The organism is Qipengyuania vesicularis (assembly GCF_019711415.1).
In the GTDB taxonomy this organism is placed as follows: Bacteria; Pseudomonadota; Alphaproteobacteria; order Sphingomonadales; family Sphingomonadaceae; genus Qipengyuania; species Qipengyuania vesicularis.
Genome location: NZ_JAIGNJ010000003.1, coordinates 1 through 56595 on the forward strand (window position 1 = coordinate 1; position 56595 = coordinate 56595).

Consider the following 56595-nt stretch of genomic DNA (forward strand, 5'->3'; position numbering starts at 1 on the left):
GATCGCCAATGGCGGTCTCGCCTAACAGGCACGTAACCCGCAGTCACCCCCGGCCCTCGGAAGGTCCGCTATTAGGTTTGTGGCGGCTAGTCCGCTTTACGGCACGGTCCCACTCGGCAGATACGTCAGTTCATGGGTGGAAAGCGGACATCACTTTGAGATGCATTACTCACGGAGGGGTGTGATGAGCGCTTAATCGAGGGTCGAAAGCCTGTAGGGTCCCGGTAAGGCGAGACCATCGCGAAGGCGAGTTAACCTATGAAATGCGCCCCGCAAGAGGCAAGTTGCTATCTTCGTAAGGCGCAGAATACGCGATCTGTGAGGGACTATTTGGCGTCCTTGGGCAGCGACTTCACGTGCACGTCCTGCTGGGGGAAAGGCATCGCCAGGCCGCGCGCATCGAAGGCCTCTTTGACCTTCTGCGTGAGCTCGCATTTCACATCCCAATAGTCTTCGGCCTTCACCCACGGGCGGCATACGAAGTTCACCGCGCTCGCGCCGAGTTCGGCGGGGCGTATATCCGCCGCAGGTTCGGACAGAACCTTCGGGTGCGCCGCGACCTGTTCCGTGAGAAGGTCCAGCACTTCCTGGATCGAGTCCTCGTAAGAAGCGCCGAACTCGAGGTCCACGCGCCGCGTCTCGCTGGCTGTCGCGTTCACTATCACATTGCCCCAGACGTTTTTGTTCGGGACGACGATGATCCGGTTGTCCGGTGTCGCCACCGTGGTGCCGACCATGTTCACATTCTTTACAGTCCCGCCGACGCCGCCGACCTCAATGTAGTCGCCCTCGTCGAACGGCTGGTTGATCATAATCATCAGTCCGCTCGCGAGATTGCCGAGCGTATCCTGGAACGCGAACGCAAGAATGAAGGAAGCGCCGCCGATGAGTGCGAACACAGGCGTTATATCGACGTCGATCGAGGCCAGCACGACGATGATGCCGGCGAGGATGAACAGCCAGAAGAAAGCTCCGACGATGAATGCCTGCAGCAGTTTCGAAATCTTCGTAAACCTGCCGATCCAGAGCTTCACGAACCCTCTCGCAATCCGGGCTACGAGAATGATTGCCGCGACCGCGAGGAAGGCGACGAATATCCGCCAGAGTACGGCGATGCCTCCGTCAGGTCTCCCGAGCCATTCGATGAAGGAGCCCAAGAGCGCCCTTGCGGGAGCAAGCGCGGTTTCCTCGTAGAGAATGCCCTGCCGATAAGAGCGAAGCTTCTGAACCAGCTCGGGATTGCCGCCTTTGCGCTCCAGGGAGTCGACAACAAGTGTGTACCGCTCGAGCAGGCGGGCACGCTGTTCGACGAGGCCCACGATCGCGGCGATCTTCGCCTCGTCCGACGGGTTTTCACTGCTTACGCGCTCTGCTTGCGCCCGTGCGATCTCAGCGGTTTTGCCGCGGACGAGTTGGAGCCAGGTTTCGCTGACTTCCTCCAGTTCCTCCACGGTCAACGGCACAAGCAGATGAGAAAGCTGCGCCACGGAGATATTCGGCTGGCTGGCAAGAGCGACCAGTTCGTCAGGAGCGGGTTCGGCAGGAGCCTCGGTGACATCTGGCTCCTGCCTGTCCGGTTCGGCCTCCTGTGCGAGCGTGCCTGTCGGAAACCCGAACGCCACGAAGGCCGCTATCAAAAGTGCCCATAATCTTAATGCCGACATCGCTTTTCCCCCGCCGCGCTTGCTTTCAGTCCTTCGACATCAGGTATTCGGCCACCGCCTGGTATGCCGGTAGCGAGGTTGGATCGATCCTTCCGTTCGCTGCTGTCGGGAACGAAGCAAATCGGACGAGCACCATCTCGGCAGTCGGGTCGATATAGATCGTCTGGCCATGGACACCGCGAGCGGCATACGCCCCGTGCTCATTGTGGAAGGACCACCACTGGCTGGCGTAGCTGCCACCCGGCATTGTCGGGAAACCAAGGAATTTGGACGGATCGCCGCCCTGACTTATCCGCTCCGTTACCGCGGCCGGGAAAAGCCGCTTTCCATTGATGACGCCGCCATTCAGGACGAGCTGGCCGAGCCTGCCGAGGTCCCTCAAGCTGGCAGTCAGCCCGCCACCAGCGAAGGGGACGCCCTTGCCGTCCACGGTCTGATAAGCGGCCTGCTCTGTGCCCATTTTCGACCAGAGCCGTTCCGAGGCCAGCTGCGTCACCTCTTTCCCGGTGACGCGCGTGATGATCCAGCCAAGCATGTCCGAATTGATCGTCTTGTAGTGGAATTCATCTCCGTGGCGGCCGTCTGGCTGGACTTGCTGCAGATACTCCCAATAGCCGTTGGGACCGGTGTAGCCCTCCGGCTTGGGGAGCGGGCTCGCCGCGCGTGAGTAGACCCAGATGTCTGCGTTCGGGTCAGCGTAATTCTCGGAATATTTGACGCCGGTGGTCATATCCATGACCTCGCGCACCGTTGCCGTGGCGAAGGCGCTGCCCTCGATCTCAGGGATGATGTCGATGACGCGTGCGGTTTCATCGAGCTGGCCCTCGGTCGCGAGGATCTGGGCGAGGAGGCCGGTGAGTGACTTGGTCATCGACATGGCGGCATGCTTCCCGTCCTCGGTCAGGCAGCCCGAGTATTTTTCATAGACCACCCGGCCCATGTGCATGATCAGGAGCCCGTCGGTGTAGTTCGCGCCGAGCGATTCCTGCCATGTCATCTCATCGTCGGAATTCATCGGCGTGAACGTCAGCGCATCGATTTCATCCGCATATTCGCCGAGCTGGTCGGGCGGTAGGTAGGAAAGGGGAACGGGGGCGCCCAGTCCGCGGCTGATCTCCTCGGTCGGAAGGAATTCGCGCAGGTGACACACGCTCCATCTAAGGCGTGGAAAGCTGAAATAGACCGAGTCCGGTTGCGTGATGATCTTGTCTTCCGGCGGTGGCGAGCCGACCATCCATCCCATGACCCGCGGATCGGATTCCTCCGCCGAGAGGGGGGCTTGTCCTTGCTGGGCGGCCGCCGTGGTGGCCATCCCGCCAGCAACCGACAGCGAGAGCAGGGCCCGAGAAATCTTAGAGATGCAGCGCATGGATTTACTCCCTGTTCAAGGCTGTCAGTCGTCGTCCGTCACTGCTGCGATCACCCCGACCACGGCAGCGCCGACGAGGACCCCGGTAAGGACATCCGCACCGTCATTGTCGCGGCGGTTGTAGTAGCGGCGAAGGTAGTCGTTGCGGTTCCAGTACCGCCCGTCGCGCCACCAGCGGCCGTTTCCGCGATAGAACCGGTCGTAATAATCCTCGCGGATTTCGCGGCTGACTTCCCGCCGCGCCTCGCGCCGTTCACGCGCAACCTCGCGGTTGGCGCGGCGATACTCGCGTTCGACGCATTCGCGATCCTTGCAACGCCGGATGCGCCGGTCCGCCTCGCGGCGCTCCCGGTTGACCTCGCGGTTGCCTTCACGGATTTCCCGGCGCACTTCCCAGCTCTGGGCTTGTACCTCGACCGGCATGCCGGTGAGCACGGTCGCTGCTCCGACCAACACCAATATCTTGCCGTACATCGCTCATCCTCCCTTTGCGGCGCTGCGGAATCTTTCCGAGCGGCTCTCGTATTGGCGGAGAACTTCGACACAATTCTCGTTATCGGTAATCACGCTCGTCCCGTATCCGAAAGCGGCGGAGAACAGGAACGCCCGGTCCACGCCGAGCAACCGCGTGATCGAAGCATGGATTTCGAGCACGTCACGCTCGAAGGCGGCCTGCTGGTTCTCGGCCACGCAGCCGCGCGAGAGACCGGCGATATAGCCGAAGTTCTTCAGGCCGTTGTCGACCTGCTCCTCCTCGCTGAGCGCTTCGCCAGCATCGTCTTGCGCACTGACGGGGGACATCCCTGCGGCAGTGAGCGTGAGCGCGCCTGCCACCAGTGAATGGGTCATGAGCCTTTTCATCATTCAAACTCCTCTCCTTGGGAAACCGCCTTCGCGGCGCGCTTAAAAATTCACGACGACGTTGACGAAACCTCCGGTCCAGCTGGGAGCGTCACCGCCGAATGCGTTCTCGATTCCCTCACCCGGGATCGAGATGCTGAAACCGCCGGTCAGGAAGATATTCGGCGTGAGCACGCGCGTGTATTCGACGAAGAAATCGTCAGCGAGGTGGTTCGCGGTGACGCCGGAAATGACGCTGCCCAGGTCATCGCTAATCTCGAGACGGGTCGCCTGGCCGAACTGGATCGGGCTTCGCTGCTCGTTCACCCGGATGTGGGCTGCCCTCAATGTCAGGAAGTCCTTGGGGCTCGGCATGGTCCTCAGCGTCAGCTGGTGGGATTGGACGTTCGAGTTGATGAAGACCAGCGCGGCCTTCGATCCCGTCGCCCAGCTCGCCGGCGAGCCCTCGTAGTTGAGCGGGTCGAACCGCTCGAGTTCGGGCGTGTCCGGATCGTCGCCCGAGAAGGTCTGGTAGGACCAGAATAGGTCGGGGCGCCACGGCTTGTCGTTCCAGGCATGGCCGATCTTGATGCGCCCGCCCCAGGCATCGAGGCTGATCCGGTCGTTCCACTGGTAGGCCCCGTCGAGGCCGACATAGAGGCCCGGAACGGCATCAGGAGCGGGGTGGACGAGGCTGTAGAACGAAACGGCATTCAGGCCTTCGCGGCCGCCGTCGAGGAAGTCGGGCGGCCCGATGCCGCCGGGCGCGGCTTGCGGATAGGGTGCTCCCGACTGCAGGACGTTGACGTAGCTGACGCCTGCGAAGTCACCCTTGCCCCAATCGAGCCTGATGTCGCCGCCGACACTGTGCGTCTTCGTGTTGTTGGATGCGAGTTCGTTGGGGTCGATGAGGAATGCCGTGGCAGTCAGTTCCTGCCTGCGGAAGCGGGCGATGATCGTCCGCTCCCACGCTTTGCGCGGACCCAGCTTCACGGCGCCACGCTCGAAACCGTTGGAGGCGCCGTTCGAAATGAGCATGCCGGTGCCGAGCTTGAGCTCTTGCGCGCCGATCGAAAGATCGAACTGGCCCGTTTCGACAGACCCGGTCCTGAAACCGAGAAACGCCTCTTCGATCGTCACGCGCCCCGTGTTTTTCTGGTCGAAGGCATCGGTGCCGAGCGTCGCTGATGCGACTACCGAAAACCCGCCATAGATCTCACTCGAGCTGTCGAGGTCATGCGTAAGTTCGACGCCGGGCTTCGCGTAGACTTCGAGCCACTGCGTGTCGGAATCGAAATTGGCCGAGGGCGCGAAACGGTCTGCGAGGTTCCAGTAGAGGTTCTCTTCGGCAACCGCGTTGATGCCGCCTTCGAGAGTGAACTTGATCTGGGTATCGCTGTCTTCGACGGGTTCGCTATCCGGAGGTGGTTCGTCTTGACCATGCGCTACGGGGGCAAAGGCAAGACAGGCCGTCAACAGACCGACCGTAAACGGCAAATCGCGCAGGGAGCGACGAGGGCCGGTAGTCTGGCAAGCGACAGCTCGAAAATTCATTCGCCAACTCCAAGCAAAGTGGATTCGGCGACCCGCTGACCCCTGTCTTCATCAGGCCAGCATTATTGACCAGACCCTTATTGCCCAAAATGGGCACTCCTGTCATCATCCGCTTCTATGTAATTGAACGCAGGATAATCCCTTGAGCATCGCCGACGACCATTTCTCGATCCTTTGGCCTCGACACGTCGAAGGGATGATCGCCCTGCTGAGCGAGCTAAGGGAAGCCTTCGACGGTGACCTCGATGCCACCCTCATCCTCGCTGTGATTGGTGCAGCCCTCCTGCCGAAGGACGAATTGCCGATTTCGTTCAGCTATTCGGAGCTGCTCAAACAGCGCGACATCGATTTCAGAAAGCCGTTGAACACGCTGTCGATTTCCCAGGTAACGGGCATCCCGCGCGAGACAGTTCGCCGCAAACTCGCCAAAATGGAAGCAAAGTTATGGGTAGAGCGGGACGAGTGCGGCCATTGGAAAATGGGAAGGCGAGGCGCCGAGGATCTACGCCCCATGACCGAGCTCTCAATGAAATACATCTCCAGCATCGCCGAGGGGATTGATCTGGCCAGGGCGGGCACATCGAGCAACTGAGTTCTTGGCGCCAATGTCTGCAATCGGGTCGTTAGCGGCCGGTCCGCTCGTGGCACATGGCTAGCTTGGTGAGAGCGTCGCCAGATGGGTGGGAAGCGGACAGTCATAGCTCTTCTGTTCAATCAAAAAAGCGGACGATCTCGTTCCGGAACTTTGAAACAACTGAAATGAAATACCGGTCGTTGCGGCATCCAACAGAAACATGGGCGGCGCATTCATTCACTCGTTCTCCCGTCACGGTGACGGGCAGTGCAATGATTGAATGGAGACCCCCAAATGACCGATACCATGACCAAGCCCGCCCGCGTCGCCATGAACGGCGTCGATGTTCCGACTTTCGTCGCCACGCTCGGTGCAGTCGACAGCCAGCGCGAAATTGCCCGCTTCACGTTCCGTGCAAACAGCGAATGGCTGGCCGGCACGCACAGCCGCGTCGCGTTCAAGGATTTCTATGGTGCCTGTGCCGAATGCGAGCACAAGCAGACTTACACCATCGAGGGTGACCACCCCGAGGTTCTCTGCGGCACCGGCAATGCCCCGACCCCGGCTGAACTGCTGCTCGGCGCACTTTCGGCCTGCCTGACGGCGGGCATCGGCAACATCGCCTCGATGCGTCAGGTCGAACTCGAATCCGTCGAATGCACGGTCGAGGGCGATATCGATCTCAACGGCATCCTCGGCCTCGACCCGCAGGTTCGCAACGGCTTCCAGGCTGTTCGCGTTACTGTCGCCATCAAGGGCAATGCGGATGACGAAACGCTAGAAAAGATCGTGCGCCAGTCGGTTGCCCGTTCGGCCGTGTTCGACGTGATGACCAACGGCGTCCCCGTCGCGGTTGCCGCCAAGGTCGGCTGACCCAAGCCCCCGAAAGTGTGGCGGCGCTCTTCGCGACCCGAGTTGCCGCAACACTGGCCCGTCGGTCTTCAGGACCGGCGGGCCTTCCTTTTGCCACCAGAGCTCGCTGTCGCTGCTGAAACCTCTGAAACACAAAACCGGATTTGGCGGCACAAGAGCGATACGTTGGCAGGCGAGAAGGGACGGACCAATTCAACGGAGTTCGTCCCATGACACAGTTCATCGATTGCCTGATTATCGGCGGAGGCCAGGCCGGTCTCGCGATGAGCCGCAGCCTGCTCGACGCAGGTATTGAGAACGTCGTGCTCGAACGTGGCAGCATTGCCAATCGCTGGAGCAAAGCGCGTTGGCCTTCGCTGCGGCTGCTGACGCCGGGCTGGATGACCCGCCTGCCCGGCCAGCAGCTGGCACGCCGCGAGGAAGGCTTTCTAGGCGCTGGCGACCTTGCCGCCCGGCTGCAGGATTATGCAGCAGGCCAGGGCCTTCCCGTCATCGAGAATATCGACGTGCTCGCGCTCGAGAAGCTGGGCGACCACTTTCGTGCCGTTACTTCGCGCGGCAGCTGGATCGCACGCAGCGTTGTCGTTGCGACCGGTGCCTGCGACCGACCGCGAATTCCGTCTTGGGGCCGCGACCTTTCGCCAAGCCTCTACCAGATTGCCTCGACCAAATATCGCGGCGCAGAACAGCTTCCCAAAGGCGGCGTTCTTGTCGTTGGGGCTTCGGCAACGGGGGTCCAACTGGCGAGCGAGATTGCGGCGTCGGGCCGCAAGACCATCCTCGCGGCAGGCAGCCACGTGCGTTCGCCGCGCCGTTATCGCGGCCGTGACCTGTTCGACTGGCTCGATGCCAGTGGCTTTCTTGCTGAGCCGACCGCGACAGGCCGCTCGCCCGCCCAGCTCATGGCCCAGCCCTCGATGCAGCTGATCGGCAGCGATGATGATCGCGAAATCGATCTCTACAGCCTCGCGCGCCGTGGTGTGATCATTGCCGGCCATGCCTCTGGCGCGGCAGGCAGCGTCGTCGGATTTGCCGATGATCTTGCGTGCAGCCTCGCCCTTGGCGAGCGCCGCCGCCAGCGGATGCTCAGCCAGATCGACGCCTTCATCGGCTCAGCAGGCATCGATGCTCCCGAGGACCCCGCCGCCCGCCAGAACACCGGCTTCCTCATGCCAATGAACGGCGCCATCGACCTTGCCGAGCACGGGATTTCCACCGTGCTGTGGGCGACCGGTTACCGGCGTGATTACTCCTGGATTCATTTCGATGCCTGCGATGCAGACGGCGAACTGAAGCAGGAGGGCGGCCTGTGCGACACGTCCGGCCTCTACGCGCTGGGCCTGCCTTTCATGCGCCATCGCGCATCCAGTTTCATCGACGGCGTCGGCCGCGACGCCGAAGCCCTCGCCCCCGTCATTGCCGCCCGGCTCGGAGCTTCCGACGCCCTGCAAGCAGCCTGAGGAGAATAAACGTGATCGACAATATCCTTCCTACTCATCTTTACGATGCCGTCGTTGTCGGAGCACGCTGCGCAGGCGCGGCCACTGCGATGTTGATGGCGCGCCATGGAGCGCGCGTGCTGATGATCGATCGTGCCGCCGAAGGAAGCGACACGCTTTCGACCCATGCGCTGATGCGCGGGGCGGTCATGCAGCTTCACAATTGGGGAGTCCTGCACTCGATCATTGCGGAAAACACGCCGCCGATCCTTCGCACCTCCTTCATCTACGGCGATGCCGACCCGATCGATATCGACTTGTCCGACAGCTTCGGCACGCGCGCGCTTTATGCGCCGCGCCGTACGGTGCTCGACCGCCAGCTGGTCCGTGCGGCGCGCGAAGCCGGGGTCGATACGCTTTTCGGCGTTTCCATGACCGGCGTGGTCAAGGGTGGCGGAGGGCGCATCGAAGGCGTCACTATCAAGGGCCGCCAATGCACGCACAAAATTGCCTGCGACCTTGTAGTTGGAGCCGAAGGCCGCAATTCCTCGCTCGCCCGGCACGTCGGTGCGGGACTGATCAAGCGCGGCACCAACATGTCTCAGGTTGCATTCGGCTATTTCACGGGCCTCGGTCAGCGCGACTATCGCTGGTACTGGGGCGAGGATTGCGGCGGCGGCGTGATCCCTACCAATGACGGCGAGGCCTGCGTATTCCTGTCGGCTGCACACGACGGGCCCTATGACCTGCGCGGCATGCGCGGCGCCGATGCTTTTGCCTACGCTGCCGGTAAGATGATGCCGCAGATGGCGGATGAACTGCGCGGAGCGAGCCTTTCCGGCAAGATCCGCAGCTTTGGTGGCCAGCCGGGGCACATGCGTGAGGCCTGCGGAAACGGTTGGGCGCTGGTCGGCGATGCGGGCTACTTCAAGGACCCGATTACTGCGCATGGTATCACCGATGCGCTGCGCGATGCGCAACTTCTGGCCGACAGCTGGGCGCGCGGCAGGCTTGATGATTATCCTGCCGTCCGCGATGCCTTGTCGCACGACATCTTTCGCTTGTCCGACGAGATCGCCGGTTACGACATGGGCCTTGAGGGACTGGCTGCCCTGCACAAGTCGCTCAACACGGCAATGCAGGCGAACCAGCTCTGGATGGCCGAGAACCTATACACCACTCGGGCGGCGGCTTGATTTTGCTCTGTCATCAGAGCAGCATGCCGCTTTGCGGTGGGGAGGCTATCATGGCTCAACAGCAATCGATGTTCGACAAATACGGTGGTTTTTCGGTGGTCAGCAAGATCGTGCTGGACCTCTACGAAAGGCTGCTGGACGACGATGATCTCGGCCCGTTCTTCGACGATGTCGAATTTGCGAGGATCGTCGACCACCAGACCAAGTTCGTGTCTTCGGTCATGGGCGGTCCGGCTTCCTACACCGACGTGCAGATCCAGAAGCTCCACAGCCACCTCCCGATTTCCGATGCGCATTTCGACAAGCTCGCCGTCATGCTGACCCAGGTTCTCCAGGACCATGGAGTCGAGGATGAGGACGCGCAGGAAGTCGTCGGCGCCTTTGCGCAGCGTCGCGGCCTCGTGGTGAACGACTGAGCATGTCGATCGAAGCCATCAACGAGCAGTTGCTCCGCGCCATCGGTGTGGGCGTTGCCCTTCTCGACACATCGGAGCTCAAGTTCCGCTTCTTCAACGACACCTTCAAAGAATGGTTCGCCGAGATCGAGACCGGGCAGCAACTGCGCGACGTCTTTCCCGATATCGATACTGCGGAGGTGACCAGGGCGCTTCAGGAAACCGGCCAGTTCACGAGCGAGGCAAGCTTTCGCATTCGCCGTCGCACGATGACGATCGCGATGACGATCAATCCCGCGCTCGAGGGCAACCAGAAGGTCGCAGTCCTGGTTTGCCAGAACATCAGCCGGATCAAGGAACTGGAATCGATGATCGATTCCTATTCGATGATGGTCGAACGCAACACGCGAGAGATCAAGCGAGAGAAGGAGCAGGTCGAGAAGCTGCTCCTCAACATGATGCCGCGCTCGGTCTACGAGGAATACAAGACTTTCGGCGTGGTCACGCCGCGCACCTACGAGAACGTCGCGGTTCTGTGCCTCGACTTCTCCGGCTTCTCGGCCACGGTGGAACAACAGGACGCAGGCGTGATCGTCAGCGAACTGAACGATATCTACACCGCCTTCGACCGCATCGGCGACCAATTCGGCTGCGAGCGGATCAAGACCGTGGGCGATCTCTACATTACCGTTGCGGGCATGCCCGACCCTTCGGACAGGTCCATCCAGTCGGTATCGGACGCCGCGGTTCGCTTCGTGCGCTACCTCGAAAATCGCAACAAGAGCCACCCGGTCGACTGGAATTGTCGGATCGGTCTGGCTGCAGGTTCGGTGATCGGATCGGTCGTGGGCGTGCAAAAGTACATCTACGACGTGTTCGGACCGGCCGTTGCCGACGCCATGCGCCTGCGCGAAGAGGCTGGAGCGATGGAGATCGTTGCGGCAGCCAACTTTGCGGAGCGGTTCGGCGAAGCGCACGAGACCGAAGCTGCCGGGTCCGGCGCGCTGGCTGACGGAACTGCGGTGGACATTGTCCGGGTGCTGTCCGGGAACGGCAGCCTGAGCCATTGAGGTGAGCACTCCAGCCAACTCCACGCCCGCAATCGGGGAGCAGGGACAGTCGCCGGTTTTCCGCGAATTGCTCGATCATTTTTGGTTGGGGGTGGCGCTATTCGATGAAGATGCACGGCTGTTCTACAGCAATCATGCGATGGCGCAGCTCAACCCTGCGCTCGACGATCTATTCACGCCCGGCCTCGAATGGGACCAGCTGCTGATCGAGTGGGTTGCGCGCGGCGTAATCGATAGGGGGGCGCAGGAACGGCTGCGCCAGTTCGAACGAGGTCTCACGGAAAACAATCTCCAAAGCGAAAAAGCGGTCGTGGAAATGCGGGACATGGGTCTCCACGAGGTGCTGCTGGTCTCGACGTCGAACGGCGGGTTCGCCCTGTCGCAGCGCGATGTTACGCGCCGCGAGATGGCGAGCGAGCACGACCAGGAAGCCGATGCAATCCTCCGGCAGGTGATGGAGGCGTGTCCAGCCAACCTCGTCATGTCGCGCATGGATGACGGTCAGATCATTTATCGCTCGCCTGCGGCGCGCGAAGTCCTCGGACCGGGCAAAAAGGTTGCCGAACATTTCGTAAAGCGCTCGGACCTCGCTGATTTCGTCACCGAGATTTTGCCCCAGGGCCGACTCGACGACGTTTCGATCCTGCTCAGGAATACCGGCGGAGAGAGTTTCCCCGCGCTCGTTTCCTCGCGGCTGATCGAATATCGCGGCGAGGATGTGGCGGTGTCGTCGCTGGTCGACATCACCAAGGAAATCGAGATGCGCAAGATGCTCGCTGCCCAGCGCGAGCGGATCTTCGAAACCGAGAAACTTTCAGCGCTCGGCGAATTGCTGGCCGGTGTCGCCCATGAGTTGAACAATCCGCTTTCGGTCGTTGTCGGCCATGCGCTGATGCTGCGCGAGGAGACCGACGATCCGGAAATCTTGCGCCGGGTCGAGCAGATCGAGAATGCCGCCGAACGCTGCGCGAAGATCGTGAAGAGCTTCCTCGCCATGGCGCGCGAACAGCAGGTTGCGAAGGAAACGCTAGGCCTTGCCGAATTGGTCGAGGATGCGGTTCGTAGCCTGCGTGAAGGCGACATGGATTTCACAGTCGAGGTAGAGTGCGACCTGTCCGGCGACCTTCCGCCGCTTTCCGGCGATCCTGCGCAGCTCGAACAGGTCGTCACGAACCTGCTTGTCAATGCGCAGCAGGCCATCGCAAAGTCGGGAGAGGGCAGCAGGATCGAGATCACCGCTCGCCCCGACCGCAGCCGCAATCTCATGGTGATCGACATTTGCGACGATGGACCGGGCATTCCCGCACATGTCGGCAAACGCGTGTTCGAGCCGCTCTTCACCACTAAGGAAGTGGGGCAGGGAACGGGCATCGGCCTCGCCTTCTGCCACCGCGTGCTGACCGCGCATGGTGGATCGATCGAGCTGATCACCTCCGATACCGGAGCGCATTTTCGCATCCACCTGCCGCTCGGCGAGGATTCGCGCGAAGATGAGGCGGCTCCCGATCTGCAGGAAGCGGGCGAACGTAGAGGCAAGGTCCTTGTGATCGACGACGAACACGATGTCGCAGCCTTGATCGCGGAGATCCTGCGTCGCGACGAATATGACGTCGACATGGTTCATTCGGGCGAGGACGGGCTCGAAGCCTGCGCTGCGGGCGAATACGATGCCATACTCGTTGACATCAAGATGCCCGGTATCGGGGGGCAGGGCTTCCTTGAACGGATCAGGGCAGAACGCCCCGAACTGGTCGAGCGGATCGCTTTTGTCACCGGCAGCACCATGAGTCCCGAGACGCGCGGTTTCCTCGACAACTGCGGGTGCCGGTTCCTGGAAAAGCCGGTCGCACCCAAGGACATACGCGCGCTTGCCGCACAGATCGTGAAACGGAGCCGCTGACATGGACGAACCTAAGCTGGTCTGCATCTGTGACGACGAGCAGCCGCTGCGCGAGATGCTGGCCGAATACCTGGAAAAGAATGGCTTTGCGACGGTTCAGGCCAATGACGCGGCGAACCTGCGCGAAACGCTGGAAAGGTGCGAGCCTGCGCTGCTTCTGCTCGACATCAATATGCCCGGCGAAGACGGGTTGTCGGTCCTGCGCAGTCTGCAGGGCAAGGAGCGCGCGCCGCGAGTCATCATGCTCACTGCAGCGGGCGAAACGGTAGACCGGATCGTCGGGCTGGAAATGGGTGCGGACGATTACCTCGCAAAGCCCGTGGACCTGCGCGAACTGGTCGCCCGAGTGCGCGCGGTGCTGCGCCGCTCTGCAACCAAGGAGATCGAAGACCCGCAGGCAGCCGAGGGACGCCTCCCCTTCGGCAAGACCTGGCTCGATCTCGAAGCGGCGAAGCTGTTCGACGAGGAGGGCAAGCAGATCCCGCTGACGGCGATGGAATTCAACCTGCTAAAATTGTTCGCGCAGAATCGCGGCCGGGTGCTCAACCGCGATCAGATATTGGAAGGCGCCCACGACCGCGAATGGGACCCGTTCGATCGCAGCATCGACATCCGCATTTCGCGCATTCGCAAGAAGATCGAGCACAATCCGTCGAAGCCGGCGGTCATCCGCACGGTGCGTGGGCTGGGGTATATCTACGACCCCGACTAGGCGCGTACGACCTCACCAGCGATACAATTGAAACATTATGGGCGTCGGAGCGATATCGGGCTGAAACGCAGGCCGCGCATAGTCATGGGCATTGAAAACAGCTCAGGACCCGCGCCATGAACGCTCCTTTCCCCCGTCCCATCTCCCGTCCCCAAGGAAGCGAAAGGCGCGGGTCCGTCCTCGAACTCGTCGGCGACACCCCGGTTGTGCTGGCCGAGAAACTCTCCCCTCCCGGTCGCGAAGTGTGGCTCAAGCTCGAAAGCGCCAACCCCATGGGTTCCGTCAAAGATCGCCTCGCGCTGGGCCTGATCGAAGCCGCCGAAAAGGATGGATCGCTCAAGCCCGGCCAGACCGTGGTCGAGGCGACTAGCGGCAATACCGGCATCGGACTTGCACTGGTTTGCGCACGCAAGGGCTATCCGCTGGTCATCGTCATGGCCGAAAGCTTCAGTGTCGAGCGTCGCAAGATCCTGCGTTACCTAGGCGCGAAGGTCGTGCTCACCCCGGCCTCGCTCAAGGGTACCGGCATGGTCGACAAGGCCCGCGAACTGGCCGAGGAACACGGCTGGTTCCTTCCGCGCCAGTTCGAGAACGAGAATAACGAGAAGATCCACGAAACGACCACCGGCATGGAAATCGTCCGTGCATTCGCTGACGCACCGCTCGATGCCTTCGTCAGCGGTCTCGGCACCGGCGGTACGATTGCGGGCGTAGGCCGCGCGCTCAAGGCGCACATGCCGTCGGCGCGCATCGTTGCCTGCGAACCCGACAATTCCCCGGTCCTCGCCTCGGGTGTGCCTCAGCAATATGCCAAGGACGGCTCGCCCGCTGCCAGCCACCCCCGCTTCCGCCCGCACCCGATGCAAGGGTGGGCACCCGACTTCATCCCCGCTGTTACGGGCCGTGCCATTACCGACGGAGTGATCGACGAGATCGTCCCTGTCGCGGGCGCCGATGCGCTCGACTGGTCGCGCCGTCTGGCCCGCGAGGAAGGCGTGTTCTGCGGCATCACCTCGGGCGCGACATTCGCCGCCGCGCGTCAGCTGGCGAGCGAACTGCCCGAGGGCTCGCGCGTGCTCGCTATGATCCCGGACACGGGCGAGCGCTACATGACCACGCCGCTGTTCGGCGACATCGAGGAAGACATGAACGAGGCGGAGATGGAAATCTCGCGCTCGACCCCCGGCGCACGCGTCGATGCCGCACCCGCTGCCGCCCCCGCAGCCAAGGCACCTGAGGGTAACGAACGCGCGCTTGCCCATGTCGATGCGATCATCGGCGACGAAACGCAGCCTCTCGTCTTCTTCGCGCTCGAATGGTGCGAATTCTGCTGGTCGGCTCAGAAGCTGCTCGACCTGATGGAAGTAGACTATCGCACCGTCCATCTCGACGGACCCGATTATGCCGATCCGGCATGGGGCGGGGACGTGCGTACCGCGCTTGCCCAGCGCAGCGGCGGCGCACCGACGATCCCGCAGATATTCATCGGCACGGAGCACCTTGGTGGGGCGACCGACCTGCTCGACGCCTTCAACGACGATCGGCTCTCCGCCATTTTCGACGACGCAAGCATTGCACACAAACAGCCCGGCATCGAGAACGCCTATTCCCTCCTTCCGAAGTGGTTGCAGAAAAGATGAGTTCTTTCCCCGATAAGAAGATCGCCCAGGGCCTGTTGGAAAAGGCAGCGCGACTGGCGACACGGGGTCGCTACAGCGACCAGGCGCTTGATCCCCATCAGGCGCCGATCGCAACACAGGACAGTTTCGATATCGCACTCCCACGCAAGGGGCGCGACCCCCTCGAAGTGATCGAATCGCTCGATAGTGCTGCACGTCCCGGCCTCTCCGGCATGACCAATGCCGGTTTCATGAGCTGGGTGATCGGCGGCTCGCATCCCGCAGGGGTGGCCGCCGACTGGATGGCCGCGGCATGGGGGCAGAATGCCTGCGTCTACGAAGCTTCGCCAGCGTCTGCCCAGGCCGAGGCGGCAAGCGCGAAATACCTCCTCGACCTGCTCGACCTGCCGCGCGAAAGTTCGGTCGGCTTCGCCACCGGTGCGACCATGGCAGCCTTCACTTCGCTCGCCGCCGCGCGCCTGTGCGTGCTCGAACGCGCGGGCCATGATTTCGAACGCAAGGGCCTTCACGGCTGTGCCGAAGTGGCGATCTACATTGCCGACGATGCCCATGTGACCAACTACTCGGCGCTCCGGTACCTCGGTTTCGGCAGCGACCAGCTGCGCCGGATCCCCTCGCTGAACGACGGAACCTATGATTGCGACGCGCTCGAGGCAGCCATGGCCGAAGACGATACGCCCGCGCGGATCGTGCTGGCACAGGCGGGCCACATCATGTCAGGCGCTTTCGACGATTTCACGCGCCTCGCCGCGCTGTGCAAGCGCCACGGCGCATGGCTGCATGTCGACGGGGCGTTCGGCCTATGGGTACGTGCCAGCAGAAGGATGCGGCGCATTGCCGAAGGTGTCGAGTTGGCCGATTCCTGGTCGGTCGACGGCCACAAGTGGCTGCAAATTCCCTACGACTGCGGCTTCGCCATCGTGAAGCACGAAGAATACCACCGCCGCGCCATGTCGATGCAGGCGGGATACCTCCCGGAAGGTGAACCGCTGCGCAACAATTCGGACTATGTCCCGGAACTCTCGCGCCGAGCGCGCGGCTTCTCGGTCTGGGCGGTGATGCAGAGCCTCGGGCGCAAGGGCATCGAGGACATGATCGAAAGCCATTGTCACGCAACCCACCTTCTAGCCCAGTCGCTAAAGCGGCTCGACGGGGTGGAAATCATCAACCGCCAGTGTCTCAACCAGCTCGCGGTCGCGTTCGACAGCCCGCATTGCGACGGGGCCGAAACCGTGGCGCAGGCGCTCAACGCCAGCGGGCGTTATTTCGTGCGCACAGCGCATTGGCAGGGGCGCAAACTGCTGCGCTTCTCGATTACCAATGGCGATACCGGTCCCGACCACATCGCACCGATGGTCAACGAGATCGCCGCCGCATGGCGTGCAATTTCGCAGGCTGCCGCCTGACCCACCGAAACAATCGAAACGAAAATTCGGGCCTCGCGATATCGGGGTGATACACGGCCCGGCCATATTCTCCTTGTTGCCGGCGAAACGGCGACACCAGACAAAGGAGAATGAAAATGTACGTTAAGACCGAAAATCCGATCCAGCTGAAGATGAAGCTGGCGCTTGCCTCTACAATCTGTGCGATGGCTACTATCAGCAGCGCTGTCGCAATGGTAGTGACGCAGGTCAATGTGGCGTGATCGATCCCTTCAAACGAATAATCGCCGAACTTACTGCGAGGGGCAATCAACACGCAGAGCCAGACTACTGCGGGCAAAACGGTTGCTCTTCGCCTTTCCGCCAATACTTTTTCATCTTGGCTCTTGGCTAGCTCCAGCAAAATCTCAAAGTCCCGACAAAGATTTCATGCGATATGGGGCTTGAAGGTCTGCCAATCGTGCAAAATTGAGAGCAATGTCGGCTCGTGAGCAGGGTATGGGCCCTGGTCTCTTCGGACTCCAGATGCGGACCGTCCACAATCGGGTCGCTAGCGGAATGACGGGAATTGGCTAATTGAGAGCACTAGCTGACGCTACCGGAGCATGCCAATCACCCGCATCATCTCAATTCCGCACTTCGCGTCAAGATATTGGAACTCGTCAAGATGCCGCTCAAAGGTTCTGTGATGCATGCCCTTGGGCCGACTGACCCAGTTGCCCCAACCTTGCTCGCATCCAAGCTTTCTCTGCAACCGGAAAAGCGCTTCAAAAGGCCTGTCGCGTTCTGCGATGCGCTGCGAGTTGTAAGCCAGCCGCCACGCCTTCCGTGATGCGAAGCGATCACCCCCAGGAGGCATATAGAGTTTACCCACACGATGGCCCCTGTAGGGGCAGATCATCCACCATCGCTTTCCGCCGAAATTCTGGTCCGTTGCGGTAAGGTAGATCGTCTGTATGACGCTTTCTCGATCGTCACCGGAATCGCGAGTATAGCTCAACGCGAGGCGTTCATTCCCCTGCTCGCTAAACAGCGCACGGTAGCTAACGCTACCTGCAGGTTCGCCCCCGCAATTCCATCGCAGCGTCCCAGCCGATTCCATTCCCATCGCGGCCAGCCCGCTACGCATCATCCAAGCTAGATCGATCTTGCGCGACGCATCGGCAGTCGGCGACCCAGCGCACCTACCTGACCCTAGACCGCCCATGTTGCTGTCTTACTACAGCACATCTGTGAAGTCCAGTAAACTGGTCGAGTTATCACCTACATATTCCTCTCAAGTCTTTTTTCTTGAACGCATTTCTTATGCGCGCCATGCATCTTGGATGGGGGAGACGAACCAAACCGCGCTGGAAAAGCTGATTGACGAGTTCGAGGGTTCGGGCGGCTCCGAAATGGCCAATGCCCAGCTCTTTATGGAACGCCTGACCGGCGCGCTGGGCGTGGACCAGCCATCGCCCGCACAGGAAGACACGCGCCACAACGACTATGTGTTCGAGCGGGGCGTCCTGTTCCGCCATCCCAACGGTTCGACCACCACGGGTCGCATCGATTGCTACAAGCGCGATTGCTTCATCTGGGAAGCCAAGCAGTCGGCCAAGCGCGCCAAGTCGCGCGAGACCGAACAGCTGGAACTGGTCGGTGTCGAGGCCCCGCAAAAGCTCGGCCACGCCAAGCGCGGCACGAAGACTTGGGACAAAGTGATGATCGCGGCCAAGCAACAGGCCGAGGGCTATGCCCGCGCACTGCCCGACGACCATTCCTACCCGCCCTTCATCATGGTTGCCGATGTCGGGAATGTGATCGAGGTCTATGCCGATTTCAGCGGGCAGGGACGCAACTACGCCCACTTCCCCGACCGCCAGAGCTATCAGCTGTCGATGGCCGATTTGCTCGACCCGCGGGTTCAGGACCGCCTCCGCGCCATCTGGACCGACCCGCATTCTCTCGACCCCGCACGCATCAGCGCCGAAGTCACCGAGGACATCGCGCGGCGTCTTGCCAAGATCGCCAAGAGCCTAGAGCGGCGATACGATCCCAAGGACATCGCCGAGTTCCTGATGCGATGTCTCTTCACCATGTTCGCCGAGGACGTGGGTCTGATAGAGGAAACGGAAGAGGAAAAGCGCACCGGCATCGGCCCCTTCGAGGCCATGCTGGAACGTATGATCGATACGCCGGAGTATTTTCCGCCTGCTTTAGAAAGCCTCTGGACTGCAATGGACAAGGGCGATTGGTCGGGCGACATCAGCAGGCCGCTCAAACGCTTCAACGGCTCGCTGTTCAAGACCCGCACCGCGCTGAAGCTTGAAGCCGACGATATCCGCGAGCTGTGGCTGGCGGCGAGGAAGGACTGGCACGAAGTCGAACCCGCCATTTTCGGCACACTGCTCGAACGCGCCCTAGCGGCGAAGGAGCGCGGCAAGCTGGGTGCTCATTTCACCCCGCGCGTCTATGTCGAGCGGCTGGTCGTGCCCACGATCATCGAGCCGCTGCGCGAGGATTGGGCAGAGGTCCAGCAGCTGGCCGAAGACTTGACACGCGCAGGCAAGCAGGAGGCCGCGCTGGAAGCTGTGCGCGCCTTCCATCACCAGTTATGTACTACGCGCGTGCTGGACCCGGCCTGCGGCACGGGCAACTTCCTCTATGTCAGCCTCGAACTGATGAAGCGGCTGGAAGGCGAAGTGCTCGACGCGTTGGAGGCGTTGGGCGACGACGAGGCGCGGCTGCTGCTCGACGGTGAGACGGTCAACCCGCGCCAGTTCTACGGCCTGGAAATCAACCCGCGCGCCGTGCCGATTGCCGACCTCGTGCTGTGGATCGGCTTCCTCAAATGGCAGCTGCGCACGACCGAGGCGAAGCACCTGCCCGAACCGATCCTGCACGCCTATGGCAATATCCGCCATCAGGACGCGCTGCTGGCCTATGACAGCATGGAAATGTTGCGCGACGAAGAAGGCAAGCCGCTCAGCCGCTGGGATGGCGAGACAATGAAGCTGCATCCCATCACGGGCGAGGAAATCCCCGATACCGATGCGAAGATGGAGCTTTACGAATATGTGAACCCGTGCCGGGTCGATTGGCCGAAAGTGGAATTCATCGTCGGCAACCCTCCCTTCATCGGGGGCAAGGACATGCGCGCCGAGCTGGGCGATGGCTACGCTGAGGCCGCTTGGAAGGTACGCAAGGATGTGCCCGGCGGCGCGGATTTCGTGATGCATTTTTGGGACGAGGCGGCGACGCGCCTGCTCGCCAAGCCGCCCAAGGGAGCCAAGGGCGAGAACCCGCTGCGCCGGTTTGGCTTCATCACCACCAATTCGATCACCCAGACCTTCAGTCGCCGCGTGGTGGAGCGGCACATGAACGCCAAGCTGCCGCTAAGCCTGGTCTACGCCATTCCCGACCACCCTTGGCTCAAGGCAAGCGACAAGGCGGCAGTGCGCATTGCGATGACCGTCGCGGTGCGCGGCGAGCGGCAGGGCAAGCTGGCGGAAGTGGTGCACGAGAGCGGGCTGAATACGGACACGCCCGAAGTGCGGCTGGAAGTGGATGAGGGGAAGATTACGAGCGGGCTTCGATTGGGCGCGGACATGTCGAATGTGCAGGCCCTAATCGCGAACGAACAGCTTTCCAGTCCAGGGGTGAAGCTTCATGGTTCTGGATTTATAGTTTCTCCGAGGACTGCTTCTTCGCTTGGGGTGCATTCGAATGAAGGCTTGAATCAACATATACGGCCTTACAGGAATGGTCGTGATTTGGCGTCGAAACCTCGTGGGGTCATGGTGATTGACCTTTTCGGTTTGAAGGCGGACGAGGTTCAGAGGCGTTTTCCCGCTACTTACCAGTATGTCGTTGAGCACGTGAAGCCGGAGCGCGACCAGAACAATCGCGCAACGTACCGTGATAACTGGTGGATTTTTGGCGAACCTCGATCGGACCTACGTCCCGCGCTTGATCGGCTTGAGCGATACATCGCCACGATCGAAACCGCGAAGCATCGCTTTTTCCAATTTCTCGATCAGTCGATACTACCAGACAACATGCTCGTTGCTGTCGCGTTGTCAGGTGCGAATGCAGTCGCAGTATTATCGTCGCGTCTCCACATTTCATGGATGTTGGGCACAGGCGGCACGCTCGAAGACCGGCCTCGCTATAATAAGACGAAGTGTCTCGATCCCTTCCCATTCCCAGCTCTCACCGATGCGCATTCCGCCACACTCGAACAGCTCGGCGAACGGCTCGATGCCTTCCGCAAGGAGCGGCTGGCCGAGCACGACTTCCTCACCATGACCGACATGTACAATGTGCTCGAACGCCTGCGCGAGCTCGAGCAGGGCGTTGGCGAGCCGTTCAGCCAGAAGGAGCGCGATATTCACGAGGCGGGGCTGATCTCGGTGCTCAAGGAAATCCATGACGATATCGACCGCGAAGTCTTCGCCGCCTATGGCTGGGAAGACCTTGGCGCGCGGCTGGTCGGCCGCCCCGGCGCGACCACGCCCAGCCAGCACAAGTCCGAGGACCAGGAGGCCGCCGAGGAAGAATTGCTGACGCGGCTGGTGGCGCTCAACAAGGAACGCGCGGCGGAAGAAAAGCGCGGCCTCGTGCGTTGGCTGCGCCCCGAATACCAGAAACCGCGCCTCGCCCATAAGGTGAAGGGGCAGGACGATCTCGACATGGAACTGGTCGAAGCCGGCGTGGTCGAAGAACGCGCATGGCCTGCCGAAGAGCGCGAACAATTCGCCACCATGCGCGATGTGCTGGCCGAGGCCGAGGCGCCACTACCCGCCGAAGCGCTTTCCGCCCTGTTCAAAGGCCGCAACACGCCCAAGCGCAAGGCCCGCGTCGCCCGCGTGCTCGAAATCATGGTCGACATGGGCGGCGCGCGGCACGGCGATGATGGGTACTTTCTACCCCGCTAGCCGCCCAACTCAGATTTTCCGAAATCATCTGCAAGGTTTGTTCTCTTCGGCCACAGAGGAACAAAGAGAAACAGGGGCTGCCGCGCATATTTCGGCCTATTTTATTCGGTTCGACAGGGTCGAATCTTGGACCTGAGCGTCGTGAACCTTGTTGCACTGGACGTGATGGATTCTTGATGGGATTTGGTGCGCCTATAGCTCCGGTCTGCGTTGCCAAGCACCCGCCCTCTTCCCGACTACGCGGCTAGATTGCCCCCATGGCTTATGCCCCAAGCCAATCATTCCAAGCTGTTCCTCTAGGCGCTTTGGCGAGCACTTCATCATGTAGTGTAGCTTGCCGAGAAGAGCAGCCCTGTAGAGTTCGGGATTAGTCTCACTGGAATAGGCTGAGGCCAACCGCTGAGTATCTAACGTCTTTGAAACGTACGCGCCCTTCAGCACCGACTTGCACCATCGGAGCGGCATGGTGCGGAATAGTAGATCCAGCTCTGGCGGAACATGAAGCAAGGCATGTGCGTGCTGGCCGAACGTGTCACCGGTCTCCTGCACCCAAACCCAGGGCATCGGATGGCCATGCCAACGCATCCAATCACGGGCCATGCGGATAAACCCTCCGGTGGCTTTGGTTGCGTCTGGGCCTTCGAGCGCCGCCTTACCCCAGGCGAGGGTAATAAAGCGGTTCAGGGGCAATCCAGCGAGCCATGCATCTTCGCTACGCTTCAGCAGCAACCGGCATTGGTGTTCACTTAACTGCCAGCTTATGCGGTCCGCTCGATTGCGCGCGCCGCCACGCTTCAAGTTCGCTGCAGGCAAGGAAAACCCTCCTATAAAGGGCGGGATACAAGTCAGCCGAACAAGTCTTTGATTTCTAATTGAAATCGATATCCGACTTGCGACAATCAGGCACAATCCGCTGCAGGTTTCAAAGATACGACCAGAAACGCCGAGGTATGAAGCGTGCGCGGCTGGACGGGGCGACCAGCCACTTAGCCAGCCGCCCCAATCGCGTAGACCGATACACATTTGGTGTGGACGGTCCGGGTTTCCTTTGGCATTGAAGCGGTATCCAACTGGGAGCTACCACTGGATACGAGCGCTGATAAGGTCGGAAGCCTTATTGGCGCTCTTGCTTTTCTGCCGCCGGGTCAGTCGTTCGCTGCGTCAACGTTTAGCGACTGATACCATCGCTCTGCGTCTTCGCGACGGATGCGCGTTGCACGCCCGATATGAACGTGGGGAAGGTCTCCGCTGTCGCGCAAGCGATAGGCGGTTGATCGACTGACATTGTATTCATCGCAAAAATTCTTGATTGTCAGCAACGCTGCCATTCTTCTCTATCCTATGTGACGACCGTAGCGGTCAGACGGTGCATCGCATCCTGAAGGCGACTGTTCCCAGCTTGTTCACGTTGCGTGCGCATTTATCTCTGCGCTCCAGCCCCTCTGGGAGCAAGCAATCACTTAAGAGATTCGGGCAAAAGCCTTGTGGATAGCGTGGATCGTTTTGCGCAATCCCGCCTCATACCGCCCTAGAGGGCTGTACCAACCGAAAGTTCACAATTTCTCCTCCCGCCTTCACCCGGTCCAGATAGTCGCTCCACCATTGCGCCATTGCGATCCTTTCCTCCCAGTGCTGGCCTCGTGCGTATGTGCCTCTAGTTTGATCGCTGTGGCCGTGAGCCAAGGCCCGTTCGATTGCATCCGGGTGCCACAGTCCACTTTCGTTCAGGAGAGTTGAAGCCGTTGAGCGTAGCCCGTGCGCAGTCACCACATCGCTTCCAAAGCCCATACGACGAAAAGCCGCGTTAAGGGCGTTCTCGCTCATTGGGCGAAGGTGCGAGCGTTGACCGATGAACATTAGCCCGAATCCGCCAGAATGCTGCTCAAGCTCACGCAGGTACTCTAGCGATTGATGGGACAGGGGGACCGCATGAGGGCGGCGCAACTTTGTGCGATCAGCCGGTATGGTCCAGTACTTTTCATCCCAGTCGATTTCTTCCCACCGTCCTTGCCGCAGTTCACCAGGTCGGAGGAACACGTGCGGGCTCAGCTGCATAGCCAGCTTGACGATCGGCCCACCAGTGAAGCCATCGATTGCTCTCAAGAACTCACCGAGCAGCCTGGGTTCGATTATCGCTGCATGGTGTTTTACAATCGGTGTTGCCAAGGCACCGGACAAGAGATGTGCCGGGTCCGATTTGCAGCGCGCAGTGGCAACCCCATGCCGGAATACGCGGCTTGCAAAATTTCTCGTACGCACAGCAGTTTCACGATGGCCACGCTTCTCGATTTTCTTCAACGCCGCCAGCAGCTCGGCAGGCTCGATCTCAGCAATGGGCCGTTTTCCTATTGAAAGACTTAAGTGAGATAGAAACCAGCGCGCCTTTGCAATCGTCGACTCCGCCTTGTGATTTGCCTCAAGGCGGGTTGTGATGAAATCTTCGGCAACAGAATCGAAGGTGTTGCCCGCTCCTATACGCGCTTCGATCTTCGCCATCTTGCGCTCTTGAAGCGGATCGCGTCCTGTCCGAATTTTGATCCGGGCCTCGTCCCTTGCCTTTCGCGCATCCGCTAGGCTGACATCAGGGTAGCTGCCCAGCCCAATCCGCTTTTCTTGACCATCGATGCGGTACTTCAGAAACCAAAGTCTTGATCCGCTTGGACGAATTTCGAGATAGAGACCCTTCTCATCGCTCTTGCGGTAGGTCTTATCTCTTGGCGAAAAGTTCTTTATTGACAACGCCTTGAGCGTCATCTGGGGGCACCTCGGTTCAAGATTGCGGCTGGTGCCCCCACAAGTGCCCCCAAGATACTTGAATTCTGGGGGCACTAGCAGACACGCACAGCGTCACGAAGAACCGGACTATCCAGCAAATATCCTTGCTTATCAATGCTTCTGGAGACGTAGAGAAATGGGTTGGTGGTGCCGCTTACGTGACTCGAACACGTGACCCCATCATTACGAATGATGTGCTCTACCAACTGAGCTAAAGCGGCACATTCCCAAGCAAGGGAAGTGGAGGCCCGAGCCGGAATCGAACCGGCGTGCAAGGATTTGCAGTCCTCTGCGTAACCACTCCGCCATCGGGCCTCACCCGACCTTCGCAGGCGGGAAGCGGCCCACTAGCGATTCTCCCCAGGCTTTGCAATCGCCTTACGTAACGTCAGTCTGGACGAAGCGAAAATGCAAGGCGATGGTGGGGGCATGAGCATTGCCAGCCTGATCGATCCGATCACCGCAGAAGGCGGGACTACCCGTTTCGATAATCTCGATCACTGGTTGCAGGGCCGGACCCTGTATGGCGGTGCCTCGGCCCTTATCGCCTATACAGCGGCGATCCGCGCTTTCCCCGACCTTCCCCCGCTGCGTGCAGGCCAGGTGGCCTTCGTCGCGCCGACGGGCCCGGAGGTCGAGCTCAAGCGCGAAATCGTGCGCCAGGGGCGAAACGTTGCGCAAGTGCGCAGCGAGATCTGGTGTGAGGGCAAGTGCACCCTCACCGCATTCTGGCTGTTTGGAACCGCACGCGAGCCCAATGCCGAACATCCCGCTGCGAAGGTGGAAGACTGGCCCGGCCCGCCGGAAGAGGCTGAGCTCGCGATGAAGGACAAGGGCCCGGCCTTTATCCGGCATAATTTCGACATTTTGCGCGCACAGGATTTCAGCGGGCCGGGCGAGCCGGTCGTGCGCCGCTGGGCCCGGCTGACCGACCGTGAGGGGCTCGATCCGGTGAGCGAACTGATCCTTCTCGGCGATGTCCTGCCACCCGGGGCCATGCGCGCCATGCAGCGGCAGGGCCCCATCAGTTCGATCAACTGGTCGTTCAACTTGCTCGATACGGCGCCAACCACACGCGATGGCTGGTGGCTGTCCGAGAATGCGAGCCAGCATGCCGCAGCCGGTTATTCATCGGAGCGACTGCGCTTGTGGAATGCCGACGGGATGCAGGTTCTGGACGGGATGCAATGCGTGGCAATTTTCGGATAGTACCTTCGCCCTTGGCCCGGGATGCATCTCCTTGCTAGGCAGCGGCACGCGGGTCGCATTCCAAGGGAGGGTCTCATGGAACCCGCTATCGATGCGTTGCTTTGGTTCACGGCCATATCGGTCGGCTTGATGGCCGGGATTTACTTCACTTTTTCGGTTTTCGTGATGAAATCGCTGGACGCGATCGAGGCGCCCGCCGGCATGCTTGCCATGCAGTCGATCAACCGGATCATCGTCAGGACGCTTTTCCTGCCGATCTTCTTTGCCAGTTCACTCGCTTCGGCCGCCCTGGCCGTCCTTGCGCTTATGGCTCCGTCAGCACCCGGTTCGCAGCTCACGCTCTGGGGTAGCGCAATCTACTTCGCTGGCATCTTCCTTGTGACCGTGGCGGGGAATGTCCCGCTCAACAATCGCCTCGAAGCCACCGACGCCAAGGGCCCCAACGGACCGGCGATGTGGAGCGAGTACCTTGCCAAGTGGACCCGCTGGAACCACGTGCGGACGCTCGCCTGCACGGTCTCGCTCGTATTGCTGATCGCCGCGATCGGGCAGCGGATGTAGCAACCTTGTCGGAATTCTGAGCGAGGTCCACTATTGGCTCCTCATCCAATGACGACCCATAGATTCAAAGCAACGTTCGGTCGGACCCAGCAAATGCATCATCGGCAAGTCGGATGCCTGAATGCGAACTGGAAGCGGACAGTTTCCAAATATCGTCGCAAGTACCATCCCCGACAACCTTCCATCGGTATCGATAGTGAGCGCCCACATATAGCCCGCGTAACTCAGAGCCATCCGAGCACTTGACCACTAATTGCCCCTGTTGATCTTGAATGCCTACAAAGTAGCCCGACGAGAGCTCCTTAAGCTTCTGTTGCGTAATCCCATTCGAGATCTTAACTTCGGTTACCAACCCGGTCTTGTCTTTGACTATTATGTACGAACCAAGATAGTAATAAAGGCTTGATGCGCCAAGCAATGCAGTAATGGTCATGAATAAGCGCTTCACCGCATCGCACTCCTAAGCCAACTAGTGCGTCTCGAAGTGGCCACTAGTTGGCGACCAGGACCTCAAACATCCGTGAAATTCGCTGCGCGCTTCTGCATGCCGGCCATAACCGCCTCGATCTGGTTCGGCTTGCGCATGACCGCTGCCTGCTCGACGCTTTCGGCCATGAGGATATCGTCGCCCTTCTGCTCGACCATGGCTTCCGACAGGCGTTTGGCACCGCGGATGGCTTCGGGATTGCGGTTGGCGATCTCGTTAGCGATGTCGTTCGCCTTGCCGAGCGGGTCCTCGGTGACGTGGGTGGCGAGGCCATATCCATGCGCCTCTTCGCCGGTGAACTCGCGATTGGTGTAGACGAGTTCGCGCAGCACATCGTCACGCACATTGCCGCGCCAGAGGTGGTAGCCGCCCATATCGGGGACGAGGCCCCATTTCATTTCCATGACCGCCATGCGCGTCGCCGGATGGACCACGCGGATGTCCGCGCCGCTGGCGATCTGCAGCCCGCCGCCAAAGCAGACGCCATGGACGGCGGCGATCACGGGGACCGGGCACTTGCGCCAGGTCATGGCGACTTCCTGGAAGGTATTGGCATTGCCATGCGTGCGCTCGGTCAGCGGCTTGCGCTCGCCATCGGGGGCGGCGGTGAAGCTCGACACGTCCAGCCCCGCGCAGAACGCCCTGCCCTCTCCCGCCAGCACCACCGCGCGCAGGCCCTTCATCGTACGCAGCGTCTCACCAGCTTCGATGATCGCTTCGAATTGCGCCGGGTCGAGCGCATTCATCTTGTCGGGACGGTTGAAACGCACCTGGGCGACGCCATTGTCGGCAAGGTCAATCGTGACGCGGTCTTGGGAACTCATGGGTTTGCGAAATCCTCGGCTGCTCTGGCCGATACTCCTGCGTCATCGGCTCCACCCTGTCCACCCGTAGATATTCCCCGTGGGGCCTACTCCCAATACAGTAGCCTCCGTTCTCATGCGTTTCGACGATCCAGCCGACATGGCTCACGGCGAGCTTGGCGCGCAGGCGTGAGACGTGCACCTCGAGCGAGTTGGTCTCCGGTTCGTGATTGAGGCGCCAGACATCGCGCAGCAGTTCGGCGCGCGAGACCGGCCGATTGGGTGTTTCCGCAAGGCGCCACAGCAGTGCGAACTCGCGCGGGTGCAGCCCGATCCACTTCCCATCGACCTGCGCATCGCGAAAAAACAGGTCCAGGTTCACCGGCCCGATCCGCTGCTGCCGCGGGATTTTCCTGTCCAGTCCTTCCAGCTTCAGGAGCCGCGCGGCCAGTTCGACCAGCGCGATCTGCGAGGACAGCGCATCGCCGAACCCCTCACCGATCAGCTGCGCGCGCACTTCGGGTTCGTCCACGCCGACGGCAATGACCGCTTGCTTGTGGGGCAGCTCGGTCCAGTCGGAGCAGCGAAAGCCGATACGCCAGTCGAGCAGGGTTGGCAGGCCTGGCCTGACCGCCTGTGGCCGGAATTCGGGTCGCAAGCGCCACCCGAGCAGGCGCAGGTCCCAGCGCCCCGGGGGCGAGGGAGCGACCGACAGCCATGTGTATTCTGCAATCTCCACGGGGGCTCTCCATAGCCCTCCCGCCAAGCCATTACACAAGCAGGGAATCCCGCAAGGGGATATCCGGGGTTTTACCTATCGGTGTTTTCCCGTGGAGTTTACTTTCCGTGCTCGGCGAGGAATTTCTTGATGTTGCGCGCCGCCTGCCGGATGCGTTGCTCGTTCTCCACCATGGCGATGCGCACATAGCCTTCGCCTTCTTCGCCGAAGCCCACGCCGGCCGCGACGGCGACCTCGGCGTGCTGGAGCAGCTGCTTGGAGAATTCGAGGCTTCCCATGTGCTCGAAGCCGGGCGGTAGCTTGGCCCAGGTGAACATGCTGGCAGGCGGCGAAGGTATCTCCCAGCCTGCGCGCGTGAAGCTTTCGACCATGACATCGCGCCGGTGCTGGTAGCGGGCGCGGTTCTCCTCTACGACGTCCTCCGGCCCGTTGAGCGCGGCACACGCGGCCGCCTGGATCGGGGTGAATGCACCATAGTCCAGATAGCTCTTAACCCGGGTCAAGGCAGCGATCAGCTTCTTGTTGCCGACGCAGAACCCGATCCGCCAGCCGGCCATGGAGAAGGTCTTGGACATCGACGTGAATTCAACCGCCACGTCCTTTGCCCCCGAAACCTCGAGGATCGAACGGGTCGGCTTGCCGTCGTAATAGAGTTCCGAATAGGCGAGATCGGAAAGCACCCAGACCTCGTTCTTCTTGGCCCAGGCAACCAGCCTTTCGTAGAAATCGAGATCGACGGTCTCTGCGGTCGGGTTACTGGGATAGTTGCAAACCAATACGGTTGGCCGGGGAACGGTATAGGCCATCGCATTGTCGAGCGCTCGCCAATAGCTCTCGTCCGGCGTGGTCGGCACGCTACGGATCGTAGCGCCTGCGATGATGAAGCCGTAAGTGTGAATCGGATAGGCCGGGCTCGGGGCGAGAATCACATCGCCGGGAGCGCTAATCGCGGTGGCCATGGATGACAGCCCCTCTTTCGATCCCATGGTGACCACGACTTCGCTCTCGGGATCGAGTTCGACCCCGAAACGGCGCTGGTAATAGTTAGCTTGTGCGCGGCGTAGGCCGGGAATGCCCTTGGACTGCGAATAGCCATGCGCATCGGGCTTGGCCGCGACTTCGCACAGCTTGTCGATTACGTGCTGCGGCGGGGGCTGGTCGGGATTGCCCATGCCGAGATCGATGATGTCGCGCCCCGCCTGCCGTGCCGCGTGACGCATCGCGTTGACCTCTGCGATGACATAGGGCGGCATGCGTTTGATGCGGTAAAATTCGTCGGACATTTAGGCTCCGTGGCGCGTTGGTCTGTCACACTGATTACCTATTCGTGCCCCAAGCGCAAAGCACTCGCTATATTGAATGCGCGAATTATCTTAGAGACCGGACAAGAGCCGCTTTTCCCGGCCAGAGGACCGCCATGAACGAGACGCCCGATCCCTTCACCAACCTCTATGAGCATCCCGCCAAGCTGATGCGCGCAATGTTCGCGCCCATGGCTGGCGCGGTGGATCCCGCGATGATGATGGGCGAAGGAGCGATGAAGCCGGAAGACGCTCAGGCATGGGCCGAAACGGGAGCAAAACTGCAGACGCTCTGGACCCAGTACCAGGCCGAGCAGATGAGCAATCCGCAGGCGCTGGTCCCCTATTTCGATCCGGCGCGATGGATTGCCTTGGCGACCGACTGGTACAAGCAGATGCCGATCGCACAGGCCGAACAACAGAAGGCACTGTGGGACGAGGGCATGCAGCTCTGGAACGAAGTGCTCGGCCAGTATGGTCTTGGTCCCAAGGCCGCCGAAAATGCGGGCGGCGAGATCGAGCTGCCGCGCAAAGATCGACGCTTTGCCGACGAGAAGTGGCGCGCGCACCCCGCCTCTGCCCTGATCCACCAGACCTATCTTTTCCTCGCCGAGCGGGTGGAGGAAATGGCCGACAATATCGAGGGCCTGAACCCGCAGCAGCGCGAGCAGTTGCGTTTCACGACCAAGGCGATCACCGAGGCAGCAAGCCCGGCAAATTTCCCGCTCCTGAACCCGGTCGTGATGGAGCGGACGCTGGAGACCAAGGGCCAGAACCTGGTCAAGGGGATGGAACACCTGCTCGCCGACATGCGTCGCGGGCAGCTCAGCCACACCGATGCGAGCGCCTTCACGCTGGGCGAGAACATCGCGACGACGCCCGGCAAGGTCGTACACGAAACGCCGCTTTACCAGCTGATCCAGTACAGCCCGACGACCGAGAAGGTGATGGCGACCCCGCTGGTGATCTTCCCGCCATGGATCAACCGTTTCTACATCCTCGACCTCAACGAGAAGAAGAGCTTCGTGAAGTGGGCAGTCGACCAGGGCGTGACCGTTTTCATGGTCAGCTGGAAGTCGGCCGATGCAAGCATGAAGGACGTAATCTGGGATGATTACGTGCGCGCCCAGATCGATGCTATCGACACTATCCGCGAAAGGCTCGACGTGCCGAGCGTGCACACGATCGGCTACTGCGTGGCCGGAACCACGCTCGCCGCCACGCTCGCCCTGCTTCATCGCCGAGGTCAGGAGGACAAGGTCAAGAGCGCGACTTTCTTCACTGCGCAGGTCGATTTCGAGAAGGCCGGTGAGCTGCTCAACTTCATCGACGACACCCAGCTTGGCACGATCAAGGCGTTGTCGCCCGACGGCTATCTCGACGGGCGCTACATGGCCGCGACCTTCAACCTGCTGCGCGGCACCGATCTTATCTGGAACTACGTCGTCAACAATTACCTTCTGGGCGAGGACTATCCGGCCTTCGACCTGCTGCACTGGAACGGCGATGTCACCAACCTGCCCGCCAAGTGGCATCAGCAGTATCTGCGCGATCTTTATCGTGACAACCGGCTGGTCGAAGCCGATGCGCTGAGCGTCGACAACACGCCTATCGATCTCGGCCAGGTCAAGACCCCGACTTATGTCCAGGCTGGCAAGGAAGATCATATCGCCCCGGCCGAGAGCGTCTGGCGGCTGAAGGAACACTTCACCGGACCGCTCAAATTCGTACTGGCCGGATCGGGCCACATCGCAGGGGTCGTGAACCCGCCCTCATCGGGCAAATACCAATACTGGCTCAATGATGGCGAACCCCGCAACCTCGCCGAATTCCGCGAAGGCGCGGTCGAACATCCCGGCAGCTGGTGGCCGGACTGGATCGACTGGCTGCGCGAGCAGGATGGCGAATCCGTGCCTGCCACGGGTAAACGGAAACCGGGCGGAAAAGGCGATAAAGTGATCGAAGACGCGCCTGGACGCTACGTCGCCACACGCTAATTTGCCGCTTAACTCGCTGAAATAACGCCTCATCGCAGTTTATTGTGCACTGCACAAAAATCCCTTGACTTCGCACCTGCAATGCCTATTTTGTGCAGTGCAACAAAAGCGAGGTTAATCCCATGGCCGAGAGCCAGACCAAAATCGATGCTGCTGCCGAGAAGGCATACGCCGAGGCTGCCGAAAAGAAGACCGCCGAAGTGAATACCAAGGCTGTCGAGAAGGCTGTCAAAGCTGACAAGACCGCTCCGGTGAAGACCGAGACGGTTGCCAAGGCCGTGGCTTCCAAGGCCAAGAAGGCGCCTGCCAAGAAGAAGGCGGCCCCTGCCAAGGCTAAGAAGGTTGCTGCCAAGAAGGCTCCGGCGAAGAAGCCGGCCGCCAAGAAGGCTGCTCCGAAGAAGGTTGTCGCAAAGAAGGCTGCACCGGCTCCGAAGAAGGCCGCTGCCAAGACCTCTGTTACCCCGATCACGAAATTGAAGGATACCATCATGGCTACTGCCAAGAACGCAAAGACCACCGATTACACCGCCAAGGCGAAGGAAATGGCTGCCGATGTGCAGACCCGCGCCAAGGCTGCTTACGACAAGGGCGCCGAGATGACCCAGGACGTCGTTGAATTCCAGAAGGGCAACTTCGAAGCCCTCGTGGAAAGCGGCAAGATCCTTGCTTCGGGCATGCAGGACATGGGCCGTACCTATGTCGCAGAAGCCAAGTCGGCTGCTGAAACCGTCCAGGCCGACGTGAAGAAGGTTGCTGCCGTCAAGTCGCCGACCGAACTCTTCCAGCTTCAGGGCGAAATCGCACGTCGCAACTTCGACGCCATGGTTTCGACCACCTCGAAGAACACCGAAGCCATGATCAAGCTCGCAAACGAAGCTTTCGCTCCGCTTTCGAGCCGCATGAGCCTCGCCGCCGAGAAGGTCCGCAAGGCTGCCTAATTAGCACGAGCTTCAACCCGCCGGGCATCTCTCTCCTCTCTCCCTTGCCCGGTGGTTGAAAACGGCGGGTCGGATGGCACTCCAGTGTCGTCCGGCCCGTTTGCTTTTGGGGCACCGAAGCGCTCTTTCCACGTTGATGATGCGCCCGCAGAAGTACATTCATGGTTTCCGCGCTTGCGATTATTAAGACCGATACGATATTGGCGCCCTCGATGATCTATTCCGACCATCTCGAACCGATCCGCGCCGGCGAAGGCGATGACGACACGCGCGAAGGCGACGGCCAGGTTGCCATTGCCACCAAGACCCGCGCGAAGCCCAAGAAGCCCAGTCAATACAAGGTGCTGCTGCTGAACGACGATTACACTCCGATGGAGTTCGTCGTGATTGTCCTGAAGCGCTTCTTCCGCATGGACATGGAGGAAGCGACGCGAGTCATGCTGCACGTTCACCAAAAGGGCGTGGGCGTGTGCGGGATCTTCCCATATGAAGTCGCCGAAACCAAGGTGAACCAGGTTATGGACTTCGCCCGGCAGAACCAGCACCCGCTCCAGTGCACGCTGGAGAAGGCTTGACGCGGCAGAGTTTTGGCGCGGGGGCATGACGTGCGGAATATTTCGCGCTAGGGCCGCCTTAGACGCGCCCCAACAGCCGGAAACCGAGTGCTCAATTTCCTCCCTGCAATCGACCGCTACATTTTCCGGCTGGTGATCGTGCCCATGCTGGGCGTATTCGCGCTCGCGGCGTCTTTGCTGGTGCTCGACAAGATGCTGCGGCTGCTCGACTTCGTAGCGGTGGAAGGCGGCCCCATCGGCGTGGTTTTCCAGATGCTGGCGACGTTGCTGCCCGAATATGCCAGCCTCGCCATCCCGCTCGGCCTGCTGCTCGGCATCCTGCTCGCTTTCCGCAAGCTTGCCACGACCAGCGAACTCGACGTCTTCCGCGCAGTCGGCCTGTCCTATGGACGGCTGCTGCGCGTGCCATTCGCGATCACTGCCGTGCTTATGGCCGTAAATGTCGCGCTCGTTTTCTTCATCCAGCCGGTAAGCCGCTTTACCTACGAGCGGCTCGAGTACGAGCTGCGATCGGGCGCCCTGGGTGCATCGATCAAGGTCGGCGAGTTCACCACCCTGGCGGACCGAATGGCTCTTCGGATCGAGGAGAGCGAGGACGATGGCCGCCAGCTGAAGGGCATCTTCGCCCGCGTGGCGAACGACAAGGGACAGGTGCTATCCATCAGCGCCAAGGAAGGCGCATTCCTCGCCACAACCGACGATCCCGACACTATCATCCTGCGCCTGACCGAGGGAACGATCGTGCAGGACACCGGCAGCCAGACCCCGCGCGTGCTGACCTTCACGCGGCATGACCTTCCCATCGACCTGCCCGCTATCGAGGAATTCCGTGCGCGCGGCGAGGACGAGCGCGAGTATATCTTACCCGAGCTGTTGCGGATCGGCTGGGCGGACAACCAGAGCGAAACCAAGCGCGATGCCTCTCAGGCCAGCTTCAACTTCCGGCTGGTAGAGGTGGTGATGATGGCGCTGATGCCACTGCTAGCAGTGGCGCTGGGCATACCGCCAAAGCGAAGTACCAGCGCCCTTGGCGTCTTCCTCTCGATCATCATGGTCGTCGCCTATCACAAGGTGAACCAATATGGAGAGGATCTGGCGGCGATCGGGATGTTCGATCCGATTCTCGCATTGTGGGTGCCGTTCGTGCTCTTCGCCGCGCTGATCATCTGGATGTATTACCGCGTGGCCTTCGTGCCCGGCGGTCAGGCGATCGGCGCGCTGGAGAGCTGGTTTGCGAAGGTCAGCAAGCGCTTCGGCAAGCTGTTCCGAAGGAAGCGGCGCGTCGTGCTCGACGAGGAGGCGGAGGCCTAGGCCATGCAGCTCGACTTTTTCCCTTCGCGCACGCTGACGGGCTATCTCGCCAAGATGTTCGTGGTCCGCATCCTCGCGGTCCTCGTTATGCTGGTGCTGGTCCTGATGATGCTGGACCTCCTGTCGAGCAGCGGCGAGATCCTGGCTGTCGAGGGCAATGGGCAAAGCGAGTTGCTCAAATATGCCAGCTTGCGAATTCCGCAGCTGATCCAGCGATTCCTTCCCTATTCGGTGCTTTTGGCCACGCTGATCTCGTTGGTGACGCTGAACCAGAACAGCGAGGTGATCGCGATGAAAGCGGCCGGGCTTTCGGCACACCAGGTGCTGGCGCCGTTGCTGCTCACCGCACTTGTGGTCGGTGGCGCGAGCTTCCTTTTCAACGAGCGCGTCGTGACCCGTGCGACGGCCACGCTCAAGGCATGGGAAGCTGCCAATTGGGGGCCGATACCCGAGGAATCTTCGGTCCGGGCGAACGTCTACCTCGCCGATGGTGCAGATGTCCTCACCGCCGCTCAATTGACTGGGACGGGCGAAGCTATCCGCATGCGCGATGTGACCTGGTACAGGCGCAGCCCCGATGGCGCGATCGTCGAGCAGGTCGATGCTGCAACTGCCACCTACGCTGGGCCAGGCTGGAGGCTCGAAGAGATCGAGCGTTTCGATGTGGCCAGCGCCGCGACACTTACGGCAGATGAAATCGTGGTCGGTGAGGGCCTCACGCCCGACCAGATCGACCTTGCGAAAATCGATCCGGATGCAGTGCCCTTCTGGAGCCTTGGCGAACAGATCGACGCATTCGAAGAAGCGGGCCGCCGCACGGGCGAGTTACGCGCAAAGTGGTGGCACAAGCTATCCGGTCCGCTCTCGTCCTTTCTCATGCCGTTGCTCGGGTCCATTGCAGCCTTCGGGCTTGCCCGCTCGGGTGCGCTGTTCGTGCGCGCCCTGATAGGCATGGCGTTGGGGTTTGCCTATTTCGTGGTCGACAACGCCGCTCTCGCGATGGGCAATTTCGGCGGCTACCCGCCGCTGCTGGCGGCATGGGCGCCCTTCTTCCTGTTCGCGCTGATCGGCGAGACTGTCCTCATCAGAACCGAGGAATGAGCGGTTTCTCGATCCGACTGGCGCGGGAAGAGGATGCCGAGGCGTTCAATCTCGTCGAGGACGACGCAGCCACTCTTCTGCGTGAAGAACCCTCGCTCGAAGGGATACCCATCCCCCCAAGCGAGAGTGCGGACCACTATCGCCGCCTAATTGCGAAGGGAAATTGCCTCGCTGCATTCGAAGAAGAAGAACTGGCCGGATTTGCTGCTGCTGGCCGCGTCGGACGCGAGTTGCATCTCCACGAGTTGAGCGTCCGCCGCGCCAGCCAAGGTAAAGGCATCGGCGCCACATTGCTTCGGGCGTTGGCCATCGATGCGCGCAATAGCGGCCTGCAGGCAATAACTCTCAACACTTATCGCGATATCCCCTGGAATGGGCCGTTCTATGCGCGGCACGGCTTTGTCGAGGTCGAGAATTTCGAAGGGCGATCCCACTTGGCAGAATCGCTTGAAGCTGCGGCCGAACTGGGGCTCCCCCGCGAGAGACGCTGCGCGATGATCAAGTTTCTGGACTGACGATTTCCGGGAACCGCCTCATTTCCGGCGCATTGATGACACAATGCTGCCACAAAGGAGAAACGGCATGAAGAAGTTTGCAATCCCCGCCCTCGCCGCCGCGATCGCACTGGGCGCCTGCGCCGAAGCCGAAGCGCCGGCTGACGAAGGCACCGACACCGTGGTCGTCGAGGAACCGGCCGATACGGTCGTGACCCAGCCGGTCGAGACCGATGAAGGCTCGAGCGTCACGATCGACGGCGCCGATGTCGACGCCACGATCAGCGAAGACGGCGTGCAGGCGGAAATCGACGCCAACTAAGCCAGAGCTTCACGGGGTCGCACGACCCGTGTTTGGAAGGGCCGTTCCCGATCACCGAGGGGAGCGGCCCTTTTCCGTGCGCTCAGGAGCGGCGGCCCATCGTGCTGCGCGCAATCCGGGCAACCAGAACGCCCATGCCCTTGTGGTTTGCGCCGTGATAGGTCGATCCGTCCCCCAGTTCCTTGACGAGGCGGCGATGCGCCTCGGGAAGCGAGTGGTAGGGCATCGAAGGCATGAGGTGGTGCAGAGCGTGATAGCGCAGGCCCACCGGCGCCCAGATCTCGGCGACAACACCCGGCGGCGGGACATTCACGCTGTCGAGGAACTGGGCGGTGACGGTCATCGCGTCGCCCTCGTTCTCCCAGAGATGGGCGACCAGGGTGCGCAGCTGGTTGAGCAGGGCAACGACCGAAGCCACGCCGAGCGCCGTGAGCAGCGGCTTCCAGCCGAATGCGAACACGCTGCCGATCAACAGCCAGGCCCAGATGAAGCCGCCTGCTTCCTGCATCAGCACGCGCGGACGCAGGTCGCCTTCGGGCGGGCGGCGTCGGAATTCGGGATTGATCGCGAGAGCGCTCGCCCTTTGCCAGGTCAGCTGGCGGATCGGCGGGAAGATCGCCCCGAGGGGTACCAGCACCGCGAACCGGAACAGCAGCGCCACCGGCGCAAGGATCGCAATAATGACGAAGAGCGGCAGGCTCCACGGCTTCATTAGCGCCAGCGGCAGATACTCGGGGTCTGCCACCGTCCCGTATTGCGTGCGCTTGTGGTGCAGCGTGTGCACCTGTTCGTACATGAAGGAAGGTGTCAGCATCGGAATGCCGACCAGCGCATTCCAGGCAGTGCGGAAGCCCGGCAGGACATCACCGCGGAAATGCGAAATCTCGTGGATGAACAGCAACGCACGGTAGAGGGCCAGCACCGACACCACGGCGAATGCCACCGCGAGCGTGATGCTCTCGACCAGTATCGCACCAGCGAGCGCGCCATATCCCAGCAGCGCCGAACCGATCATGTCGGCCCAGTAAATCGCGGCGCGGTGATCCCCGATGTCCTTGGTCAGATCGCGCGCGGCACGCAGCATCGCCTTGTCGTCGGCGATCTGGGAATGCCAGCCGCGTTCACGCAATGCGGATGCGTCCTTGGCGACAGAAATGGTCTGTTCGGCGTTCATGGGTCTTTCCTGAGGGGCGGCATTAGGCGAGTTGCGCGAAAAATGACAGCCTTCGCTCTCGATCATAGTGATCGGGCACGCGCACTTCCTTGACATTGATCAACTGCCACACTCAGGGCTAACCGCGGCTGAACGAACCGGCCGTTTCAAAGGACCTGCTGCGTGGCTGAAACCAATATCGTGATCGAACCCGTCGATGGCAAGAAGGGGCGCGCCGCCTTCGTGGATCTGGGACGGGAGTTCTCCGCCCGCGAACCGCATTCGGTACCGCAGCTCCGTTCCGAGCAGATCGAGCTGGTGGATCCGGACAAGAACCCCTTCTTCGGCCATGCCACGGTCCAGCTTTTCATCGCCTATCGCGCAGGCAGACCGGTGGGCCGGATTGCCGCGCATATCGACCATCTGGCGCTCGAGCTGCCCAGAGAGCAGGGAATGGGCCCGGGGACCGGCATGTTCGGCTATTTCGATGCCGAGGACGAAGAGGTCGCTGCCGCCTTGCTCGCCCGAGCGGAAGGCTGGCTGCGCGAGAAGGGCATGGACCGCATCATTGGCCCGATCTCGCTCTCCATCTGGGAGGAGCCGGGGCTGCTGGTGAAAGGACAGGACCATTCGCCAACGATCATGATGGGACACCATCCGGCGCATTACGCCGGGCTGATCGAAGGCAATGGCTACACCGAGACCAAGCGCCTGATGACCTACGAGCTCGACATCTCGAAGGAATTCCCGAAGCTCGTCCAGCGGATCGTGAGTTCGGGCGAGCGCAACGAGCGCATCACCATCCGCCCGATCGACATGAAACGCTGGGACGAGGAAATCCGCACCGTCCTGCATATCCTCAACGATGCCTGGTCGCAGAACTGGGGCTTTGTGCCTTTCACCGAGGAAGAGATCGCGCACGCATCGAAAAAGATGAAGCCGATCATCAAGCCGCGCCTCAACATGATCGCCGAACTCGACGGGCGACCAGTCGCCTTCATGATGGTGCTGCCCGACGTGAACAAGGTGCTCAAGAAGGTTGATGGCAAGCTGTTCCCGTTCGGCTGGTTTCACCTGCTGCGCTGGCTGCGCAAGCCGACCGGCTCGGACATGCGCGTGCCGCTGATGGGCGTGCTCAAGGAATTCCAGAACTCCCGCCTCGCAAGCCAGCTGGCTTTCATGATGATCGAGTACATCCGTCGCAATGCGACAACCGATTACGGTAGCACGCGCGGAGAAATCGGCTGGATCTTGGATGACAACAAGGGGATGGTGGCCATCGCCGACACGATCGAAAGCACGATCAATCGCGAGTATGTGATCTACGAGAAACCTCTTTGAGAGGCACGGCGTTGCCCGGCAGCAACAGATGTGCGGCAAACGCGCAACCTGCGGGAACTCGCCACCCATCGGCACCGTTCGGGAGATTGCATCGGTGCACAAGCCCCGACCCATCCGGAACAACAGGACCCACGTGAGAAAGCCGAAGAAAGCCTCCCCCCTTCCCGATCACGTGCTGGTGGTGGAGGATGACGCGGTCATCGGCCTGACGATCGAGCAGGCCTTGCTCGACAACGGCGTATCGCAGGTCGAAATCTGTCCCACTACCGACGAAGCGCTGGCCGCTCTGAGGCGCAAGCAGCCCGCCGCGATTGTTCTCGACGTGCACCTGGCGGACCGCGACGACGGCTGGGCGATCGCCGAGCTGGTTAGGACACTCGGTCCGGATAGCCCACGCATCATCTTCTCGACCGGAATGCCCAAGGATATCCCGGACCACATCGCCGAGCTCGGATGCGTGCTTGAAAAGCCTTACGAAGCTCAGGTCCTGGTCGATCTCCTGCGCGAACCCCAGCGCAAGGGCATAATATCGCGCCTGCGCGGCGCGCTTACCCCAGAAGGCAAGTAGGGGCGCACTCTCACGCCCCATTTCGGCGAATAGCCGACCGCGTCATGCCGCTGCGAAAAAAAGGCCTCCGCTCTCTTGGAGCGAAGGCCTTTCGGGATCGTATCACCAGCCGCTTGGACGGGAGGGGGGGTCTCGGCGGTGACATAAGGTAAATGAGCAAGCCAGAATGCAGTTCCCGTGCGGTGAAAAATTTTTTCTCCTTCGGTTAGGCCGGGTCAGATGAAGGGGCGCTTGCCCTTCTCCGAACGCTCGAAATCCGCGTAGTCCGCAGCTTTCTCCATGTCGGGAACGCAAATCTCCCGCGTATTCCACTGGACCAGTTCTTCCCGGTCGAGCGCGCGAATGGTGCGATTGGTGTGGACCAGCGAAAGGCCCAGCATATCGGCAATCTGGGTCTGGGTTACCGGGATGTCGAGGATGTTGTTGTCATGGGCCAAGCCTGTGGCAATTGCCCGGTCCAGCAGCCAGACCGCCAGGAACACCACCCGCTCCTTTGCGCTACGCTGGCCCAGCGAAACGATATGGCCTTCCAGCGCGGTTTCTTCCTTGGCGGCCAGCCAGGTCACATCGTAGCCTAGCTCGGGGTTCTCCTTGATCAGGTGAGTGAAGTCTCTGCGCTTGAAGATGCAAAGCCGCGCAGGAATCAGTGCCTCCACGGAATGGCTCGATGGTTCGTCGAAAGCGCCCTGCAAGCCGACCAGGTCGCCGGGGAACATGAAGTTGACGATCTGCCGCCGACCATCCTCAAGCGAGCGATAGCGGATCAGCACACCCTCGAGCACGGTATAGAGCTCCCTCGCCTCGTCGCCTTCGCGAAGGATCGTATCACCGCGCTCGAACAGCTTTTCGCCCTGCTTGATCGATTGCATGTAGGCGCGCTGTTCGCGGTCGAGGGGTCGCAGGCCGCGGCAATCCTGAAGCGGGCAGTTCATGCATTCGTACGGTTTGGCTACTTCGATCACGGGCGGGTCCCCCCTGGCCACGAAAGACTGTGCGACGCGCCCGTTGGTTGTCGCAATTGACTGATTTGTCAAATGACACGTTTGCCGATAGCGGAGCGGAACCGAACCCGAGCGTGGGCGTTCTCCACGCGCAAACCACGGAAGGGGTTCTATGTCGCTTGGTGACCAGATTGCTAAAAACCTGCCCTATCTTCGCCGCTATGCGCGCGCGCTGACCGGATCGCAGGCTACCGGAGATGCCTTCGTCCGAGCCACGCTGGAAGCGGCGCTGGCGGACGACCAGCTCAAGTCATCGCTCGAGGGTGGGCGCGTCCCGCTTTACCGCGCCTTCAACAAGGTCTGGTCGAGCGCTTATATGGATGTCCCTGAAAGCGAAGGCGACACCGGCCACGAAGGTGCAGCGCAGGACCGCCTCAAATCGATCACTCCGCTCAATCGCCAGGCCCTGCTGCTCACCACGCTGGAGGATTTCAGCGTCGAGCAGGCCGGCGAGATCATGGAGCTCGAAGCTGCCCAGATCGAACGCCTGGTCCAGGAAGCGGTCAGCGAAATCGATCGCGAGAGTGCCACCAACGTGCTCATCATCGAGGACGAGCCGCTCATCTCGATGCAGCTCGAAGACCTCGTGACCTCGCTTGGCCACGAAGTCTGCGGCACGGCGGCCACGCGTACGCAGGCCCAGGAAGTTGTCGCGCAGAAGACGCCCGGGCTCGTGCTCGCCGATATCCAGCTTGCCGATGGTTCGTCGGGCCTCGACGCGGTTGACGATATCCTTGCGATCGACAGCGTGCCGGTGATCTTCATCACGGCTTATCCTGAGCGGCTGCTGACCGGCGACCGTCCCGAGCCGACCTATCTCGTGACCAAGCCGTTTCAGGAACAGACCGTGCGCGCTGCCATCAGCCAGGCACTGTTCTTCGGCTCGAGCAGACCGCTCGGCTAAGCGCTCAAGTTCAAATCAAGCATGGAGCCGTCCGGAGCGATCCGGGCGGCTTTTCATTTGTCCGGTGGTCAGTGCCCGCGGGTGGCGACAGGACGGTCGCTACGGAGCGCGAATTCGCTAGGCTCTCGGACGGGAACGAGCAGGGTGCAACGCACACCATTGGGGTCAAACTCAAGTTCGACAGGATGGCGCAGTTCGTGGGCGACGATCTTCTCGATGAGGTCAGTACCGAATCCGCGCCGACTTGGAAGCTCCACTCGGGGACCATTGCTCTCCACCCATTCGATCCGCGCCAAGGTGTCGTTCACCAATGTCCAGGTAATCGATACCTGTCCGCCACTGCACGAAAGCGCGCCGTATTTCGCGGCATTGGTCGCGAGTTCGTGCAGTGCAAGCCCGAGCGAAAGGGCATCATTGGGCGCAAGCTCGGTGGCGGGACCCTTGGCAATGACGGTATGGTCGTGGTCGTTCGCATAGGGCGCCAGTTCGACTTCGACGACCGAGCGGATCGGCGTGGTCCCCCACTCCGACTGGGTGAGCAGGTCATGCGTGGCCGAGAGGGCACGAATGCGACTGTCGATGCCCTCGGCGAATTCATCGAGCGAGTCGGTCCTGCGGCGCGTGAGCGACACGATCGAGAGGACATTGGCGAGTGTGTTCTTCACCCGGTGGTTCAACTCGCGCGTCAGCGAATTGCGAATGGAGTTCTGCTGGGCAAACCATTCGAGCGACTTGCTGTCTTCCTGCGCCTGTTGGGTAAGCAGCCGCGCCACGACAAGGAGGAGGCTGGCGACCGCGAGCCCGAACAGGAGCGTAATCATCGATAGGGGTGAAAGCGCATTGTCGCGGGTCGACTGCACCACGAGCAGCATGCGCCTGTTGGCCAGATCGATTTCGCGTTCGACGGTCTCGCCTTCCTCGCTCCATTGCGCAGTCTGCGCCATCAACACGCGTTCGCTTCCTTCGACATCGAAGAAACGAACGTTGGCCGCATCCGCAGTCACCAGCTCCGAGGCGGATTCGAGGAACTGGCCGGCGTTGAACGGGCTGTAGACGAAGCCCTTCAGGCTACGCCCGGGGCCGTTCCCATCGAACACGGGCATGTAGATGAGGAACCCGCTCTCCTCATTTCCGTCTTCCTGGACGAGCACGACGCGCCCACTTGCAGTCGGCCTGACGGTGCGGGTGGCCTGATCCATCGCTTCTCGCCGAACCGGCTCGGAGTACATATCATAGCCGAGGGCCCGGCGATTGCGCAGCGTATCGGGCTGCAGGTAGAGGATAGGCACGAGCTCGCGACGCGGATTGCCCTCGAGCGCAGGCCTCACCCTGAGCATGCCGATCTTGCCGAAACTCAGCTCGCCCTCGAACTCTTCCACTTGGCTTGCGGAGATTACGGGCGCCCAGCCGATCCCTTCCGCCCCGCGATAATCGGCGTCCAGCCGCAGTTCGGATACGAACTGGCGGAACAGGTCGGCCGTGACCTCTTCTTGCGATCCGAACAAGGCGGCCCCTGCCCTGAGGAAGGATGAATTGGAGTAGGCGCGGCGCTCGATCGCGGAAACCATCGACTGTGCCTGGCGGTTCAGTTCGGCGCTCTCTCGCACACGCTCGCCCCGCTCGATCGCAAAGACACTGACTATGGTGACGGCGGCAACCAGCATGAAGATCGCAAGGGGCACCGCACGCGGATAGTCGACGAGCCATCGCCGCCGCCTGCCCCTGCGCATGAGATCGTCCTGTACCAGCGTCACGCCTCTTCTGGTTACTGCCCCGGTTCTGCCTACTATCCGCCGAAGGGCGTATGGTTCCGCCAATTCCGCGAGTTTCCGCCATTTCGGAGGATAAGGGAGGAACCGAATGGGATATCTGGCGTTGTGCACGGACTAATGGGATCGAATTGTGGCTGGGACGATCGTGCATTGCGCGTCCATTTTCTGGTCACGAAGGCAAGGACCAATTCACGTTACGATGACCGCTCAAGCACCTTCCGAAAAGCAGCCCGCGCCGGGCAGGAGCAAGGAAGCGACGCGCAAGGACCAGCCCGAATGGGCCAATGGTCTGAAACGCCTTTACGATTCCGTCGTCGAGGAAGATATTCCCGACAGCTTCAAGGACTTACTTTCACAATTGGACGCGAAGGACTGATGGGGGCCGAAAAACGCACGGCCTCGGAAAAGGCCGATTTCAAACGCGAGCTGACCGAAGTGGTCCCGCACCTGCGCGCTTTTGCACGCGGTCTGTGCGGTCGTGCCGACATGGCAGACGACCTCGTCCAGGAAACGCTGCTCAAGGCATGGGCGGCACAGGAACGCTTCCAGCCGGGCACCAGCATGCGGGCATGGACCTTCGTCATCCTGCGCAACGCCTATCTCACCGACATGCGCCGCAACCGCTTCCGCGGTGAGTATGACGAAACTGTCGCCGAGCGCGTGCTGACCGCACCCGCCGGACAGGAAGAGCCGATCCACCTCTCGGATATGCACCGCGCACTGCTCACTTTGCCCCCCGAGCGCCGCGAAGCCTTGCTGCTGGTGGGCGCGGGCGGTTTCTCTTACGAGGAGGCGGCCAATATCTGCGGCTGCGCTGTCGGCACGATCAAGAGCCGCGTGGGCCGCGCCCGCGCTGCGCTTAACACCATGCTCAGTGATGGCTCGATCCCGAAACGCTCGATCGATGACGAGACGGCGCACCGCGCTATCCTCGAAGAACTCGACGATGTCGCTGCCGGCCAGGGTGTCGCAGCGCGGAGCTGATAGCTTTGGCCCGCACCTTGCCCTCGGGAGGGCATCGCGGCAGATAGGGTGGGGATGAGCGAGGGCGATCAACCACAAAAGGCAGCCGGCACCCCCCACGGGCGACGGTTCACCTTTGCCGAACAGGAATTGAGACTGATATCGGCGCTGGTGGTGCTGATCGGCCTCGGACTGTTCTTCGCACTCCCCTTCGTCCTGTCGATCGGATCGGTCGTTTTCCTGCCGCTGGTCACCGCCATCATCCTCACTGTCATCCTGTCGCCCCTAGCCGACAAACTGCACGGATGGGGCATCCCCAACGTCCTCGCGGCCCTGATATCGCTGCTCGTCTTCTTCGCCATCCTACTGCTGGCACTGGCGCTCATTCTCCAGCCGGCGATCGCCTTGTTCGACGAGTTTCCCGCCCTGCTGAAACAGGTGGGCGACCGATTCATGCAGCTGCGTGACCAGTTCGCCTGGCTGGCGCAGATCAACGAACAGCTGGCAGAGCTGGCAAACCGGGGCGAATCGCGCGAAGTTGTGGTGGCAACGCCCAGCCTGCTGGAGGAGCTGGCCTTCGCCACGCCGAGCTTCGTGATCGAGACGATCCTCACACTGCTGATGGCATTCTTCATGATCGAGGCGCGTGTTCGGCTGCGCCAGAAGCTGCTGTTCGGACGGACGAGCTTCGGGACGAGCATCAAGGCGGCACGCGTGCTGCGCGAAGTGCAGGACCGGGTGGCGGCCTATATCCTCACGGTCGGGTGGATAAACGCGCTGGTAGGCGTCGTGGTGGCACTCGGGGCCTGGGCACTGGGGGTCGACGCGCCGATCATGTGGGGCGGGCTGGCCGCCCTGCTCAACTTCCTGCCCTATATCGGCCCGACCATGATGATCGGCCTCCTTACCCTGTTCGGGATTGGCACCGCCGACACGGTCCTGCTGGGCCTAATTCCCGCCGCAGCCTACCTCGCTCTGCACACGATCGAAGCCAACGTCATCACGCCCTCGATCCTTGGCGCGCGGTTCACGATGAACCCGGTCATGATCCTGATCGCCCTCTCCTATTTCACTTGGATCTGGGGCGTCTTCGGGGCGCTGTTGTCGGTCCCGATCCTGCTTATGCTGACGGCCCTGTTCGACCATGTCGGGAGGCCAAACCTGATCGGTTTCATCTTCGGGGAGCCCCTGTTCGCGGCCAATATCCTCGACATGGGCCAGGACGGCAACGAGGCAAAATAAAGGGCCCGCTTCGGCCTTGCGAAGCGAGCCCTTCCAATCTTTCAGACTGGTTCCGGCTTAGCAGGGATACTGCCAGGTCGTGCCCCGCGCGAGATTCTCGCTGGCGAATTTCCAGTTGAGCTTGCCGCTCACCGCATCGAGGTAGGACGGGCGCGCGTTCTGGTGGTCGAGATAATATGCGTGTTCCCACAGGTCGATCACAAGCAGGGGGTTAACACCATCGTGGTCGGCCAGGGTGTCGCCGTCGTGGGTTTCTTCGATGGTGAGGCCACCATTCTTGACCGCCAGCCAGACCCAGCCGCTGGCGAAATGCCCGGCGCCGCGTTCCTTCAGCTTGTCCTTGAGTGCATCGACCGAGCCGAACGTGCTTTCGATCATGCTCTTCAGCTCGTCGGAAGCGTTGGTTTCTTCCGCAGCCATCGAGTGCCAGTAGAAGCCGTGGTTCCAGCTCTGGGCCGAATTGTTGAACAGGCCCTGGTTGCTGTCGCGGGCCGCCGCGATCACTTCCTCGAGCGTCTTGCCGGCAAGATCGCCGCCTTCGATCGCGGCATTGGTCTTGTCGATATAGGCCTTGTGGTGCTTGCCGTGGTGATAGCTCAGCGTCTTGGCCGAAACGGCCGGTTCCAGCGCGGTATCGTCGTAAGGCAGGTCGATCAGCTCAAAAGCCATGAAAAAATTCCCCTTTTGTGTTTCCAAAGATGAAACGTAGTCTCTTGCGTATAGCTCTTCTGCGACCCTAACGCTTGAGCGCGCGCGTGGTTGCACTAGGCTGCGATGATTGGATGGGAAAGGGGGGCAAACAGACTTTTCTTGTTTCCGCTTTCGCGCCAGAAGGGCCCACGAGGGGTAACACGAAAGGTATCCATGGCCCGCAAGTTCTTCGGCACAGACGGTATTCGCGGTCGCACCAACGAAGGTGTGATGACTGCCGAAATCGCGATGAAGGTCGGCCAGGCGGCAGGAACGCATTTCCTGCGCGGCGGACACAAGCACCGCGTCGTCATTGGCAAGGATACCCGCCTGTCGGGCTATATGGTCGAGAGCGCGCTGGTCGCAGGCTTCACCAGCGTCGGCATGGACGTGATCATGACCGGGCCGCTGCCGACGCCCGCCATCGCCCTGCTGACGCGCGAAATGCGCGCCGACATCGGGGTGATGATCTCGGCGAGCCACAACCCGTTCGAGGACAATGGCATCAAGCTGTTCGGTCCTGACGGGTACAAGCTCTCTGACGAAGCCGAAGCAGCTATCGAAACGCTGATGGAGCAGACGCCCCTGCTCGTCAGCCCGGATCGGGTTGGTCGTGCACGCCGGATCGACGATGCCAGCGGCCGATACATCCACGCGGTAAAGCAATCGGTCGCCAGCGATATCCGGTTCGACGGGCTAACGGTCGTCGTCGATTGCGCCAATGGGGCTGCCTACAAGGTCGCGCCCTCCGCCATCTGGGAGCTGGGGGCGAAGGTCATCGCCATGGGCGTCGAACCCAATGGCACCAACATCAATCGCAATGTCGGATCGACCTCGCTCGATGCGATCAAGGCGCGGGTGGTCGAAGAAGGGGCCGACATCGGCATTGCGCTCGATGGCGATGCCGACCGCCTGATCGTGATCGACGAGAAGGGCCAGACCGTCGATGGCGACCAGATCATGGGGCTGATCGCCTCGCGCCTCGCCGATCGCGGCGACCTCAAGGGCGGGGGCGTAGTTGCAACGGTGATGAGCAATCTCGGGCTTGAACGCTTCCTACAAGGCAAGGGCCTTACGCTGGAGCGCACCAAGGTCGGCGACCGCTACGTGCTCGAACGCATGAAGGAAGGCGGCTTCAATGTCGGTGGCGAACAATCGGGACACATGATCCTGACCGATCACGGAACCACCGGCGATGGCACGGTCGCAGCGCTGCGCGTGCTCGCGAGCCTTGTCCGTTCGGGCAAGCCGGCGAGCGAACTGCTCCATGTCTTCGATCCCGTGCCCCAACTGCTCAAGAATGTGCGCTATTCGGGCGGCAAACCGCTCGAGGCGGATAGCGTGAAGGCGGTCATCGCGGAAGCCGAGAAGGAGCTCGAAAGCAAGGGCCGGCTTGTGATCCGTCCGTCGGGAACCGAACCCGTGATTCGCGTGATGGCGGAGGGTGACGATGCAGCCCAGGTCGAGGCCGTAGTCGACCGGATTTGCGACGCCGTGCGGGAGGCAGTCTGATGCTGGAAATGCGTCCCGATTGCGAACGCTGCGGCGTCGATCTGCCCGCCGAGGCGAGCGGCGCGTTCATCTGCAGCTTCGAATGCACTTTCTGCGCCGATTGTGCCGATGACGTCGACGATCTCTGCCCGAATTGCGGCGGCGAACTGATGGATCGTCCGACGCGCGCGCCCAAGCTGCAGGAGAAATTTCCGCCGAGCACCGAGCGGAAGTTCAAGGGGTGAACGACCACGGCACTCCGCCTCGCGTCCTTTCCATCGCCGGATCCGACAGCTCCGGCGGCGCGGGCATCCAGGCAGACATCAAGACGATCACCATGCTCGGCGGCTACGCGATGACCGCGATCACCGCCGTCACCGCACAGAACACGCGCGGAGTGCAGGGGATCGAAGTGATGCACCCGGACCTCGTAATTGACCAGGTGGACAGCTGCCTCGACGACATCGGAGCCGACGCGATCAAGATCGGCATGCTCGGCTCGCCCGAGATCGCAATGCGCCTGGCAGAGCGGCTGGACAATTTCTCGGGCGCCATCGTCTTCGACCCGGTCATGGTTGCCACAAGCGGATCGGATCTGGCCGACGAGGCCACCATCGCCGCATTCGGCGCGCTGATGCAGATCGCAACCGTAGTCACACCGAACTTGCCCGAACTCGCCGCGCTCACCGAGCGTGAGGAAATCCTGCCTCACGAGGTGTTCGATGCGGCGAGTGAACTGGCCGAGGCTCAGGACACTATCGTGCTGGCCAAGGGCGGGCATGGCGATGGCGACCAGGTGATCGACTATGTCGTTTCGTCATCCGGCAAGATTGCCAGTTTCGGTCACGCGAGGATCGATACGCCTCACACGCATGGCACGGGTTGCACCCTGTCGGCGGCGCTTACCACCATGCTGGCATACGGCCAGCCGTTGACCCACGCCATCCGGATCGCGCGCGCCTTCACCCGGGCCGCTATCGAGCAGGCACCGGGCTTTGGTGATGGGAGCGGCCCGCTCGGCCACCAGGCCGTGCGCAAGCTTTCCGCCGGCGACGAAACCTAGCAGCCGAGGTCGTAGAACTCGCAGAGATAGGCCCAGGCCTCTTCTGCGGTCTCGCACCAGCGGAAGAGGTCGAGATCCTTCTTCGATATCGTCCCTTCCTCGGCAATCGCTTCGAAATTGACGACGCGCGTCCAGAAATCCTTGCCGAACAGCAGGATCGGGATGGGTTTCATCTTGCCGGTCTGGATCAGGGTGAGGAGTTCGAAGAGCTCGTCGAACGTCCCGAAGCCGCCCGGGAATACCGCCACCGCCCGTGCGCGGAGCAGGAAATGCATCTTGCGTAGCGCGAAGTAATGGAAATTGAGCGACAGGTACGGCGTCACGTACTGGTTGGGAGCCTGTTCATGCGGCAGGATGATGTTGAGACCGATCGATTCCCCGCCGGCCTCGCTCGCGCCGCGATTGGCAGCTTCCATGATCGACGGGCCGCCACCGGAGCAGACGACGAACTGGCGCTTGCCAGCCTCGATGATCGATTTCTCGGTTGCCAGTTTTGCCAGCTTCTGTGCCTCGCCGTAATATTTCGACTTGGCGACGAGGCTTTCTACGATCGCCCGTTCGTCTTCGGGCAGGTCCTTGGCGCCTTTGAGCGCTTCTTCGGCAGCTTCGGGCGGCGGAATTCGGGCGCTGCCGTACATGACCAGCGTCGAACCGACCCCGGCCTCTTCCAGGACCATTTCGGGCTTGAGCAATTCCAGCTGGAACCGCACCGGGCGCAGTTCTTCCCGCAGGAGGAATTCCGTATCCTGGAAGGCCAGCTTGTATGATGGATGTTCGGTTTGCGGCGTATGTGTCTCGAGGCCCTTTTTCTCGAACTGGGCCTCTTTTTTAGCCGGGTAGAACTTGCGGTCTGAGATGCCGCGCTTTTGCTTTTCTTCTTCTGTCATATGCGCCGCGATAGTGCGCGGCAGCGCGAGCGACAAGTCATTGAAGAGAAAATGGCAGGGGTGACAGGATTCGAACCCGTGGCCCTCGGTTTTGGAGACCGATGCTCTACCAGCTGAGCTACACCCCTGCAGAGGAAGGCGCGCACTAGTATAGCACCGCGCTCTTGGCAAGACACGTATCGCAGCCTGGGCGACAAACTGTTAGGACTGAGGGCATGCATGCCCCCGTGCCCGATACGATCCCGGTCGAACTGCTGCTGCGAGCCTATCGCAGCGGGGTCTTCCCCATGGCGGACCATCGCAACGACCGCGAGGTCTACTGGGTCGAACCGCGCGAGCGCGCCATCATCCCGCTGGATGGCTTCCACACGTCGAAGAGCCTGAGGAAGGTGCTGAAGCAGGACCGCTTCCGCATCAGCTGCGACGAGGACTTTGCCCGGGTGATCGCTGCCTGTGCCGAACCGCGCGAGGAACTGGCCGAAAGCTGGATCAGCCACCAGATCGAGGCGAGCTATGTCGCGCTGCACCGCACGGGCCACGCACATTCGGTCGAGGTGTGGGAAGGCGAGGACCTGGTTGGCGGCCTCTATGGCGTTGCCTTCGACCGGGTATTCTGCGGCGAGAGCATGTTCAGCCGGACCGACAATGCCAGCAAGGTGGCACTCGCCTGGCTGGTCGCGGCCATGCGACGGGCCGGATACCTTTTGCTCGACTGCCAGTTCATGACCGACCACCTCGCCACAATGGGCGCGGTGACCTTGCCGCAAATGGCCTATCTCGAGAAATTGCTCGCGGCATTCGGTGCGCCCGCGTCGACGATCCCTTTCGAGATCGCCGCAGCGAATGCTCACTCTTCGCCGGGGAACTCCATCGCGCAGGATTTGACCCAGACATCGTAGATCGGGTGTTCGACCACGTTGATCGATGGCTTGTTCTTGAACAGCCAGCCGGAGAAGACCCGGCGGAAATCGCTCTCGCTGCCACGCTCACGCACCAGGACCTGGACGAAGGCGCCCTCCTCCTTGTCGAACTCCCAAGGCGCGGTTCGCTCGCAAGCCCGCAGTCGCACGATCACATCGCCGATACGGCGCTGTTCGCCCGGCTTGAGTTCGAGTTCCTGGGTGAGGTTGTTGCGCTTGTTGAGCACGCCGATCGTCGCAACGCGCTCTTCCATGGGCGTTCCGATTCCCGCCTCGTCCCCCACAATCCGGGGTAGCTCGACATTCTCGAGCTCTTCTGGAATTTCGGTCTGGATCGGCTCCGGCGCCGGCGGATCGTCGGAACAGGCGGCCAGCAGCGCCAGTGAGGACAGGAGCGCGCCGGCCCGGATCATGGTCAGGCGTCCGGCGACCAGGCTTCGTAATCGCCGACCGCTGCTGCCCGCTTGCCGCCTCTCTCGAGCGCGCCCTGCGGGCGATAGGCGGCAGCAGTCCCCGTGGCATTGGGCGTGTAATCCGCTTCCCAGATGCGCGCTGGCGGAAGATTGCTTTCGGGAACGTCGTCGAAGGCGCCGTGTAGCCAGCCATGCCATTCGCTTGGCACGCGGCTCGCATCATTGGCGCCTTCATAGATTACCCAGCGGCGTTCGCGCTGGTCCTTCTTGGGCCTGGAGCGAAAATAGGCATTGCCCTGCGCATCGGTGCCGACCTGTTCGCCATTGCGCCAGCTCCAGAGGTGCGTGCCGATGGTCGCACCGTTCCACCATGTGAAGATTTTTCCGAGGAAGCTCATGGCCGCGCGCCTAGCCGATTCGAGCGCCCTCGCCAAGCACCTACCAGCTAACCAGATCACCCGGTTCGATACCAAGTTCTTCAGCGCGCCCCCCAGCGATTTCGAGCACCCCGCTGGTGGAGCCGACCGAATAGACCGATTCGAGCGAATAGGGTTCGGTCATGGCAGCGATATTGAGGATACGACCGTCGACCCCGATGAAAATGATATCGAGCGGGATCGGTGTGTTCTTCATGTAGAAGCTGCGCGCAGTGGGCGTTTCGCTGGGAAAGATCATCGCCTCGTCGGGGCCCAGTTCGGTGCGGAACATCAGCCCGCGCGCCTGTTCCTCGCGGCTGGCCGCCACTTCGGCGCGAAAGACGTGGCGTGCTTCGCCGGTATCGACGGTGACTGGGATGATTTCGAGACCCGAAACCGGGTGGGTCGTCGCCTCGCTTGCATCCTCGGTCGGAGCGGTCGCCCTATCAGCGCCCGCCTGGGGCGAGCAGGCAGCGAGCGCGGCTCCAAGCAGTCCCGCAATCAGTCTCGTGCTTCGGCGACCCATTCTTCCAGCTCCGTTTCGGTTTTCGCCTCGACAGCGCGCCGGGCGTGGTCGAAGGAATGGCCCGCCCGCACGATCGCCGCAAGCTGCTTCTCGCGCGCCTTGTGTGCCGCGTCGGGGCTTTCCCCTCGGGGCACGATGCGAAACGGGCCGAAGCGCCGGCGGCGGACATAGGATAGCACGGCCTCGCGCGCCTGCGCCTCGTCGGGCGAATTGGCCTGCCGCACGTCCTCCGCCAGCCCGTCTGCCCGCAGTGTTTGCTCCACCCTTCGGGCGCCATATCCACGGGCCAGCAATCCGCTCGCCTTCATCCGGGCATAGGCCGCGTCGTCGACATAGTTCTTCTCGGCAAACCGGGTTACCAAACCAGCGATATCGGGCTCGCTATCGCCGTCCCAGCCTCGTTCACGCAGCTTACGCCTGAGGTAGGATTCGAGCTTGCCCGACGATGTCGCGAACCGGGCGACATAATGCAGTGCGAGGTCGTTCAGACGCGTGCGGTCGAGCGGTTTTGGCGTGCGACGAGTGCGCCGGCGTGTTGCATGACCATCAGTCATCGGCCATATTCGTGCCACAAACCTTATCGAATGGGAAAGATGGATTAAGCACTGCCAGTGGGAGGGCAGTGCTTAATCGCATGAGGGTCGCCAACAAGGCATTGATTTCAAAAGGTTACAAGAGAAAATATGACCGACGCCGTTTTGACGCCGACGCCGAACGATTGCGATCTGCCTCGCCGCAGGTCGGATTTCGCGACCTTCAATGACGCCATCGATTACGCTGCCCGCAGCAAAAAGGGGCTCAATTTCCACGATATGCGCGGCAATCTCGCGCGTCCCTATCCCTATTCCGAGATGCGCGCCGATGCGCTGCAGCTGGCTTACAAGCTCAATGCCTCGGGAATCGGGAAGGATGATCGCATCGCGCTGGTCGCCGAAACCAGCCCGGAATTCGCGGCCATGTTCTGCGCCTGCGTCTATGCCGGTGCATGGCCAGTCCCGCTTCCCCTGCCTACCACGTTTGGCGGCAAGGAAAGCTATATCGACCAGCTCTCGGTCCAGCTGCAGAGCAGCGATCCCAAGATGCTGCTCTACCCGAGTGACATCGCCGAAATGGCCAAGGCCGCGGCAGACAAGCAGGGCTGCGAGGGAATAACCTGGGAAGACTTCGCAGCGCGCGATGGCGAAGAGTGTGAGCTGCCCGAAGCGAAGCCCGACGACATCAGCTACCTGCAGTATTCCTCGGGCTCTACGCGCTTCCCTACCGGTGTCGCCGTTACTCACGAGGCGCTGCTTCACAATTTGCGCGGCCATGCGATGGCAACCGACATCGGCCCAAATGATCGCGTGGTGAGCTGGCTGCCGTGGTATCACGACATGGGCCTCGTCGGCTGCTTCCTTTCGCTCATCGCGAACCAGGTCAGTGCCGATCTCATCCGTACCGAACACTTCGCACGCCGCCCGCTTGCCTGGCTCGACCTCATCAGCCGCAACCAGGGCAATTCGCTCAGCTATTCGCCGACATTCGGCTACGACATTTGCGCACGTCGCATCTCAAGCCAGAGCCACGTGTCGGAACGCTTCGACCTGTCGCGCTGGCGCACGGCGGGCAATGGCGCCGACATGATCCGGCCCGACGTGATGCAGAATTTCGTAAACGCCTTTGCCGAGGCGGGCTTCAAGGCCAGCGCCTTCACGCCTAGCTACGGCCTTGCCGAAGCAACCCTCGCCGTCACCGTGATGCCCCCAGGCGAAGGCATCCGCGTCGAGCTGGTCGAGGAAGAGCGCCTGTCGGGCCGCCCACGCGATATCTCCAAGCCCGCGCGTTATCGCGCCATCGTCAATTGCGGAAAGGCCCTACCGGGCATGGAAGTCGAAATCCGCGGCGAAAGCGGCGATGCAAGGGGCGATCACCAGATCGGCAAGGTATGGTGCCGCGGCAAGAGCGTCATGCACTCGTATTTCCGTAATGAGGAGGCGACGAACGAATGCCTCGTCGACGGCTGGCTCGACACAGGCGACATGGGCTATCTCGCCGATGGCTATTTGTTCATCGTCGGCCGTGCGAAGGACATGATCATCATCAACGGCAAGAACCTCTGGCCGCAGGATATCGAATGGGCGGTCGAGCAACTGCCCGGCTTCAATCACGGCGACATCGCAGCCTTCTCGGTCGACACGCCCGATGGTGAGGAAGCGCCTGCGGTGCTGGTCCATTGCCGCGTTTCGGAGCCCGAAGAACGCCTCAAGCTGCGCGACCAGATCGCCGACAAGGTTCGCGGCGTTACCGGCATGAGCTGCGTGGTCGAACTCGTGCCTCCGCGCACACTGCCGCGCACGAGTTCTGGCAAGCTCAGCCGCGCGAAGGCCAAGAGGCTCTACCTCTCGGGCGAAATCCGGCCGATCGAACTCGAGATGGCCGCCTGACCGAATGGACCGCAGGATAGGGCACCGCTTCTATCTTGCTACGGGGATTTACGTCTTCGTCCTCGGTGCGGTCGGCTTCGCACGCAATTTCTACCTGCGTCCCTTCGGATCGGAGCCGCTTGCCGACGCGGGTCCAATCTATGCCGGATCAATCCTTCACGGGCTCGTCTGCACCGCCTGGATGGCTCTCGCTGTCTGGCAGCCATGGCTGGTCATGCGAGGCAAGACCGCCCTTCACCGCAAGACAGGACGCTGGGGTGCGGTAGTTGCAATCCTGCTGATCGTAACCGGCCTGGTTGTGACATGGAGCCAGGCGGTTCGCTTTGCCGCTACGGGAGAGACGCCCGGTTTCGTCATCGTGCCATTGGGAACGCTGGCAATGTTTGCGCTGGCCTTCGGGCTAGCGATTCATTTTCGCAAGCGCCCCGAGTATCATAAACGCTGGATAGTTGTGGCCCATTGCACATTGTTGGCTCCGCCCGCGGCCCGTGCCCTGGTAACTTTCGAAATCCCGCCTGTTCCCCTGATCATCTTGCTGATCAGCTTTCCGCTGCTTGTGGGATTGCTACTCGATATCTGGAAACGGCGCGCCGTACCGTGGATTTACCTGATTGGTATCTTCCTGGTCGTGGTTGTCGGAGGCGTCAGGCAACAGATGGTCAACGAACCCGCCTGGATTGTACTGGTAGAGCGCGTTCTGACCTAGGCGTCTCTTCCGCATTCTCGCGGTCCTGATATGCCGTTGCGACTTGCAACGCCTGTCTTAGATACCTAATACAGAAGATAAGGTTCTCACGGAGGTCTGCTGAAATATCATGAGTGACGAAACGCCCAAGGCCGAAGCTGCGCCCGCACCTGCGAAGGCTGCGCCCACCACCACGGCGGCCCCGCCCGAATTCGACCTCACCCCGCCCGATCCGGTTCCTGCCGTTGCGCCCGAAAAGGCCGCGGGCCTGGTGCCCGTTTCGGAAGAGGTGAAGAGCAAGCTGGAAAGCAAGGTCGACGGTTTCGTCGAGGACCTAATTGCGCAGGATGCCAATTCGCCGGAGTTCGGCAAGAAGGTCGACCAGCTGACCAATATGGGCCGCAAGGAAATCATGGCGGCGGCGGGCATGTCGAACCGCTTCCTCGACCGTCCCGTGCGCGCGATGGACAAGGATGAGGGCGTCGGTGCCAACCTTGCCGAACTGCGCCGCGTGGTGGAAGACCTCGATCCGGGCAAGCGCGGCAAGCTGTCGGGCACGCGCAAGATCCTCGGCATCATTCCCTTCGGGAACAAGCTAACGAACTATTTCCGCAGCTACCAGAGCGCGCAGACCCACATCCAGTCGATCCTCGGCAATCTTGCCAGCGGCAAGGACGAGCTGATCATGGACAATGCCGCGATCGACGTCGAACGGCAGAAGCTGTGGGAGGCGATGGGCAATCTGGAACAGATGATTCACATCTCGAACACACTCGACGGCAAGCTGGAAGAGAAGGCCGCCGAACTCGATGCGACCGATCCGGCCAAGGCCAAGGCCGTGCGCGAGACGGCGCTGTTCTACGTCCGCCAGCGCACGCAGGACCTGCTCACCCAGATGGCGGTGAGCGTGCAGGGCTATCTCGCTCTCGATCTCGTCAAGAAGAACAATGTCGAGCTGGTAAAGGGCGTCGACCGAGCCAGCACCACCACCGTTGGCGCACTGCGCACCGCTGTGACCGTGGCCGAGGCAATGACAAACCAGCGCCTCGTGCTGGGCCAGATCACCGCTCTGAACGACACCACCGCCGGCATCATCGACAGCACAAGCACCATGCTGCGCGACCAGACGGGCAAGATCCACGAGCAGGCCGCCGCCAGCACGATCCCGCTGGAGACGCTGCAGCGTGCTTTCCAGAACATCTACGACACCATGGACGAAGTCGACGCATTCAAAGTCCGTGCGCTGGAAAGCATGAAGCAGACGGTCACCGTGCTGTCCGACGAGGTGGAGAAGTCCAAGGGTTATATCGCCCGCGCCGAAGGCCAGGCACAGGCCCAGAAGCAGGTCGCCGAAAGCAGCCTGCTGAGCATCGAGGGCTAGGACATTGGGCGACCTCACCCGCGACAGCGACCGGATCATGGACGAGGCGCGCCGCGTACGCGACGACAATCGCACTGGCGGACGTCACCGCCGCGAGGGCTCGATCGGAGCGGGCTCCGCCAAGATCAAGCAGGGCCTGTGGATCAAGCGTATCCGCAATATCGTGATCGCGCTGTTCGGCATCTGGGTTGCCACTGGCGTCGCCGGCCTGATCCTCAACGGGATCGGCTTTGCGGGCGTGATGGCGCTGATTGTCGCAAGCGTCATCGCCGTGGCCGTGCTTGGCAATTATCCCAAGCTCAAGACCCCGCGCCGCGAGAGCTTGAACAAGGGCAATGTCCAGCAGATGGTCGGCCGCACCGAACTATGGCTCGAAAGCCAGCGGCCTGCCTTGCCCCCGCCCGCTGCCAAGATCGTGAGCGACATGGGCGTACAGCTCGACGCGCTCGGCCTGCAGCTGGAAGGCGTGGACCAGAACCATCCCAAGGCGCGCGAGGTGCGCAGCCTCGTGGGCGAGCAACTGCCCGGCATGATCGATAGCTATCGCAAGATTCCGTCCCACCTGCGCAGCGAGCAAAGAGCAGGTGCGACGCCCGACGAGCAGCTGACCGAC

At 61.4% G+C, this 56595-nt stretch carries 55 protein-coding genes and 3 tRNA genes (1 of these 58 only partly in view); 35 read left to right on the top strand and 23 right to left on the bottom strand.

Annotated elements, in window-relative coordinates:
- Window positions 1-326: 326 nt before the first annotated feature.
- The 5 genes from K3146_RS08780 to K3146_RS08800 all read right to left on the bottom strand — a co-directional run bounded on the left by K3146_RS08780 (window position 327) and on the right by K3146_RS08800 (window position 5427).
- Complete coding sequence (locus K3146_RS08780) at window positions 327-1622, bottom strand: mechanosensitive ion channel family protein (protein WP_221545931.1); 1296 nt, start codon at window positions 1620-1622, stop codon at window positions 327-329.
- Window positions 1623-1689: 67 nt separating this feature from the next.
- Window positions 1690-3033, bottom strand: a complete 1344-nt coding sequence (locus tag K3146_RS08785; protein ID WP_221545932.1) for a serine hydrolase domain-containing protein — start codon at window positions 3031-3033, stop codon at window positions 1690-1692.
- A gap of 24 nt (window positions 3034-3057) precedes the next feature.
- Window positions 3058-3507: a hypothetical protein gene (locus tag K3146_RS08790; protein WP_221545933.1), complete on the bottom strand. Its 450-nt coding sequence runs from the start codon at window positions 3505-3507 to the stop codon at window positions 3058-3060.
- Window positions 3508-3510: 3 nt separating this feature from the next.
- The gene (locus tag K3146_RS08795) at window positions 3511-3897 is read right to left on the bottom strand and encodes a hypothetical protein (RefSeq protein WP_221545934.1); all 387 of its coding nucleotides are present in this window, start codon (window positions 3895-3897) and stop codon (window positions 3511-3513) included.
- A 39-nt stretch (window positions 3898-3936) separates the two neighbouring features.
- The gene (locus K3146_RS08800) at window positions 3937-5427 is read right to left on the bottom strand and encodes an alginate export family protein (RefSeq protein ID WP_221545935.1); all 1491 of its coding nucleotides are present in this window, start codon (window positions 5425-5427) and stop codon (window positions 3937-3939) included.
- 142 nt (window positions 5428-5569) lie between these two features.
- On the opposite strand from K3146_RS08800, the gene K3146_RS08805 reads away from it, so the two are divergent.
- The 12 genes from K3146_RS08805 (at window position 5570) to K3146_RS08855 (ending at window position 21530) form a co-directional block, all read left to right on the top strand.
- A complete protein-coding gene (locus K3146_RS08805) occupies window positions 5570-6019 on the top strand; it encodes a helix-turn-helix domain-containing protein (RefSeq protein ID WP_221545936.1) in 450 nt (149 codons plus the stop codon).
- A 276-nt stretch (window positions 6020-6295) separates the two neighbouring features.
- The gene (locus K3146_RS08810) at window positions 6296-6874 is read left to right on the top strand and encodes an OsmC family protein (protein ID WP_221545937.1); all 579 of its coding nucleotides are present in this window, start codon (window positions 6296-6298) and stop codon (window positions 6872-6874) included.
- Window positions 6875-7083: 209 nt separating this feature from the next.
- Entirely contained in the window at window positions 7084-8334 is a 1251-nt protein-coding gene (locus tag K3146_RS08815) for a flavin-containing monooxygenase (RefSeq protein WP_221545938.1), read from the top strand.
- A gap of 11 nt (window positions 8335-8345) precedes the next feature.
- Window positions 8346-9509 carry an NAD(P)/FAD-dependent oxidoreductase gene (locus tag K3146_RS08820; RefSeq protein ID WP_221545939.1) on the top strand — a complete coding sequence of 388 codons (1164 nt, stop codon included), beginning with the start codon at window positions 8346-8348 and terminating at the stop codon, window positions 9507-9509.
- Window positions 9510-9559: 50 nt separating this feature from the next.
- Window positions 9560-9925: a group I truncated hemoglobin gene (locus tag K3146_RS08825; RefSeq protein ID WP_221545940.1), complete on the top strand. Its 366-nt coding sequence runs from the start codon at window positions 9560-9562 to the stop codon at window positions 9923-9925.
- Window positions 9926-9927: 2 nt separating this feature from the next.
- Complete coding sequence (locus tag K3146_RS08830; RefSeq protein ID WP_221545941.1) at window positions 9928-10974, top strand: adenylate/guanylate cyclase domain-containing protein; 1047 nt, start codon at window positions 9928-9930, stop codon at window positions 10972-10974.
- A 1-nt stretch (window position 10975) separates the two neighbouring features.
- Window positions 10976-12874, top strand: a complete 1899-nt coding sequence (locus tag K3146_RS08835; protein WP_345724094.1) for a hybrid sensor histidine kinase/response regulator — start codon at window positions 10976-10978, stop codon at window positions 12872-12874.
- Window position 12875: 1 nt separating this feature from the next.
- A complete protein-coding gene (locus K3146_RS08840; RefSeq protein WP_221545942.1) occupies window positions 12876-13586 on the top strand; it encodes a response regulator in 711 nt (236 codons plus the stop codon).
- Window positions 13587-13702: 116 nt separating this feature from the next.
- Window positions 13703-15226, top strand: a complete 1524-nt coding sequence (cysK, locus tag K3146_RS08845; protein WP_221545943.1) for a cysteine synthase A — start codon at window positions 13703-13705, stop codon at window positions 15224-15226.
- Window positions 15223-16632 (top strand): pyridoxal phosphate-dependent decarboxylase family protein, encoded by a 1410-nt coding sequence (locus K3146_RS08850; RefSeq protein WP_221545944.1) that lies wholly within the window; start codon window positions 15223-15225, stop codon window positions 16630-16632. Before cysK ends, K3146_RS08850 begins: the two co-directional genes overlap by 4 nt.
- A 116-nt stretch (window positions 16633-16748) precedes the next feature.
- Entirely contained in the window at window positions 16749-16874 is a 126-nt protein-coding gene (locus K3146_RS13565) for a hypothetical protein (protein WP_282098490.1), read from the top strand.
- A 1062-nt stretch (window positions 16875-17936) separates the two neighbouring features.
- Window positions 17937-21530 (top strand): class I SAM-dependent DNA methyltransferase, encoded by a 3594-nt coding sequence (locus K3146_RS08855; RefSeq protein WP_221545945.1) that lies wholly within the window; start codon window positions 17937-17939, stop codon window positions 21528-21530.
- 1145 nt (window positions 21531-22675) lie between these two features.
- Here K3146_RS08855 and K3146_RS13645 read toward each other — a convergent pair.
- The 4 genes from K3146_RS13645 to K3146_RS08875 form a co-directional block, all read right to left on the bottom strand.
- Window positions 22676-22858, bottom strand: a complete 183-nt coding sequence (locus tag K3146_RS13645) for a helix-turn-helix domain-containing protein (RefSeq protein WP_221545946.1) — start codon at window positions 22856-22858, stop codon at window positions 22676-22678.
- A gap of 190 nt (window positions 22859-23048) precedes the next feature.
- Window positions 23049-24284 (bottom strand): tyrosine-type recombinase/integrase, encoded by a 1236-nt coding sequence (locus K3146_RS08865; RefSeq protein WP_221545947.1) that lies wholly within the window; start codon window positions 24282-24284, stop codon window positions 23049-23051.
- A 166-nt stretch (window positions 24285-24450) separates the two neighbouring features.
- Window positions 24451-24526: transfer RNA gene (locus K3146_RS08870), tRNA-Thr, on the bottom strand.
- Window positions 24527-24546: 20 nt separating this feature from the next.
- Window positions 24547-24620: transfer RNA gene (locus tag K3146_RS08875), tRNA-Cys, on the bottom strand.
- A gap of 114 nt (window positions 24621-24734) precedes the next feature.
- Here K3146_RS08875 and K3146_RS08880 point away from each other — a divergent pair.
- Entirely contained in the window at window positions 24735-25514 is a 780-nt protein-coding gene (locus tag K3146_RS08880; protein WP_221545948.1) for an acyl-CoA thioesterase, read from the top strand.
- 75 nt (window positions 25515-25589) lie between these two features.
- Window positions 25590-26075 carry an anthrone oxygenase family protein gene (locus tag K3146_RS08885; protein ID WP_221545949.1) on the top strand — a complete coding sequence of 162 codons (486 nt, stop codon included), beginning with the start codon at window positions 25590-25592 and terminating at the stop codon, window positions 26073-26075.
- A 64-nt stretch (window positions 26076-26139) separates the two neighbouring features.
- Here the strand turns inward: K3146_RS08885 and K3146_RS08890 are convergent, their stop codons facing one another.
- The 4 genes from K3146_RS08890 to K3146_RS08905 form a co-directional block, all read right to left on the bottom strand.
- Window positions 26140-26508 carry a hypothetical protein gene (locus K3146_RS08890; protein ID WP_221545950.1) on the bottom strand — a complete coding sequence of 123 codons (369 nt, stop codon included), beginning with the start codon at window positions 26506-26508 and terminating at the stop codon, window positions 26140-26142.
- A gap of 77 nt (window positions 26509-26585) precedes the next feature.
- Window positions 26586-27386: a crotonase/enoyl-CoA hydratase family protein gene (locus K3146_RS08895; RefSeq protein ID WP_221545951.1), complete on the bottom strand. Its 801-nt coding sequence runs from the start codon at window positions 27384-27386 to the stop codon at window positions 26586-26588.
- Window positions 27358-28104, bottom strand: a complete 747-nt coding sequence (locus K3146_RS08900; RefSeq protein WP_221545952.1) for a winged helix-turn-helix domain-containing protein — start codon at window positions 28102-28104, stop codon at window positions 27358-27360. Before K3146_RS08900 ends, K3146_RS08895 begins: the two co-directional genes overlap by 29 nt.
- Window positions 28105-28202: 98 nt before the next feature.
- A complete protein-coding gene (locus K3146_RS08905; protein ID WP_221545953.1) occupies window positions 28203-29387 on the bottom strand; it encodes an LL-diaminopimelate aminotransferase in 1185 nt (394 codons plus the stop codon).
- A 134-nt stretch (window positions 29388-29521) separates the two neighbouring features.
- Between K3146_RS08905 and K3146_RS08910 the strand changes: the two genes are divergently transcribed.
- From K3146_RS08910 to K3146_RS08940, 7 genes are all read left to right on the top strand, one after another.
- Window positions 29522-31402 (top strand): PHA/PHB synthase family protein, encoded by a 1881-nt coding sequence (locus tag K3146_RS08910; RefSeq protein ID WP_221545954.1) that lies wholly within the window; start codon window positions 29522-29524, stop codon window positions 31400-31402.
- Between the two features lie 122 nt (window positions 31403-31524).
- Window positions 31525-32340 carry a phasin family protein gene (locus K3146_RS08915; protein WP_221545955.1) on the top strand — a complete coding sequence of 272 codons (816 nt, stop codon included), beginning with the start codon at window positions 31525-31527 and terminating at the stop codon, window positions 32338-32340.
- A 212-nt stretch (window positions 32341-32552) separates the two neighbouring features.
- On the top strand, window positions 32553-32915 hold the full coding sequence (clpS, locus tag K3146_RS08920; RefSeq protein WP_247711210.1) for an ATP-dependent Clp protease adapter ClpS: 363 nt from the start codon (window positions 32553-32555) through the stop codon (window positions 32913-32915).
- Window positions 32916-33002: 87 nt separating this feature from the next.
- Window positions 33003-34226, top strand: a complete 1224-nt coding sequence (locus tag K3146_RS08925; protein WP_221545956.1) for an LptF/LptG family permease — start codon at window positions 33003-33005, stop codon at window positions 34224-34226.
- 3 nt (window positions 34227-34229) lie between these two features.
- Window positions 34230-35327 (top strand): LPS export ABC transporter permease LptG, encoded by a 1098-nt coding sequence (lptG, locus tag K3146_RS08930; protein WP_221545957.1) that lies wholly within the window; start codon window positions 34230-34232, stop codon window positions 35325-35327.
- Window positions 35324-35842, top strand: a complete 519-nt coding sequence (locus K3146_RS08935) for a GNAT family N-acetyltransferase (RefSeq protein ID WP_221545958.1) — start codon at window positions 35324-35326, stop codon at window positions 35840-35842. Before lptG ends, K3146_RS08935 begins: the two co-directional genes overlap by 4 nt.
- Window positions 35843-35909: 67 nt before the next feature.
- Entirely contained in the window at window positions 35910-36143 is a 234-nt protein-coding gene (locus K3146_RS08940) for a hypothetical protein (protein ID WP_221545959.1), read from the top strand.
- A gap of 82 nt (window positions 36144-36225) precedes the next feature.
- Here K3146_RS08940 and K3146_RS08945 read toward each other — a convergent pair whose 3' ends face one another.
- On the bottom strand, window positions 36226-37317 hold the full coding sequence (locus tag K3146_RS08945; RefSeq protein ID WP_221545960.1) for a fatty acid desaturase family protein: 1092 nt from the start codon (window positions 37315-37317) through the stop codon (window positions 36226-36228).
- Between the two features lie 162 nt (window positions 37318-37479).
- Here K3146_RS08945 and K3146_RS08950 point away from each other — a divergent pair, with 162 nt between their 5' ends.
- Window positions 37480-38637, top strand: a complete 1158-nt coding sequence (locus tag K3146_RS08950) for an N-acetyltransferase (protein ID WP_221545961.1) — start codon at window positions 37480-37482, stop codon at window positions 38635-38637.
- A gap of 133 nt (window positions 38638-38770) precedes the next feature.
- Window positions 38771-39205, top strand: a complete 435-nt coding sequence (locus K3146_RS08955; RefSeq protein ID WP_221545962.1) for a response regulator — start codon at window positions 38771-38773, stop codon at window positions 39203-39205.
- A gap of 215 nt (window positions 39206-39420) precedes the next feature.
- Here K3146_RS08955 and K3146_RS08960 read toward each other — a convergent pair whose 3' ends face one another.
- Window positions 39421-40167, bottom strand: a complete 747-nt coding sequence (locus K3146_RS08960; protein ID WP_221545963.1) for a Crp/Fnr family transcriptional regulator — start codon at window positions 40165-40167, stop codon at window positions 39421-39423.
- 151 nt (window positions 40168-40318) lie between these two features.
- On the opposite strand from K3146_RS08960, the gene K3146_RS08965 reads away from it, so the two are divergent.
- Window positions 40319-41110 (top strand): response regulator, encoded by a 792-nt coding sequence (locus K3146_RS08965; protein WP_221545964.1) that lies wholly within the window; start codon window positions 40319-40321, stop codon window positions 41108-41110.
- Window positions 41111-41178: 68 nt separating this feature from the next.
- Here the strand turns inward: K3146_RS08965 and K3146_RS08970 are convergent, their stop codons facing one another.
- Window positions 41179-42864: a CHASE domain-containing protein gene (locus K3146_RS08970; protein ID WP_345724106.1), complete on the bottom strand. Its 1686-nt coding sequence runs from the start codon at window positions 42862-42864 to the stop codon at window positions 41179-41181.
- Between the two features lie 217 nt (window positions 42865-43081).
- On the opposite strand from K3146_RS08970, the gene K3146_RS08975 reads away from it, so the two are divergent.
- The 3 genes from K3146_RS08975 to K3146_RS08985 are packed head-to-tail and all read left to right on the top strand — an operon-like array spanning window position 43082 to window position 45087.
- Window positions 43082-43258 (top strand): NepR family anti-sigma factor, encoded by a 177-nt coding sequence (locus tag K3146_RS08975; RefSeq protein ID WP_221545965.1) that lies wholly within the window; start codon window positions 43082-43084, stop codon window positions 43256-43258.
- Window positions 43258-43866 (top strand): sigma-70 family RNA polymerase sigma factor, encoded by a 609-nt coding sequence (locus K3146_RS08980; RefSeq protein ID WP_221545966.1) that lies wholly within the window; start codon window positions 43258-43260, stop codon window positions 43864-43866. Before K3146_RS08975 ends, K3146_RS08980 begins: the two co-directional genes overlap by 1 nt.
- Window positions 43867-43920: 54 nt before the next feature.
- On the top strand, window positions 43921-45087 hold the full coding sequence (locus tag K3146_RS08985; protein ID WP_221545967.1) for an AI-2E family transporter: 1167 nt from the start codon (window positions 43921-43923) through the stop codon (window positions 45085-45087).
- A gap of 57 nt (window positions 45088-45144) precedes the next feature.
- Here the strand turns inward: K3146_RS08985 and K3146_RS08990 are convergent, their stop codons facing one another.
- Complete coding sequence (locus tag K3146_RS08990; protein WP_221545968.1) at window positions 45145-45756, bottom strand: superoxide dismutase; 612 nt, start codon at window positions 45754-45756, stop codon at window positions 45145-45147.
- Between the two features lie 195 nt (window positions 45757-45951).
- Between K3146_RS08990 and glmM the strand changes: the two genes are divergently transcribed.
- From glmM to thiD, 3 genes are read left to right on the top strand one after another with little or no spacing between them, the layout of a single operon-like run.
- Window positions 45952-47289: a phosphoglucosamine mutase gene (glmM, locus tag K3146_RS08995; RefSeq protein ID WP_221545969.1), complete on the top strand. Its 1338-nt coding sequence runs from the start codon at window positions 45952-45954 to the stop codon at window positions 47287-47289.
- Window positions 47289-47513 carry a DUF1272 domain-containing protein gene (locus K3146_RS09000; protein ID WP_221545970.1) on the top strand — a complete coding sequence of 75 codons (225 nt, stop codon included), beginning with the start codon at window positions 47289-47291 and terminating at the stop codon, window positions 47511-47513. Before glmM ends, K3146_RS09000 begins: the two co-directional genes overlap by 1 nt.
- Window positions 47510-48331: a bifunctional hydroxymethylpyrimidine kinase/phosphomethylpyrimidine kinase gene (gene thiD, locus K3146_RS09005; RefSeq protein ID WP_221545971.1), complete on the top strand. Its 822-nt coding sequence runs from the start codon at window positions 47510-47512 to the stop codon at window positions 48329-48331. The genes K3146_RS09000 and thiD overlap by 4 nt, the downstream gene beginning before the upstream one ends.
- Here the strand turns inward: thiD and K3146_RS09010 are convergent.
- Complete coding sequence (locus K3146_RS09010) at window positions 48328-49218, bottom strand: LOG family protein (RefSeq protein WP_221545972.1); 891 nt, start codon at window positions 49216-49218, stop codon at window positions 48328-48330. The genes thiD and K3146_RS09010 overlap by 4 nt on opposite strands.
- 52 nt (window positions 49219-49270) lie before the next feature.
- A tRNA-Trp gene (locus tag K3146_RS09015) sits at window positions 49271-49346 on the bottom strand.
- Between the two features lie 87 nt (window positions 49347-49433).
- On the opposite strand from K3146_RS09015, the gene aat reads away from it, so the two are divergent.
- Window positions 49434-50117: a leucyl/phenylalanyl-tRNA--protein transferase gene (gene aat / locus K3146_RS09020; RefSeq protein ID WP_221545973.1), complete on the top strand. Its 684-nt coding sequence runs from the start codon at window positions 49434-49436 to the stop codon at window positions 50115-50117.
- On the opposite strand, the gene K3146_RS09025 is transcribed toward aat, so the two are convergent.
- The 4 genes from K3146_RS09025 to K3146_RS09040 are packed head-to-tail and all read right to left on the bottom strand — an operon-like array spanning window position 50066 to window position 52047.
- Window positions 50066-50551, bottom strand: a complete 486-nt coding sequence (locus tag K3146_RS09025; RefSeq protein WP_221545974.1) for a DUF2155 domain-containing protein — start codon at window positions 50549-50551, stop codon at window positions 50066-50068. The genes aat and K3146_RS09025 overlap by 52 nt on opposite strands.
- Window positions 50552-50553: 2 nt before the next feature.
- Window positions 50554-50949 (bottom strand): NADH:ubiquinone oxidoreductase subunit NDUFA12, encoded by a 396-nt coding sequence (locus tag K3146_RS09030; protein ID WP_221545975.1) that lies wholly within the window; start codon window positions 50947-50949, stop codon window positions 50554-50556.
- 40 nt (window positions 50950-50989) lie between these two features.
- Window positions 50990-51493: a DUF192 domain-containing protein gene (locus tag K3146_RS09035; RefSeq protein ID WP_221545976.1), complete on the bottom strand. Its 504-nt coding sequence runs from the start codon at window positions 51491-51493 to the stop codon at window positions 50990-50992.
- Window positions 51469-52047, bottom strand: coding sequence for a regulatory protein RecX (locus tag K3146_RS09040; RefSeq protein WP_221545977.1), 579 nt, complete (start codon window positions 52045-52047; stop codon window positions 51469-51471). The genes K3146_RS09035 and K3146_RS09040 overlap by 25 nt, the downstream gene beginning before the upstream one ends.
- 129 nt (window positions 52048-52176) lie before the next feature.
- Between K3146_RS09040 and K3146_RS09045 the strand changes: the two genes are divergently transcribed.
- From K3146_RS09045 to K3146_RS09060, 4 genes are all read left to right on the top strand, one after another.
- On the top strand, window positions 52177-53916 hold the full coding sequence (locus K3146_RS09045; RefSeq protein ID WP_221545978.1) for a fatty acyl-AMP ligase: 1740 nt from the start codon (window positions 52177-52179) through the stop codon (window positions 53914-53916).
- A gap of 4 nt (window positions 53917-53920) precedes the next feature.
- Entirely contained in the window at window positions 53921-54622 is a 702-nt protein-coding gene (locus tag K3146_RS09050; RefSeq protein ID WP_221545979.1) for a hypothetical protein, read from the top strand.
- 109 nt (window positions 54623-54731) lie between these two features.
- On the top strand, window positions 54732-55982 hold the full coding sequence (locus tag K3146_RS09055; protein WP_221545980.1) for a toxic anion resistance protein: 1251 nt from the start codon (window positions 54732-54734) through the stop codon (window positions 55980-55982).
- Window positions 55983-55986: 4 nt separating this feature from the next.
- Window positions 55987-56595 carry the 5' portion of a hypothetical protein gene (locus K3146_RS09060; RefSeq protein ID WP_221545981.1) on the top strand. The gene runs 150 nt beyond the window's last position, so the window shows 609 of its 759 coding nt (coding positions 1-609); the start codon lies at window positions 55987-55989; its stop codon lies beyond the right edge, outside the window.

Excerpts from the sequence above, each read along its gene's own strand:
- K3146_RS08785 (WP_221545932.1), bottom strand. The coding sequence starts at position 3,033 with ATGCGCTGCATCTCTAAGATTTCTCGGGCCCTGCTCTCGCTGTCGGTT.
- K3146_RS08790 (WP_221545933.1), bottom strand. The coding sequence starts at position 3,507 with ATGTACGGCAAGATATTGGTGTTGGTCGGAGCAGCGACCGTGCTCACC.
- K3146_RS08795 (WP_221545934.1), bottom strand. The coding sequence starts at position 3,897 with ATGATGAAAAGGCTCATGACCCATTCACTGGTGGCAGGCGCGCTCACG.
- K3146_RS08800 (WP_221545935.1), bottom strand. The coding sequence starts at position 5,427 with ATGAATTTTCGAGCTGTCGCTTGCCAGACTACCGGCCCTCGTCGCTCC.
- K3146_RS08810 (WP_221545937.1), top strand. The coding sequence starts at position 6,296 with ATGACCGATACCATGACCAAGCCCGCCCGCGTCGCCATGAACGGCGTC.
- K3146_RS08815 (WP_221545938.1), top strand. The coding sequence starts at position 7,084 with ATGACACAGTTCATCGATTGCCTGATTATCGGCGGAGGCCAGGCCGGT.
- K3146_RS08825 (WP_221545940.1), top strand. The coding sequence starts at position 9,560 with ATGGCTCAACAGCAATCGATGTTCGACAAATACGGTGGTTTTTCGGTG.
- K3146_RS08830 (WP_221545941.1), top strand. The coding sequence starts at position 9,928 with ATGTCGATCGAAGCCATCAACGAGCAGTTGCTCCGCGCCATCGGTGTG.
- K3146_RS08840 (WP_221545942.1), top strand. The coding sequence starts at position 12,876 with ATGGACGAACCTAAGCTGGTCTGCATCTGTGACGACGAGCAGCCGCTG.
- cysK (WP_221545943.1), top strand. The coding sequence starts at position 13,703 with ATGAACGCTCCTTTCCCCCGTCCCATCTCCCGTCCCCAAGGAAGCGAA.
- K3146_RS08850 (WP_221545944.1), top strand. The coding sequence starts at position 15,223 with ATGAGTTCTTTCCCCGATAAGAAGATCGCCCAGGGCCTGTTGGAAAAG.
- K3146_RS13565 (WP_282098490.1), top strand. The coding sequence starts at position 16,749 with ATGTACGTTAAGACCGAAAATCCGATCCAGCTGAAGATGAAGCTGGCG.
- K3146_RS08855 (WP_221545945.1), top strand. The coding sequence starts at position 17,937 with ATGGGGGAGACGAACCAAACCGCGCTGGAAAAGCTGATTGACGAGTTC.
- K3146_RS13645 (WP_221545946.1), bottom strand. The coding sequence starts at position 22,858 with ATGGCAGCGTTGCTGACAATCAAGAATTTTTGCGATGAATACAATGTC.
- K3146_RS08865 (WP_221545947.1), bottom strand. The coding sequence starts at position 24,284 with ATGACGCTCAAGGCGTTGTCAATAAAGAACTTTTCGCCAAGAGATAAG.
- K3146_RS08880 (WP_221545948.1), top strand. The coding sequence starts at position 24,735 with ATGAGCATTGCCAGCCTGATCGATCCGATCACCGCAGAAGGCGGGACT.
- K3146_RS08885 (WP_221545949.1), top strand. The coding sequence starts at position 25,590 with ATGGAACCCGCTATCGATGCGTTGCTTTGGTTCACGGCCATATCGGTC.
- K3146_RS08890 (WP_221545950.1), bottom strand. The coding sequence starts at position 26,508 with ATGACCATTACTGCATTGCTTGGCGCATCAAGCCTTTATTACTATCTT.
- K3146_RS08895 (WP_221545951.1), bottom strand. The coding sequence starts at position 27,386 with ATGAGTTCCCAAGACCGCGTCACGATTGACCTTGCCGACAATGGCGTC.
- K3146_RS08905 (WP_221545953.1), bottom strand. The coding sequence starts at position 29,387 with ATGTCCGACGAATTTTACCGCATCAAACGCATGCCGCCCTATGTCATC.
- K3146_RS08910 (WP_221545954.1), top strand. The coding sequence starts at position 29,522 with ATGAACGAGACGCCCGATCCCTTCACCAACCTCTATGAGCATCCCGCC.
- K3146_RS08915 (WP_221545955.1), top strand. The coding sequence starts at position 31,525 with ATGGCCGAGAGCCAGACCAAAATCGATGCTGCTGCCGAGAAGGCATAC.
- clpS (WP_247711210.1), top strand. The coding sequence starts at position 32,553 with ATGATCTATTCCGACCATCTCGAACCGATCCGCGCCGGCGAAGGCGAT.
- lptG (WP_221545957.1), top strand. The coding sequence starts at position 34,230 with ATGCAGCTCGACTTTTTCCCTTCGCGCACGCTGACGGGCTATCTCGCC.
- K3146_RS08935 (WP_221545958.1), top strand. The coding sequence starts at position 35,324 with ATGAGCGGTTTCTCGATCCGACTGGCGCGGGAAGAGGATGCCGAGGCG.
- K3146_RS08940 (WP_221545959.1), top strand. The coding sequence starts at position 35,910 with ATGAAGAAGTTTGCAATCCCCGCCCTCGCCGCCGCGATCGCACTGGGC.
- K3146_RS08945 (WP_221545960.1), bottom strand. The coding sequence starts at position 37,317 with ATGAACGCCGAACAGACCATTTCTGTCGCCAAGGACGCATCCGCATTG.
- K3146_RS08965 (WP_221545964.1), top strand. The coding sequence starts at position 40,319 with ATGTCGCTTGGTGACCAGATTGCTAAAAACCTGCCCTATCTTCGCCGC.
- K3146_RS08975 (WP_221545965.1), top strand. The coding sequence starts at position 43,082 with ATGACCGCTCAAGCACCTTCCGAAAAGCAGCCCGCGCCGGGCAGGAGC.
- K3146_RS08980 (WP_221545966.1), top strand. The coding sequence starts at position 43,258 with ATGGGGGCCGAAAAACGCACGGCCTCGGAAAAGGCCGATTTCAAACGC.
- K3146_RS08985 (WP_221545967.1), top strand. The coding sequence starts at position 43,921 with ATGAGCGAGGGCGATCAACCACAAAAGGCAGCCGGCACCCCCCACGGG.
- K3146_RS08990 (WP_221545968.1), bottom strand. The coding sequence starts at position 45,756 with ATGGCTTTTGAGCTGATCGACCTGCCTTACGACGATACCGCGCTGGAA.
- glmM (WP_221545969.1), top strand. The coding sequence starts at position 45,952 with ATGGCCCGCAAGTTCTTCGGCACAGACGGTATTCGCGGTCGCACCAAC.
- K3146_RS09000 (WP_221545970.1), top strand. The coding sequence starts at position 47,289 with ATGCTGGAAATGCGTCCCGATTGCGAACGCTGCGGCGTCGATCTGCCC.
- K3146_RS09010 (WP_221545972.1), bottom strand. The coding sequence starts at position 49,218 with ATGACAGAAGAAGAAAAGCAAAAGCGCGGCATCTCAGACCGCAAGTTC.
- aat (WP_221545973.1), top strand. The coding sequence starts at position 49,434 with ATGCATGCCCCCGTGCCCGATACGATCCCGGTCGAACTGCTGCTGCGA.
- K3146_RS09025 (WP_221545974.1), bottom strand. The coding sequence starts at position 50,551 with ATGATCCGGGCCGGCGCGCTCCTGTCCTCACTGGCGCTGCTGGCCGCC.
- K3146_RS09030 (WP_221545975.1), bottom strand. The coding sequence starts at position 50,949 with ATGAGCTTCCTCGGAAAAATCTTCACATGGTGGAACGGTGCGACCATC.
- K3146_RS09035 (WP_221545976.1), bottom strand. The coding sequence starts at position 51,493 with ATGGGTCGCCGAAGCACGAGACTGATTGCGGGACTGCTTGGAGCCGCG.
- K3146_RS09040 (WP_221545977.1), bottom strand. The coding sequence starts at position 52,047 with ATGACTGATGGTCATGCAACACGCCGGCGCACTCGTCGCACGCCAAAA.
- K3146_RS09045 (WP_221545978.1), top strand. The coding sequence starts at position 52,177 with ATGACCGACGCCGTTTTGACGCCGACGCCGAACGATTGCGATCTGCCT.
- K3146_RS09050 (WP_221545979.1), top strand. The coding sequence starts at position 53,921 with ATGGACCGCAGGATAGGGCACCGCTTCTATCTTGCTACGGGGATTTAC.
- K3146_RS09055 (WP_221545980.1), top strand. The coding sequence starts at position 54,732 with ATGAGTGACGAAACGCCCAAGGCCGAAGCTGCGCCCGCACCTGCGAAG.